The organism is Cryobacterium sp. M25 (assembly GCF_002929635.1).
GTDB classification, from domain to species: Bacteria; Actinomycetota; Actinomycetes; order Actinomycetales; family Microbacteriaceae; genus Cryobacterium; species Cryobacterium sandaracinum.
The window spans coordinates 1-57490 of sequence record NZ_PJJU01000054.1; the positions used below are offsets into that span (position 1 = coordinate 1).

A 57490-nucleotide genomic window follows, 5' to 3' on the forward strand; every position below is an offset into this window, starting at 1 on the left:
CAACTGAGTTGCCGCGGTTTTCGAGGTTTGCGTGGCCAGCCACGCGACGTGTGAATCGAAGTGGCGGGTGTGGCCGGCCTGATGCCGCGCCCATGGCACCGCAGCCACGATCACACCGTGCTCCCGGCACGACACCCGCGGGGCATCCGCCTCCAGAAAGACCCGGGTCGAGCCGAAATCCAATCCCCGCCACCGGCGGCGGCCTGCTCCGTCGTCGTAGCGCGGGCAGCGCTTCTGGCAGCTCCCACACCGGTTCCGCATCGACCTGGTCAGTCGCACCGACGCAACAAAAACGCCCGCTACCAGGTCGAGATCAACGTCCTCGACCACTGTCTTGTCGACACCGAGCAAAGTCCGCCATATTGTTAGAGACCGCACGCCGTTTTCCCGCCTATAAAGTTTCTTTCCTTTGACAGTCAGAAACCTAGACAGGAAGCGGCGTGCGGNGTGCTGGCGGTTCGGGGTGCAGGCGGAGTGCTGGCTAGAAACCGAGGCGGCCCAGCTGTTTCGGGTCGCGCTGCCACTCCTTGGCGACCTTGACCCGGAGCGAGAGGAAGACCCGCTTTCCCACCAGCGGTTCGATCTGTTTGCGGGCGCGCACACCAACATCCTTCAACCGGCTGCCGGATTTGCCGATGATGATGCCCTTCTGGCTGTCGCGCTCGACGAACAGGTTCGCGTAGATCTCGACCAGTTCCTGGTCGTCGCGTTCGATGATGTCGTCAATGGTCACGGCGATCGAGTGCGGCAGCTCGTCGGTGACGCCCTCGAGCGCCGCCTCCCGGATGTACTCCGAGATGCGCGACTCGAGGCTCTCGTCGGTGACCGCGTCGGCCGGGTAGAGCGGGGCATCCGACAAGGGCAGCAGGCGCAGCAGCTCCGCGCTGAGGATATCGAGCTGGATGCGGCTGGTCGCCGAGATCGGCACGATCGCCTCCCAGTCACGCAGCTGTGACACGGCGAGGAGCTGGTTGGCGACACTGGTTTTGGAGGACATGTCGATCTTGGTCACGATGGCCACCTTGCGGGCCCGCGGAAAGTTGTCCAGCTGCTCGTTGATGAACCGGTCGCCCGGGCCGATCGGCTCGTTGGCCGGAATGCAGAGGCCCACCACGTCCACGCCGGACAGCGTCGACTGCACGAGGCTGTTCAGTCGTTCGCCCAGCAGGGTGCGCGGCTTGTGGATACCCGGGGTGTCGACCAGAATCAGCTGACCGTTCTTCTGGTGCACGATGCCGCGGATGGCGCGCCGGGTGGTCTGCGGCTTCGACGACGTGATCGCGACCTTCTCCCCGACCAGCGCGTTCGTCAGCGTGGATTTGCCCACGTTGGGGCGTCCCACGAACGACACGAACCCCGCTCGGAATCCTTCTACTTCAGTCATGACCATCCACTCTCTCATCGTCCGACACTCCGAGGAATGCGTTCTGCGCGTCTATCAGCGCTTGGTCTCGTTCAACCAGCACGGTGCTGATTCGTTTGCGGCGGCCTTCGGTGCGTTCGGCGGTGAGGACCAACCCGCTCGCCCTGGCGACCGAACCCGCCACCGGCAAGCGCCCGAGGGCCTTGGCCAGCAGGCCACCCACCGAATCAACCTCGTCGTCGTCCAGTTCCAGGTCGAACAGTTCACCGAGCTCGTCGACCGGAAGCCGCGCGCTCACCCGGAAGCGACCGTCGCCGAGTCCCTCGACCTCCACAACGTCGCGGTCGTACTCGTCGGAAATGTCTCCCACGAGTTCCTCGATCAGGTTTTCAAGGGTGACCAGTCCGGCGATGCCACCATACTCGTCGACCACCATCGCGAGGTGGTTTGACTCGAGCTGCATCTGGCGGAGCAGCGCGTCGGCTTTCTTCGACTCGGGCACGAAGACGGCCGGTCGCTCGAGCTCCCGCACCGTGAGGCTCTCCGCGTTCGGCGGCCGCTCGTAGACGAGCCGGGCCACATCGCGCAGGTACAGGATGCCCGTGACGTCATCCACTTCGCCGTCGATGACCGGCACCCGGGAGAAGCCCTTACTCAGGAACAGGCCCATCGCCGCGCCGATCGATGAGTCCGCTTCGATGGTGACCATGTCGGTGCGCGGAATCATCACCTCGCGCACGACGGTCTCGTTGAACTCGAAGATCGAGTGGATCAGTTCCCGGTCGTCCTCCTCGAGGACGTCGAGCTCGGTGGCCTCGTCGACCATGCTAAGCAGCTGGACCTCCGACGTGAACGTGGCCAGCCGAGTGCGCCCGGGGGTGACCCGGTTGCCGAGGGCGACAAGCGCGTTGGCGATGGGGCCGAGGAGCACCCGGAGGAAGTGCACCAACGGGGCGGTCGCGGAGAGCAACTCCACGGGGTGGGCTCGGCCCACGCTGCGCGGGCTGGCGCCGACGAGCACGAAGGAGACCGCGGTCATCAGCAGGGAGGACAGTAGCAGTGCCAGCCACAGCTCCTCGATCGTGGTCGCGAAGACGAGGGTCACCAGCACGGCCGCCGTGGTCTCGGCGATGATCCGTACAAAACTGATCGTGTTCAGGTGCGCCCCGGTGTCGGCGGCGATCGCCGTCAGGGAGCGCTTGGCACGGGACTTCTCGGCCAGGTCAAGAATGTCGGCCCGGGATTGGCTCGTGACGGCGGAGTCCACCGCGGCCATCAGGCCGCCGAAGGCGACCAACAGGATGGCCGCCGTGAGAAACCACCCGATCATCGGTCGCGGAGGCGTTCCTGCAGGGCGAAGCCGATCAGGATGTCTCGCTGGATGCCGAACATTTCCTTCTCCTCGGCGGGTTCCACGTGGTCGAATCCGAGCAGGTGCAGCACGCCGTGCGTGGTGAGCAGCAGGAGTTCCTCGAGGGCGCTGTGCCCGGCTGTCTCGGCCTGGCCCTGGGCCACCTGCGGGCAGAGCACGATGTCGCCGAGCAGCCCCGGCGGGGTCTCGGCGTCTTCGGTGCCCGGGCGCAATTCGTCCATCGGGAAGCTGAGCACGTCGGTGGGGCCCGGCTCATCCATCCATTGCACGTGCAGCTGCTCCATCGCACCCTCGTCGACGAGGACGATCGCCAGTTCGGCGTCAGAGTGCACGTGCATGGAGTCCAGAGCGTAGGCGGCCAGACGCAGGATGGCGGCCTCATCGACCGGGATAGTCGATTCGTTGTTGAGTTCGATGCTCAAGAGGATCTCCGTTTCGGAAGGCGGTCGCGGGGAGTGTTGGGGCGGCCGGGTCCGCGACCTGCGAATTCCCGCGCCTGATCGCTTTCGTAGCGCTCGGCCTGCTTCTGCGCGTCGTATGCGGTCCAGGCGTCGACGATCCGGCCGACCAGGGAGTGCCGCACGACGTCGGCACTGGTCAGACGCACGAAACGGATGTCGTCGACCCCGTCGAGCACCCGGCTCACCAAGCGCAGCCCGCTCGAGCCCGCCGGAAGGTCAATCTGGGTGATGTCCCCGGTCACGACCATTTTCGAGCCGAACCCCAACCGGGTGAGGAACATCTTCATCTGTTCGGCAGTGGTGTTCTGCGCCTCATCGAGCACGACAAAGGAGGAGTTGAGCGTGCGTCCGCGCATATAGGCGAGCGGGGCCACCTCGATGGTTCCGGCTGCGAGCAGTTTGGGCACGAGTTCCGGGTCCATCATCTCGTTCAGGGCGTCGTACAGGGGGCGCAGGTACGGGTCGATCTTCTCGGTGAGGCTGCCCGGCAGGAAGCCGAGTCGTTCCCCGGCCTCGACGGCCGGGCGGGTGAGGATGATCCGTTCGACCTCCTTGCGCTGCAGCGCCTGCACAGCCTTGGCCATTGCGAGGTAGGTCTTGCCGGTTCCGGCCGGCCCGATCCCGAACACGATGGTGTCGGTGTCGATGGCGTCCACGTATTCCTTCTGCCCGATGGTCTTGGGGCGGATGCTCTTGCCGCGGGAGCTGAGGATGGCCGGGCCCAGACGTTCGGAAGGGCTCGTGGAGCTGTCCTTGTCGAGCATCCGTGAGGAGGTGCTCACCTCGGACTCGGCGAGGTAACGCCCGCCGCGCACCATGAGCAGGAGCTCCTCGATCAGGCGACGCGCCGCCTCGACGTGCTCGGTCTCACCGATGAGGGTGACCTCGTTGCCGCGCACGTGCACGCTGACGCCGGGGTTTTCCTTCTCGACGGCGGCGAGCAGACGGTCGTCGGTGCCGAGCAGGCGCACCATGGCAATGCCGTCGACCGTGATGTGCACCTCGGCCTGGCCCGGCCCGGGCTCACCGGAAACCAAGCGTTCCCTCCCCGAGGGTTCCGCCGGCGGCCTGCGGGGCGAGCAGGTGAGCGTGGACGTGGAAAACGGTCTGCCCGACGCTGGCGCCGGTGTTGAACACGAGCCGGAACTGGCCGTTGGACAGCCGGGCCGCCACAGCATGCGCCACCTCGATGAGTTCGGTCAGCAGCCCGGGGTCTCCGGCCGCGAGCTCGACCACGTTGCTGTACTCGGATGTTTTCGGCGTGATGACGACATGCACGGGCGCCTGCGGGGCGATGTCGGTGAAGGCGATGATCCGTTCGGTTTCGGCGACGATGGTCGCCGGGACCTCGCGCGCGGCGATGCGAGTGAAGATGGACGGTTCTTGGCCGGTGGAAGACATATCTCTATCTTAAGCTCACGCGCTACCAGCGGCCGAGCGTCACGTTCAGGATGGAGAGGGCGGCCGGGCCGGCGGTGGAGGTGCGCAGCACATTGTCGCCCAGGCGCACCCGGGTGGCGCCTGCCTGCTCGAGCAGGGTCAGCTCGGCCGGGGAGATGCCGCCCTCGGGTCCGACGACGAGCAGGATATCCCGGTCGTCGGTCGGCGCCGCCTGCGAGGTCAGCCGTTCGCTCGCGGTGGGCTCCAGCAGCAGCATCCGGGTAGTGCCGGCCAGCTCGGCCAGCATTTTGGTGCTCGCCGGTTCCCCGACCGTGGGCAGCCACGCGCGAATCGACTGTTTCGAGGCCTCGCGCACGATGCTGGACCAGCGATCCCGGCCCTTCTTGATTTTGGCTCCCTCCCAGCGCGTCACGGAGCGGGATGCGGCCCACGGGATCACCCCGTCGATGCCGAGCTCCGTGGCCGCCTGCACAGCCAGTTCGTCCCGGTCTCCCTTGGCGAGAGCCTGGACCAGACGGATGCGCGGCGTCAGCAGCGCGGTCACGGTCACCGTCTCGACGCGCAGGGTCAGCAGCCTCGCATCTGCGTCAACGACGGTGGCGGCGAGCATGAGCCCGGCCCCATTCCCGATCCGCAGGCGCTCGCCCGGGCGCACCCGGCTGACGGTGACCGCGTGCCGGGCCTCGGCGCCGCCGATGCCGACGACCGCCCCCGGCACGCAATCGGCGGCGTGGAGCGCCTCATCGATGAAGAAGTGTGCCATCGACGCCTAGCCGCGAAACCGATCGCGCAGCTTGGCGAAAAGTCCCTGCTGAAAGGCGCTGAGGGCAGGAGCCGGCGCCTTGTGGCGGGCCGCAAAGGCCTCGATCAGCTCCCGCTCCTTGTGGTCGAGACGGGTCGGCGTGACCACGTGCACGCCGACCTTCAGGTCGCCGCGTCCGTTCCCGCGCAGGCGGGTGACGCCGCGGTCCTTGACCGTGATGATCTCGGCGCTCTGCGTGCCCGGCCTGAGCTCGACCTCGATGTCGCCGTCGAGCGCCTTGACGGTCGCGGACCTGCCGAGGATGGCATCCGTCATCGGCACCTCGAGGGTGCAGAGCAGGTCGTCGCCGTCACGGCTGAACACGTCGTGGTGGCGCACCTTCATCTCAAGGTAGAGGTCGCCGTTGGGACCGCCGGCCGGACCTGCCTCGCCGCTGCCGGGCATCTGCAGGCGCAGGCCCGTGTCGACCCCCGCCGGGATGTCGACGGGGACCGTGCGACGCGCTCGCACGCGGCCCTGGCCCTGGCAGGTGACGCAGGGAGTGGCGATGATCGTTCCGTAGCCGCGGCAGGAACCGCAGGGGCTGCTCGTCATGACATTGCCGAGCAGCGACCGCACGGCGCGCTGGATGGTGCCGGTGCCGTGGCAGATGTCGCAGGTGACGGGCGCGGTGCCCGGCTGGCAGCACGTGCCGCTGCAGGTCGCGCACATGATGGCCGTGTCGACCTCGAGCTCCCGGTGCGTGCCGAAGATGATCTCATCGAGGTCGAGGTCGACCCGGATCAGGGCGTCCTGGCCGCGCTCTCGGCGCGACCGAGGCCCGCGGCTGGATCCCCCGCCGCCGAAGAAGGTCTCGAAAATGTCGCCGAAGTTGCCGAAGTTGCCGTCGAAACCGGCGCCTCCGCCGCCGCCCGAGCGGCCGTTGCCGCCACGGTCGTAGTTGTCGCGTTGCTTGACGTCGCTGAGCACGTCGTAGGCGTGCGTGACGGATTTGAAGCGCTCGGATGCATCCGCGCCCGGGTTCACGTCGGGGTGCAGCTGCCGGGCCAGCCTGCGGTAGGCCTTCTTGATCTCGTCGGTCGAGGCGTCGCGGGCAACGCCGAGTACTTCGTAATGGTCAGCCAAAGCTGGCTCTCCTAGGTCTGTTCTGAAATGTGGTGTTCCGCCGGCTTCTGGGCCGAGGGGAACTGGTCAATTCTCGCCGAGAAGGCGTGAAAGGTAGCGGGCGACCGCACGGACGGCCGCCATGTTGTTCGAGTAATCCATCCGAGTGGGGCCGAGCACGCCGAGGCGCGCCAGGTTGCCGCCCTGCGAGGAGTAGCCGCTGGTGAGCACGGATGTCTCGGCCAGACCGAACGAAGCATTCTCCCGGCCGATACTGACGGACACGCCGTGCTGGTCAGAGGCCATCTCGCCGAACAGCCGCAGAAGCACGACCTGTTCCTCGATGGCCTCGAGCACCGGGAAAATGCTGCCGGTGAAGTCTTCCTCGGTGCGCACGAGGTTGGCGGCGCCGGCCATCACGAGCCGGTCCTGCCTGTTCGCGCCGACCTGGTCCCGCAGGGTGCCGGTGATCAGATCCACCGCCTCCTGCTGCTCAATCGGGCCGAGGCCGGAGCCGGCGGTGAGAGAGCTGCCGGTAAGGGTGCTGGCGGCCTCGCTCATGCCGAGCCCGACCAGGGCAGAATTCAACCGGGTGCGCAGTTCGATCAGAACGGGTTCAGCCAGAGGCCGGGGCAGGTCGACGACGCGTTGCTCGACCCGTCCGGCATCCGTGATCAGAACCGACAGGAGGCGAGTCTCGGACAGGGGCACCAGTTCGATGTGGCGCACCTTCGCGCGGGACAGCGACGGATACTGCACCAGGGCGACCTGATGGGTGAGCTGCGAGAGCAGCCGCACGCTGCGGGCCAGCACCTCGTCGAGGTCGGCCGACTGACCGAGGAACGTCTCGATGGCTTGGCGCTGCGCCGCCGAGAGCGGGCGCAGATCGGCGAGGTGGTCGACGAACAGACGGTAGCCCTTATCGGTGGGGATGCGGCCCGACGAGGTGTGCGGAGCCGCGATCAACTCTTCCTCTTCGAGCAGGGCCATGTCGTTGCGGATCGTGGCCGCCGAGACCCCGAAGGAATGCCGGTCGACGATAGATTTGGAACCGACGGGTTCGCGGGAGGCTACATAGTCCTGAACGATCACACGCAGGACTTCGAGACTGCGATCGGACACCATGGCGCTCGCCTCCTCCCAGCGTCGCGAGTGCAGCATCGATTGGCACTCGCGGTATGTGACTGCCAATCATACCGCGACCGGCTGGGCTTACCCATTGCTCCCCAATGTTGGGGCGCAGTAACTTAGGCATGTAGCACCTCTTCCCCGGTGCACTGAAAGGCATGATCATGAGTAATTTCACTGGTCCCGGACCCGATGATCCGTACCAGGGCCAACGGCCGCCGCAACCGCCCTACCAGCCTGCCGCCCCGGGACCGTCGGCACCCCTGACGGAGGCGGATGACCGCCAATGGGCGTCCCTCGCACATCTGGGCGGGATCCTCATGTTCGTGCCGTCCCTGGTGCTGTGGCTGCTCTTCAAGGACCGCGGACCTCTGACCAGCGTCGAGGCGAAGGAAGCGCTCAACTTTCAGATCACGCTTCTGATCGGCTACTTCGCGATCAACTTTTTTGCGACGGTCATCGGCTTCCTCACATTCGGCATCGGCGGCGTCATCGGCGGTCTCGCCTGGGTGCTGTACATCCTCGGTGTTGTCTTCTCGGTGCTCGGCTACCTCCAGGCGAAGGACGGCAACCACTACCGGTACCCGTTCGCCCTGCGCCTGATCAAGTAGCCCGGCGCACTCGGTTTTTCTTCAGAAGGAGCACCAATGACCAATTCCACCCCACCGCCGCCCGCCAACCCGAACCAGGCTCCCACCCCGATGAACCCGGCCGACGAAAAACTGTGGGCCACCCTCGTGCACGTCGGCGGCATTCTGTTCTATTTCGTGCCGGCCCTGATCGGCTACATCGTGCTCAAGGACCGCGGCCCGTTCATCCGGGCGCACACCGCGACCGCACTGAACTTCCAGCTCACGCTCCTGATCGCCTACGCGGTCGGCGGCGTCCTGACGATCATCCTCGTCGGCTACCTCGTTCTCCTGGCTGCCTCCGTTCTGATGGTCGTGTTCGGCATCTTGGCCGCTTTGGCCGCAAACCGGGGCGAGTACTACACGTATCCGCTGTCGATCAAGTTCGTGAACTGAGTTCAGTCGGCAAGCAGGCGGCGCACGACGGCATCCGCCAGGAGGCGTCCTCTGAGGGTCAGTTCGATCGAGCCGAAGAGGGCTGCTTTCGCGTCGATGAGTTCGTCGGCGATGAGTCCCGCCACCTCGTGGCGCCTGAGCGGGCTGAGCGAGTCGATGGGGATACCCTCGCGGATTCGGGTGAGCAAGAGCACCCGCTCCACCTCCTGAGTGGCCGCATCGAGGGTCTCCCGCCCGGCGGCCGGTGAGTCGCCGGCGCGAATCCGATCGCCGTAGGCCGACGGATGCTTGACGTTCCACCAGCGCACCCCACCGATGTGGCTGTGGGCTCCGGGCCCCACACCCCACCAGTCCTGGCTGCGCCAGTAGGCGAGGTTGTGGCGCGAGCGGTGCGCGTCATCCGTCGCCCAGTTGCTGACCTCATACCAGCCGTAGCCTGCCGAGGACAGTAGGTCGTCGGCCAGCTCATAGAACTCGGCCTGAACGTCGTCATCGACAGGGGCCAGTTCGCCGCGCTTGATCTGGCGGGCCAGCTTGGTGCCCTCCTCGACGATAAGCGAGTAGGCGCTGACGTGGGTGGGAGCCTGCCGGATGGCGTGCTCGAGGCTGGTGCGCCAATCGACGAGGGTCTCCCCCGGTGTGCCGTAGATCAGGTCGAGGGACACGTCGAGGCCGGCCTCGCGCGCCCACTGCACCACGAGCGGCACCCGCTCGGGGTCGTGGGTGCGCTCGAGGGTGGCCAGCACGCTCGGCACCGCGGACTGCATGCCGAAGGATACCCGGGTGAAGCCGGACTCGGCGAGGCGGCCGAGGTAGGCGGCGTCGACGGAGTCGGGGTTCGCCTCGGTGGTCACCTCGGCGCCGGGTGCGATCCCCCAGGTGGAGCGCACGGCCTCCAGCATCCGCACCAGGTCGTCGGCCGGGAGCAGGGTGGGGGTGCCGCCGCCGAAGAAGACGGTCGCCGCCTGGCGGGCCGGCACGCCCGACTGAGTCAGGATCCGGCCAGCCGACTGGACCTCGGTGATCGCCTGGCCGGCATAGTCATGCTGGCTTGCGCCCCGCAACTCGGTGGCGGTATAGGTGTTGAAGTCGCAGTAGCCGCAGCGGACCCGGCAGAACGGCACGTGCAGGTAGACGCCGAAATCGCGCTGGGCTGCTCCCACGGCGGCCGAGGCCGGCAGCAGTCCGTCGCTGGGTGCGGGGTCGCCGAGGGGAAGGGCACTGCCCATGCGGTTAGACCGCGCCGATCGGATGCAGCGCGCGTAGGTACCGAGCGGTGATTTTGGCCTGTTGCCGCCGCACGAACGGCCAGCCCAGCCGGTAGAACCAGTTGCCGGGGCGGGAGAAGGCGCGGATGGTCAGCCAGACCGAGTCGTCCTCGCGTCTGTCGACGATGAACGATTCCTCGCCGCTGGCCGGGTGCCCGGCCATGGTGCCGTATGCGAAGCCGAGGCGGTCGGGTTCATCGATCACGTAGACCACGCGCACGGGGGCATCGATGGTGAAGGGGCCTAACTTGGTCGTGAGGTGCGCGGACATGCCGTTGACGATGTAGGGCGTGCCGTCCTCGGCGAAGACGGCCTCGTCCGGCTCGGGCTTCTGGTCGCGGGCGGCCCGGCCGTCGGCGTCGAAGACGAGTCCCGTGTACTGCTGGCCGGTGCCGTCCAGCAGGTCGGTGACGGTCATTCCGCTCCCCCGCTGCACGCCCCAGGTCATCAGCGACTTCGAGGCCAGCTGGAAGCGCTCCTCACCGCTGCCGAGGCGCACGGTGCGCTCGAGGGGCCGGTAGCCCTTGGGTGGGAACCGGAGCAGGTCCGGGGCGAGGGTGCCGCCGATGGACGCGTAGGTGACGGCGGTATCGGTGAAGGTGGCGCGGCGCATCCGTCTACTTCTTCTTCGGGGGCTCGTCACCGGACAGGGCGGCGATGAACGCCTCCTGGGGAACCTCGACCCGGCCGACCATCTTCATGCGCTTCTTGCCCTCCTTCTGCTTCTCCAGCAGCTTGCGCTTGCGGGAGATGTCACCGCCGTAGCACTTGGCGAGAACATCCTTGCGGATGGCACTGATGGACTCGCGGGCGATGATGCGGGCGCCGATCGCGGCCTGGATGGGCACGTCGAACTGCTGGCGCGGGATGAGCTTGCGCAGCCTTCCCGTCATCAGCACGCCGTAGTCGTAGGCCTTGTCGCGGTGCACAATCGCGCTGAACGCGTCGACCTGTTCGCCCTGCAGCAGGATGTCGACCTTGACCAGGTCGGCCTCCTGAGAGCCGATGGGTTCGTAGTCGAGCGAGCCGTAGCCGGCGGTGCGGCTCTTGAGATTGTCGAAGAAGTCGAACACGATCTCACCGAGCGGCATCGTGTAGCGGATCTCGACCCGGTCCTCGCCGAGGTAGTCCATGCCGAGCAGGGTGCCGCGGCGGCTCTGGCAGAGTTCCATGATCACGCCGACGTAGTCCTTGGGTGCGAGGATGGCCGCCTTCACGATCGGCTCCTCGACCTTGGCGATCTTCCCGTTCGGGAACTCGCTCGGGTTGGTGACCGTGACGGACTTCTTGTCGTCGGTGGTGACCTCGTAGATCACGCTGGGCGCCGTGGTGATCAGGTCGAGGCCGAACTCCCGGTCGAGCCGCTCGGTGATGATTTCCAGGTGCAGCAGCCCGAGGAAACCACAGCGGAAACCGAAACCGAGGGCGACGGATGTCTCGGGCTCGTACACGAGGGACGCGTCGGAGAGCTTGAGCTTGTCGAGGGCCTCGCGGAGGGCCGGGTAGTCGCTGCCGTCGATCGGGTAGAGGCCCGAGAAGACCATGGGCTTCGGCTCGGTGTAGCCCGGCAGGGCGACGGTGGCGGGGCGGAGCGCGGTGGTCACCGTGTCGCCGACCTTCGACTGGCGCACATCCTTCACGCCCGTGATCAGGTAGCCGACCTCGCCGACGCCGAGGCCCTTGCTGGTGGTGGGCTCGGGCGAGGTGACGCCGATCTCGAGGATCTCGTGCGTGGCACGGGTCGACATCATCTGGATCTTCTCGCGCGGGCCCAGCTTGCCGTCGATCATGCGCACATAGGTGACGACGCCACGGTAGCTGTCGTAGACCGAGTCGAAGATCATCGCGCGGGCCGGGGCGGCCGGGTCGCCGACCGGGGCCGGGATGAGGCGGGTGGCGCGGTCGAGGAGTTCGGCGACGCCGACGCCGGTCTTGCCGGAGACCCGGAGCACGTCGTCGGGACTGCCACCGATCAGGCTGGCGAGCTCCTTCGCGTACTTGTCGGGGTCGGCAGCCGGCAGGTCGATCTTGTTCAGCACCGGGATGATGGTGAGGTCGTTCTCCAGCGCCAGGTAGAGGTTGGCGAGGGTCTGCGCCTCGATCCCCTGGGCGGCGTCGACGAGGAGGATTGCTCCCTCGCACGCGGCCAGGCTGCGAGACACCTCGTAGGTGAAGTCCACGTGGCCGGGGGTGTCGATCATGTTCAGGGCGTAGGTCTGCCCGTCGAGTTCCCACGGCATACGCACGGCCTGGCTTTTGATGGTGATGCCGCGCTCGCGCTCGATGTCCATCCGGTCAAGATATTGGGCGCGCATCGAACGGTCGTCGACGACGCCGGTGATCTGCAGCATCCGGTCGGCCAACGTGGACTTGCCGTGGTCGATGTGGGCGATGATGCAGAAATTGCGGATGAACTCGGGCGGGGTGGCGGCCGGTTCAAGCGCCGTGAGGGGTCTCGGTGACATGGTCTGGCAATTCTCCCATAGGTGGCTGGGTCCCGGTTTCGCCGTTGCCGCGCATCGTTCCAGGCTTGCGCGCGGGAACGGCCGCGCCCGGCGGCTCACAGCGAACCACTGCCGTGAACCACTGCCGTGGCTCTTCGGCTAGTAGTGTGGCCAACTCAGGAGATCCGACCGGGCGAGGCCGGACATCCGCACCGGTTCCGCACTGGTCCGCGGTGGCCCGGCCACCCGTGCGACGGATGTCCTGAGTTGGCCACAGACGCAGCGCCCGGCCGAGCGCTCACCCACGGAAGAGCCAGAAGTGATTGCCGCGAACCGGGTGCTGTCACTGCTGATCTGGTGCGGCTACTCCCTGGTGTCTATCATCGGTATCGCCGTCACCCTCTAGTGCGGCTGCTCACCAGGAGGAATGAATGACACCCGCCGTCCCGGTTCTTTTCGTGCACGGGATCCGCACGTCGGGCACCATGTGGCGACGACAGCTGTCCATACTGGGCGAGGCCGGGCATCCGGCACTCGCGATCGATCTGCCGGGGCACGGCGCCCGCATGGACGAAACGTTCACCGTGGCGGGCGCCCTGGCCGCCATCGACGAGGGCGTCGCTGCTCTGGGCGGCCGGGTGCTGCTGGTCGGCCTCTCCCTCGGCGGCTACTACGCCATCGAGTACGCCGCGCGCCACCCGCAGAAGGTGGCCGGGCTGGTCGCCGCGGGAAGCTGCGCGCTTCCGGCCGGCTGGCTGCTGGACGCCTACCGGGGCCTGGCCCGGCTGATCCGCCGACTGCCCGACCAGGGACTGTGGCTCCACACCACACTCGTGCGCGTGCTCCTTCCATCGGGAGGGGCCGCCGACACGCTCGCCGGCGGTGTGCCGCTGACGGTGATGGATGCCGGGCTCGGCGCCACCGGCAGCCTCCGCCCGCTGGACAGCCTGGCTCGCTATCCCGGCCCGGTGTGGCTGGTCAACGGTTCTCTGGATCAGTTCCGGCTGCATGAGCGCCGCTTCCTCGCCGCCTGCCGGGACGGGCGCCTCGTGATCGTCCCCCGGGCGTCGCACCTCGTCAGCCTGGCCCAACCGGAACGCTTCGCCGCGGTGCTGAGCGGCATCCTCACGGAGGTTGCGATCGACCGGCCCGGGCCGATTGTCGACCTGAACGAATAACTGGTATCGTTTCCTGTTGGCTTGCGTGTTGGGTCCCACCCCACACGATTATTGTCGTACGGCGCCCTCTACCGCCAAGCGGCCCATCCGAAAAAGAATCTAACGAAAGCGTATAAACGTGGCAAACATCAAGTCGCAGATCAAGCGTATCGGCACCAACAAAAAGGCCCAGGAGCGTAACAAGTCGGTCAAGAGCGAGTTCAAGCGCGCTGTCCGCGCGACGCGCCTGGCGATCGCCTCGGGCGACAAGGACAAGGCTGTTGCCAGCCTCGCCGTTGCTTCGAAAAAGCTCGACAAGGCCGTCAGCAAGGGCGTCATCCACCAAAACCAGGCCGCGAACAAGAAGTCCGCGATCGCCAAGTCGGTCAACGCCCTCGTCTAGTCCGCGCCTGACCGGGATCAGGATCGTTCACCGGCCCTGACCGGCGTACACAACAGCCCCTGCCATCTCGGTGGGGGCTTTCGTGTGTCCGGGCAGAGGCTCGAACCGTCGGGGACCGGTCACCTAAAATTCATCACGGCCGGGCCCGGTCAGGCGCCGCAGCATCGCCCTGACGGCGGTCCTGGCAGCCGTCGTCTATCTGCCGCTCGCCAAGCTGATCGTGTCGTGCGCGCCGAGTCCGCCCAGGCCCACACCTCTCAGTTCGGGCATCAGCTGGCGCGCACCACGGTGAGCGACCCCTCCCTGGCGCGGAGCTCACCGTCGAGGGTAAGGAGGCGCGCGAAAGCCGGGTCTGGTCAGCTCTCACCGCGGCGGGCGATCACACCGATGAGCCGCTCGAGAGCGAAGACGGGGTCGCGCTCGGCACCCTTCACTGCGGCATCCGTTTCGGCCAGCGCCACGACGCAGCGGGCGAGACCCTCGTCGGACCAGCTGCGCAGGTCGCGTTGGGCCCGCTCGACCTGCCAGGGGGCGAGGCCGAACTGGGAGGCAAGCTGGGCCGAGCCGCCGCGCACCCCGCAGAGCTTCGCCATGGTGCGGATCTTCATGGCGAACGCGGCCACCACCGGGACCGGGTCGGCGCCGGAGGACAGGGCGTGGCGCAGGATGACGAGCGCCTCCCCCTGATGCCCGGCGATGGCGGCATCGGCTACCTTGAACGCGTTGGCCTCGACCCTACCGCCGTAGTAGCGGTCCACGGTCGTCTCGGTCACTTCGGTGCCGACATCGGCGATGAGCTGCTGACAGGCCGCGGAGAGTTCGGCCAGATCGCCGGAGAACGCGGCGACCAGGGACCGCAGCGCGCTGGGAGTGACCCGCTTGCCGGCTGTCTTGAATTCCGCCGAGGCGAAGTCGTGCCGGTCGGAGTCTTTCTTCAGCTCGGTGCAGACGACCTCGATGGCGCCGCCGACGCCCGAACGGATGGTGTCGAGCAGCTTCTTGCCGCGCACGCCGCCGCCGTGCCGGAGCACGACGTAGGTGTCCTCGGCCGGGTTCTGCAGGTAGTCCAGGGCCTCCGCGAGGAACGTGTCGCTGCACTTCTCGACGGAGCTGACGCGGATCAGCCGCGGTTCGCCGAAGAGGGACGGGCTGGCCATGGTGAGCAGTTCGCCGGGCGCATAGCTGTCGGCCTGCACGTCGCTGATCTCCAGGCTGGGGTCTTCGAGTTTGAGGAAGTCCCGCAGCTGGCGGATCGCGCGTTCGGCCAGGAACACTTCGGTTCCGGAGACCAGGATGATCGGCGCCGGCCGCACCTGGTGCCAGGCCAGCTGCGGGATGGCGGCCGACTTCGGCACAGCGCGGGGCGCGGTCCTGCCGGATGAAGCTGTGCGTGCGGCCACTCGGGGTTCCTTCGATTGAGGCTGTGCGGAATCCATTAAGACTATCCGGGGTCGGTGTCCGCCACGGTCTCGCTCTGCACGGTCTCGCTCCAGACCGTCAGCGCACCACCACCTGGCCCCGGAGCGATCACCAGCAGTCCCTGCTGGTCGGTGCGGAGGGCCAGTGTGCCCGCGGCCGCAAGAATGTCCAGAACCGTGTCGGTGGGATGGCCGTAGCCGTTCTCCCTGCCTACCGAGATCAGCCCCACCGTTGCCCGGAGATCGGCATAGAGCTCCGGGCTTTGGTCTCCCGACCCGTGGTGGGCGACCTTGACGACATCCACCTCGCCCGGGCTGGAGCTGCGCCGGAGCGCGTCCTGGGATTCCTCGCCGAGATCCCCGAGGAACAGGGAACGGATGCCGCGACCGTCGAATCCGATCGTCACGCTCCCCTCGTTTCCGGTCTGCATCACCGCTGAGCCCCGCACCGGCCAGAGGATCTCCCAGCGCAGCTCCCCGAGGGTGCCCGTGTCGCCGCGGGCAGCGCCCCGCAGTTCGGCACCGCCCGCGGCGAGGGCATCGTGCAGTCGCTCATCGTCGGCGTTCTCCGGGATGCCGACCAGCGCCGTGTCGACGCGGCCGATCACGGCGGCGACCCCGCCGATGTGGTCCAGGTCGTAGTGGGTCAGCACGAGGATGTCGATTCGGTCGATCCCCAGCGTGTCGAGGCAGTCGGCGAGCAGGGCCGGGTCGGGCCCCACGTCGACGAGCGCGTACCGGTCGCGGTCGCGCACGACGACCGCATCACCCTGCCCGATGTCGCAGGCCGCGATCTGCCAGTCCGCGGGGAAGGCCACGGCCCGGCCGACGCCTGCCCCGATCAGGCTGCCCGCGTAGCTTCCGGCGGCGAGAACCAGCACCGCGATCGCCGCGATCGGCCAGCGCGCCCGAACCTGCCCCCGGCCCCGCATCACCAGCGCCACCGCGGCCACCGTCAGTAGAACGGTCACGAGAACACCGAGCGGGCCGCCCAGCCAGGGTAGGCGGCTGCCGGGCAGCTCTGCGGATGTTCGGGCGATCGCCGCGATCCAGGCGGCCGGCAGCCAGGCCAGGTAGAGCACTCCCCCGGCGACACCGGGCAGCCAGGGCAAGAGCAGGCACGCGATCAGACCGATGACGGTGGCGGCCGGGGCTGCCGGACCGGCCAGCAGATTCGCGGGCACCCCGTAGAGCGGGAGGGTGGGAGTGAGCAGCACGAGCACCGGCTGACAGGCCAGCTGCGCGGCCAGCGGGATGGCGATCACGGCGGCGAGCCAGGTGGGCAGCCACCGATGCAGCATTCGGGTCAGCGGCCCGACCAGCACGAGTAGGCCGGCCGTGGCCAGAACCGACAGGGCGAACCCGTAACTGCGGGCCAGCCATGGGTCGGCCGCCAGCAATAGGATCACGACGAGTGCGAGCAACGGCACACCTCGGCCCGGCCGACCGGAGGCAATCCCGAGCAGCAGGATCGTCGCCATCAGAGCGGCACGCAGCACACTGGGTTCGGGCGTCACGAGCACCACGAACCCGAGCAGGGTGAGGAGCGAGATCGCGATCCGGATGCCGCGGCGCAGTCCCAGAAACCCGGTCAGCAGCATGACGCCCGCGATCACCACGGCGCAGTTCGCTCCAGACACGGCCGTGAGGTGGCTGAGCGAACTCGTCTTCATGGCCGCGTCGAGGTCTGCCTCGACCGAGCTCGTGTCACCAATGGCCAGGCCGGGCAGCAGGTCACCGCCGTCGCCGGGCAGATCGCCCGCGGCGGCCGTGAACAGGGTGCGCAGTTCCCCGGCCCAGCCGAGCCACCAGGGCGGTGTCACGAGGAGCTCGGGCGGACCACGCCCAAACACCAGGGCGGATGCCGCGTCCCCGGCCGCCGTGAGCCGGAGGGTGGCGTCCAGCCGCACGCCACTGCCGATCTGAAGCGCGGTCGCCTGTCCGCTCGCAGTCTCTGCGAACACGACCACCGGAACCGACAGACCCCGCCCAGCACCCTTTCGGGCGACCTCGCCCTGCTCGATCCCGGTCAGGGTGCCGCGGAAGCGCACCCGGGCGGACGCTCCGGAGTCAGAGCCAGCCGGGCCGAAGAGTGCGGGAGCACCGAACGACTGGGTCTGCACCGGGATCGACGCCACCGTGAGGAGCACGGTCACTGACTCCTGCCGGGCGGCGCTCTCCCGCACGGTTTCCGGCAGCCGCCCGGGCGCAGCAACCGTGACCGCGGATGCCATCAGCGCGGCCGCAGCGCAACAGACCAGGCCGACACCCCAGGCCGGCGCCCCCCGGGCGCGGACCAGCCGACGCGCCACAACCAGACCCACGCCCAGGGCGGTGGCCCACAACGCGGCCTGAGCGCCGGGTGCCCACCCGGGGAAGGCGATGAGCAACCAGGCCGCCAGCCAGGCGGTCGCCGCGGGGAAAACCAGGCGCAGGTCGAGCCCGGTCATGCCGTGATCCGGGCGGCGAGCTACGATGTCGCGCGTAAAATCCATACCGGGAGGCTAGGTGCGCCCGCGGCTCCCCCCGGTGGCTACCGGAATCTGTGCCCGGTTGACGCGGGACCGGGGGTGTGGAGGCGTGCCCGGTGACCTCGCCACCGGTCCGCGGCGACGGAGCGGCTCGTCAAAAACGACACGCTTCAGCCCGCGAGCAGGCCGCCGACAGCGCCCATTGCCGCCAGTCGGTCAGTTCCTAGCCGTCATGGGTCGGAGAAGACCGTGCACGCCATCGAGTGCAGGCCAGGTGCGGTCACCGGCTCGATCCGAGCACCCTCCGTCAAGCACCGGATACGCTCGCCGCATCGATGCGTCAGGACTTCAGGCACCCTCCGTTCACGGCCACTCTCACACGGTGATCAGGGCTCTGAGCCCCTCGAACGTCTTCTCACCGATACCGGTGACATTGCGCAGGTCCTCGACGGCCGCGAACGGCCCGTTGGCGTCGCGGAAATCCAGAATGCGCTGGGCCATGGCCGGGCCGATGCGCGGCAGGGTGTCGAGGTGGGCCAGGCTGGCCGTATTGAGGTTGACCAGGACCGCCGGGCCGCCGCCACCTGGGTCGGATGCGCCGCCGAGGGATGCACCGCTGCCCGGCGGCGGTCCCGCGGGGACTTCGCCGAGCTGGGGCAGGTAGAGCTGCTCGCCGTCGCTGAGCTTGCGAGCGAGATTGGTGCCGGCCGGATCGGCGGTCTCGGTCAGCCCGCCGGCGGCGGCCACGGCATCCATCACCCGGGCGCCGGTGGAGAGTTCGAAGAGTCCGGGACGCCGCACGGCGCCGAGCACATGAACGAAGATGAGGGCACCGGATGCCGAGGCTGCCCCCGAGGAACTCGGGGCCGGGCCGCTGTCGGCTCCACCGGAACCCGAACCCGCGGTCGGCTGCGCCGGGGACACCACCTGGTGCCCGGCCTGCTGACCGAGCGCGGACACGATTACCGCGGTGGCCAACGCCAATATCAACAGCACGACGGCTGCGCCCACTCCGATGCGCACGCGCGCCGGGGCGCGCCCCTGCGCGCTCGGGGCCAGGCGGTCGAGTGCCTTGATTACCGGGTCAGGCTCCATCCCGGCAGGCTAGGCCGACGGGTGCCGGTCCCCCAGCGGACGGCCGCACCCTGTGGGCGGCGCCGCGAGGTGCCGCCCTGGGGAGGCGAGGCAGGCGGTGCTACTGGCCGCGGGTGACGATGCTGACGAGTTTCGGCGCGCGCACGATCACGTTCTTGATCTCGCGGTCACCGATCCGGCGGATGACCTCGGCCGAGGTACGTGCGAGGCGTTCCAGCTCGTCGCCGGCGATCTTCGGGGACACCTCGATGCGGTCGCGCACCTTGCCGTCGACCTGTACGACGGCCGTGACCGACTCCTCCACGAGCAGGGTTCGGTCGGCCTTGCGCCACTGCACGAGGGCGACACACGGCTCATGGCCGAGGAGCTGCCACATGTCCTCGGCCGCGTACGGAGCAAACAGGTTGAGCACCATGGCGGTGACCTCCGCGGCCTCGCGTACCGCGGCATCCGCGGGGCCGACGCCGGTGTCGATCACCTTGCGGGTGGCGTTGACGAGTTCCATCAGTCGGGCGACGACCACGTTGAACTTGAACGATTCGACCAGGCCGGGCGCATCGGCCAGGAAGCGGTGGGTGACCCGGCGGAGACCGGCGTCGCCGGACCTCCAATCGATGTCGGGCGTACTCGTGACGTCGCGGGCGACGCGCCAGGCGCGGGCCAGAAACTTGGCGGAGCCGACCGGCGAGACATCCGCCCAGTCGATATCGTCTTCCGGCGGTCCGGCGAAAGCCATGGTGAGCCGTACCGCGTCGACACCGAACTGGTCGACCTCCTCGGTGAAGTAGACCAGGTTGCCCTTGCTCTTGGACATCTTGGCCCCGTCAAGGATGACCATGCCCTGGTTCAGCAGAGCCGTGAACGGCTCGGTGAAGCTGACATAGCCGAGGTCGAAAAGCACCTTGGTCATGAAGCGCGCGTAGAGCAGGTGCAGGATGGCGTGCTCGACGCCACCGACATACTGGTCGACGGGCGCCCACTTCTCGGCTTCCTTCGGGTCGAACGCCTTCGTGTCGTCGGTGGGGTTCAGGAAGCGCAGGAAGTACCAGGAGCTGTCGACGAAGGTGTCCATGGTGTCCGCGTCGCGGCGTGCGGGGGTGCCGTCGATCGGGTTGGGCACGTTGACCCAGTCGGCCGCGCCGCCCAGCGGCGACGTGCCCTTGGGCTTGAGGTCGAGGCCGTCGGTGGGCGGCAGCAACACGGGAAGCTGGTCTTCCGGCACGGGGATCTCGGCGCCGTCCTGGCCGTGGATGATCGGAATCGGCGTGCCCCAATAGCGCTGACGGGAGATGAGCCAGTCACGCAGACGGTAGTTCTTGGCGGCGCGGCCGGTACCGTCGACGGCCAACTGCTCGATCATGCGCTTGATCGCGGTGTTCTTGCTAAGGCCGTTGAGCGCGCCCGAGTTGATCAGGCGGCCTTCCCCGGTCATAGCGATGCCAGTGCGAGCCGGGTCGAGGGAGGTGAGCTCCTCGGTGCCGTCGATCATGTCCTGCGTGATCACGGGGATCATGCCGGTGACCGCGGCGGTCGTGTCGACGACCACGACCACGGGCAGGTCGAAACGGCGGGCGAAGTCGAGGTCGCGCTGGTCGTGGGCCGGCACCGCCATCACGGCACCGTGGCCGTAGTCGGCGAGCACGTAGTCCGCGGCCCAGATCGGCAGGCGTTCGCCGTTGGCCGGGTTGACCGCGTAGCGCTCGAGGAACACGCCGGTCTTCTCCCGGTCGGTGGCCTGACGCTCGATCTCGGTGCTGTTCTGAACCTGTACCAGGTATTCCTGGAACCGTTCCTTGACGGTGGGCGAGGCATCCGCGACCAGCTCGACGGCGAGGTCCGCGTCGGGGGCGACGACCATGAAGGTCGCGCCGTAGAGGGTGTCGGGGCGGGTCGTGAAGACGCTGATGCGCTCCTCGCGGCCTTCGATCACGAAGTCCACGTCGGCGCCGATGGAGCGGCCGATCCAGTTGCGCTGCATGTTCAGCACCTTCGCCGGCCAGGTGCCCTCGAGCTGGTTCAGGTCGTCGAGCAGGCGGTCCGCATAGTCGGTGATCTTGAAGTACCACTGGGTAAGCTTTTTCTTGACCACCACGGCGCCGCTGCGCTCCGAGGTGCCGTCGGCGAGCACCTGCTCGTTGGCGAGGACGGTTTGGTCTACCGGGTCCCAGTTCACCCAGCTGTCCTTGCGGTAGGCGAGGCCCTTCTTGTACAGCTGCAGGAACAGCCACTGGTTCCACTTGTAGTATTCGGGGTCGCTGGTGTGCAGCTCGCGGGACCAGTCGAAGGATGCCGCGTAGAGCTTCATGCTCTTCTTCTGCTGCGCAATGTTGTCATAGGTCCAGCCGCGCGGGTCGATGCCGCGCTTGATCGCGGCGTTCTCCGCGGGCAGCCCGAAGGAGTCCCAGCCGATGGGGTGTAGCACGTTGAAGCCCTGCTGACGCCAGTACCGGGCGACGATGTCGCCGAGCGCGTAGACCTCGGCGTGGCCCATGTGCAGGTCGCCGGAGGGATACGGGAACATGTCGAGTACGTACTTGCGCGGACGAACGTCGTCGGGATCGTTCGTGCGGAAGGGGTCGAGCTCTTCCCAGATCGGCTGCCACTTCGCCTGGATGGCGGCGAAATCGTAAACTTTTTCTTCGCTGTCCTGGCCGGTGCGGGTGTGGTCGTACTCGTGTGCCACGTGACTCTCTTCGTTGCAGTGGGGATTGCGCCAGCAGGCACAGGGCCGCGCGGAGGCGGCGTCCAAGCTCTTAGGTTACTAAACCTGGCCCTGGCCCGTGGCGGCGCCGGATCGAGGAACGCCGAGGACGGCCAGGAGCGCCGCCGCTTTCAGCCGGGTTTCCTCGATCTCCTCCAGCGGATCGGACAGCGCCGTGATGCCGCCGCCCGTGCCGATGGAGGCCCCGTCCGGGCTGAGCACGATGCTGCGGATGACCATGGCCAGGTCGACCGCGCCGTTTCGCCCCAGATAGCCGAAGGCCCCGGCGTAGAGCCCGCGCGGTCCGCACTCGAGGGCGTCGAGGATGGTCATTGCACTGATCTTGGGTGCCCCGGTCATGGACCCGGCGGGGAAGCAGGACGCAACGGCATCCACCCCGGTCAGCCCCGCGGCCAGGCGCGCCTCGACCGTGCTGACCAGCTGGTGCACGTGCGCGTAACTCTCCACGGCGAGCAAGTTCGTGACCTGCACGCTGCCGAGCTCGGCGATCCGGCCGAGGTCGTTGCGCATCAGGTCGACGATCATCAGGTTCTCGGCGCGCTCTTTGTCGCTGCCCTCGAGCTCGTCGCGGAGCTCGCGGTCCCGGTCGGCCATCCGGGAGCGTGCCCGGGTGCCCTTGATCGGCTTCGTGGTGATCAGGCCGCCCGGGGTCACGGTCAGGAACTGTTCCGGGGAGGCGCTGAGCAGGGCAGTGTCCCCGAAACGCAGCAGCCCGCCGTGGTGGCTGGGGCTGCCGGCGCGCAACGCCAGGTAGGCGTCGACCGGATGCGGCCGCACGTCGACCAGGATCTCGTTGGTGAGGCAGAGCTGGTAGGCGTCACCGGCCCGGATGAACGCCTGGCATTCCTCGATCAGCTCGGCGTAGCGGTGCACGTCGTGCCGCCACCGGGCTGCGCCGGCAGCGGCAACGGGGCCGGCAGCGGGGCCGACAGGCCACGTGACCGGCCGGGTCGCGGATGCTGCGGGCGGCGGCTCCGACGCGGCGAGAGCCTTGAGCACGGCATCGGCCCACACCTGCGGGGCATCCGTCGCGTCGCCGGAAGCGCGGCGAGCGAGCGCCCTGACCGTGCGTGCCGCGTGATCGAACACCAGCACTTGGTGCACCTCGAGCAGGGCGGCATCCGGGTAGTGGGAGTCGTGCACGGGCGTGCCGAGGGTCTGGGCGCCGAGTTCGTATCCGAGCCAGCCCACCCAGCCCAGCCGAAAGCCGCCGGTATCGTCGGTGCCGGTATCGTCGGTGGCATCGTCGTGGAAGCCGGGCGGCTCCGCGCGCAGGAACTCGAAGATCGTCCCGGGTGAGAGGTGGCCCGGCACGGACGGATCGCCGGCGACCGAGACCGTCACGGTCCCCTCCGGCACCGAGGCGGTGACGAACCGGGACCCGCGCGACGCAGACCCAAGATAGCTGAGGCCGGTTTCGGCGCCGTTGCCCGCATCCAACCAGAACGCGTACGGGCTGTTGCGGTAGAGGGTGTCGAAGACGCGGGCCGGATCCCACCACTCGGGTAGGAGGATGCTCTGAGTCGGCCCGGTCACACTCCCAGCCTAGGTGCCCTGATTCTCCCCGGAGTGCATCGATCTGCTACCCCGGCCGCACGCTTGCCGAACTCGGTGCCGTGTCTCGAACGAATTCGACGGAGATTCTCCGGAAAAACGGCTTTTCCCGTGTGTCTGCGCCCGATCCGGGCAAAATCTCCGTCGAATTCGTTCGGACCCACTCATCTGGGTGCCGTGACCGCACCAACGACCCCACCGGGGACGCAGTGGGGACGCCGCCCGCGGGCGGCGTCCCCACCTTTCTCCGTCAGGTGCTGCAGCGTGGCTACTTCACAGCGAGGCTGCCCTTGAACTGGAGCCCCGTCGAGCCGGAGCCGCCGCCCCTGGTCGTGCCGTTGACCGCGGAGGTGGTCTCACCGAACGTCATCGTCGTGTGGGCGATGGCATCGGCCATCTGCTCCAGCACCTCCGCATTGATGTTCGTGATGTCGTCGCATGCGGCGTGGTAGCAGGCATCGTACGGTGCGCCGGCGACGCCGCCGTAGGTGACCGCCTCGGCCTCCGTCATCAGGTCTTCCGCACCGGTGAAGAGCCCGCCGGCGGGAATGCCGTTCTCGATGAACCCGAAGTAGTCGGACCGACCGTCGAACTCGGTGGGTTCTACGGCCAGCCCCTGCGAGGCGAAGTAGTCCAGGAAGACCTTCTCGACCAGCGCCGACCCGTTCGGGCCGGTGGTGCCGAAGGACGAGCCGTCACCGTCGTAGACGAAGCGCGCAAAGTTCGGCGACGCGACCATGTCGAAGTTCAGGTTGACGGCATGCGCCTTGATCTGGCGTTTCGTCAGCTGCGACACGTAGTACTCGGAACCGACCAGTCCATCCTCCTCGCTGCCCCAAAACGCGAACCGCACCCGGTTGGTGGGTGCGTTGCCGGAGGCGGCGAGCTGGATGGCGGTTTCCAGGATGGCGGCGCTGCCGCTGCCGTTGTCGTTGATTCCCGCGCCCTCGGCGACGGAGTCGAGGTGCGCTCCGGCCACGACCGTGCGATCCGCGCGACCGGCCGAATCGGCCAGGATGTTGAAGGATTCAGTGACGGTGACCTCAGCATCCACGGCCAACCGCACGGTCGGGGCAGGCTGCCCGGCCAGAGCCGCGCCGAGCGCGAAGGTCGTTCCGATGACCGGAACGGCGGTCTGCGGGGCGTCCAGAGTGCCGTTGACGATACCGAGGCGGTCATCGGCGTTGCCCTGGTTGAAGATGATCACGCCGGCGGCGCCGGCCGCGATCGCATTGTCGGCCTTGACCCGGAAGGTGCAGGTGCCGCGTTGGATCAGGGCGACGTTCCCGGCCGTGAAGCCCGCGAAGTCCGCGGCTTCACAGCCGCTGGTCGAGGCCCGGTCGCCGACCAGGTTGATGTCGACCGCCTGTACCGCCGCCGAGACCGTGCCGGAGCCGGAGTAGCTCATCGTGGCAAAGTCGGTGCCGCCGGCGTAGGTGGTGGGGGTGGGCGTGAACTGCGCGAACGACTCCGCGTTCAGCACGAACTGCTCATAGGAGTAGGCCTGACGGATCGGCGTGTAGCCCGCGGCCTTGAGCCGCTCTTCGACGTAGACGGCGGATGCCTCGTACCCCGGCGTGCCGGACGCACGCGTGCCGCCGTTGGCGTCCGCGATCTCCTGGAGCTTCTCCAGGTGGTCGATGATTCCGGCTGCCGTAACGGCTTCGCGCAGCGCGCCGGTGTCCGTTCCGTTATCGGCGTAGGCGGGTAGCCCGACGCTGACCGACAGGGCCACGGCCGTGCCGATGGCGGCGAGACGAATATTCCGATTCTGTTTCATGAGGGTCCCTCAGACTGGATCGAACGTGGGCCGGTCGTCCTTGAGCGGCCCTGCAGCGACGCTAGCGTATCCCCCAGTCGCGGGGCAAGGGCAGGTCCCCAGCCCCGCTGCGGGTGCACGGCTTAGGCTGTGGGTCGTGAACGATATCCTCAGCTGGATCCTGGATACGGTTTCCAGCGTGGATCCGGTGCTGCGCACCCTCCTAGCCGGACTCGGCATGCTGCTGGAGACATCCGTTCTCGTCGGCCTGGTCGTGCCGGGCGATTCCATCGTGATCGTGGCGAGCACCGCGGTGAGCAACACGGCCGAGTTCCTGGGGCTCGTCGCCGCGGTGATCGTCGGAGCCCTGATCGGCGAGAGCATCGGCTTCGCGCTCGGCCGCCACTTCGGGCCGTGGATCCGGATGAGCCGCCTCGGGCGCCGGCTCGGGGAACGCAACTGGGCCCGGGCCGAGATCTACCTGGCGCGGCGCGGCGGCATCGCCGTGTTCCTGTCGCGGTTCCTGCCCGTGCTGCACTCGCTGATCCCGCTGACCGTGGGGATGAGCCCGATGCCCTATCGCACCTTCATGAAGTGGACCGTGCCGGCCTGCGTGATCTGGGCGGTGGCCTACGTGTCGATCGGTTCGGCCGCCGCCGAAGGCTACCGCGAGCTCTCCGACCGGCTCCACTTCGCCGGATACCTCTTCGTCGGCGCGATCGCGGTCTTCGTGCTGCTCGTGTTCCTGGTCAAACGCTGGCTGCACCGCCGCGAGGAGCGACACATGGAACAGCCGGAGCCTCCGGTCGTCTGACCGCACGCTCGGTCGGGCGACCCCTCGTTCGGCTGTCGGGTTCAGCGGGCAGGTCCGGGCACGACGACCCTCGCGGTGATCAGGTCGTCCGGCACCGGCGTGTGTGAGATGAGCAGCACCGCACGGCCGTCCTCCGCCGCCGTGACCAGGATGTCCCGCACGAGCACGTCGCCCTGCGCCTCATCGACGTTGGCAGTGGGTTCGTCGACGATGAGCACCGGGAAATCCGCCAGCAACGCCCGCGCCAGCGCGATGCGCTGGGCCTGACCGCCGGAGACCAGGGCACCCCGCTCGCCGACCCGGGCGTCGAGGCCCCCACGCTGGGCGGCCCACTCCCCCAGTCCGACCCGGGCGAGCACGGCCTCGAGGTCGTCGTCGGTGGCCGTCGTGCGGGCGAAGAGCAGGTTCTGACGGATGCTGTCGTCGAAGAGCCAGGGACGCTGTTCGCACAGTCCCACCCGGCGGCGCACCTCGGCCGGGGCCAGCGTGCGCGCCTCGACGCCGTCGAGCCGGTACGAGCCCGTGTAGTCGAGGAAGCGCACCAGGGTCTGGGCCAGGGTGGTCTTGCCGGCGCCGCTCGGCCCTGCCAGGTGCACGCGGTCCCCCGGCGCCAGGCGCAGGGTGATGCCCGTGACCGCCGGGGTAACGGAACCGGGCCAGCGGGCACCCACGTCGGTGAGTTCGAGCACCGGGTGGGCGCTGACGCTCGTGGTGGACATCGCATCCGCCGGCGCATCCGTCGGCGCGGTTACCGACTCCGCCGGGATCTCCGCGGGGACGCTGGTCGGCACCGCCGTCGCCACCCGCGCGGCGCTGGAGCGCACCTGGCGCCAGACGCCGAGCGCGAGCGGGATCATTCCGAACACCTCGAACACCGCCATGGGCACGAGCACGACCACGACGAAGCCCGGTCCGCTGAGGCCAGCCGGCCCGGAGAGGGCCGGAATGCCGACCCGGAGCGCGGCGACCGTCGCCAGACCCGCGAACAGTGACAGCACGGCTCCCTGCACGCCCACGCCCAGCGACCGGCGCAGGGAGGCCCGGCGCAGCCGGTCGTCGGCCGCCGCAAGGGTGGCCAGGCGGGCATCGAGGGCCCCGAAGGCGCTCAGCACGTCGAGGTTCTCCACCATCTCGAGCACCTCGCCGGCGAGGGCTCCGCGGAGGGGTGCAAGCTGGCGCTCCGACCGGGCGGACAGCGCGCTGGAGGTGACGGTGGCGAGCAGACCGGCAACGAGGAGCGTCAGCGCCAGCGTGACACCGGCGGCGGGGAGAACCAGCCAGACCCCGACCACGCTCACGCTCAAGAGGATCCCCGCCGTGGCCAGAGGCTGCACCACCCGGAGCGGGAAGTCCTGCAGGTCGTCGACGTCGCGCACGAGGCGACTGAGCAGGTCGCCGCGGCTCATGCCTCCGAGGCCGGCCGGGGAGAGCGGCAGGATCCGGGAGAAGATGCCCACGCGCAGGTCAGCCAGCTGGCGGAATGCGGCGTCGTGGCTGGCCAGACGCTCGAGGTAGCGGAACGCAGACCGGCCGAGGGCGAACGCACGCACCCCGACGACCGCCATCGAGAGGAACATGACCGGCGGTTGCTCGGCGGCTCGGGTGATCAGCCACGCCGACGACGCCAGGAGGGCCACCGCGAAGACCGCGCTCAGCACGCCCGCGGCCAGGCCGGGGGCGAACCGGCGGGCAGGCGGCTGGGCCAGGCGCAGCACGGCGCGCACCTCGGCCCGGCCGGTCGGCCGGGGGCCGGCGATCCTGCTCGCGCTCCCGCTCGCGCTGGGTCTGGAATCAGACATGGGCCACCTCGTTCAGGGCAACGATCTGGTCGGCGGCGTCCCGCAGGGCAGGCCGGTGGCTGACCACGATCACGATCCGCCCCTCGGTCGTGAGCCGGCGCAGGCCGGCGACGAGGGAAGCCTCCGCCGCCTCGTCCAGCGCGGAACTGGGCTCGTCGAGAACGACCACGGCGCAGTCGTGGCTCTCGGCGCGGTAGATGGCGCGGGCCGCTGCGACCCGCTGGGCCTGTCCGCCGGAGAGTCCCTCGCCGGCGATGCCGAGCATGGTGGCCGGCTCCAGATCGCCCGCTCCGGCGCACTCCAGCGACCGGGCCACGGTGTCCCGATCTACGGACGCGTCACCGAGCGCGAGATTGTCGGCGATCGTTCCCTGGAACAGTCCCGGCCGTTGCCCGGCCCACGCCAGCCACGGGCGAAGTGTGCCCGGGGTCTGCTCCGCACCGTTCAGCAGGATCCGCCCGTCGAAGGGGACGAATCCCTGCAGGGCGGCCACCAGCGTGGACTTTCCAGCGCCGCTCGGACCCACGACCACGGTGAGTTCGCCGGGTCGGAACACGGCGTTGAAATCGCGCACGGGGGCATTCGTGCCCCGCCGGATCGTGACGTGCTCGAACCGGAGCATGCCGGTATCCGCGGGGCCTGCTCCGGTGCGCGCGCCAGACGGGGCAGTCGAGGCAGCCGGGGTCGCCGCGGCCCGGGGCCCGGCATCGTCGTCGAGAATGGCGAAGACCTCCTCGGCCGCCGCCAGACCGTCGGCCGCGGCGTGGAACTGGGCGCCGACCTGCCGCACGGGGAGAAAAGCCTCCGGGGCCAGCAGCAGCACGAACAGGCCGACGCCGAGTGCGAGGCTTCCGTCAACCAGGCGCAGCCCGATGGAGACGGCAACAAGGGCCACCGACAGGCTGGCCGCCAGTTCGAGCACGAACCCGCTGAGGAAGGAGACCCGCAGCACCTTCATGGTGCGGCCGCGGTAGTCCTCGGTGATGGTGCGCACCCGGGCGAACTGGCGTCGCTCCCGACCGTAGATTTTGAGCGTGCCGAGCCCGCCGACGAGGTCGAGGAACCCCGTCGACAGCCGCTGCAGGGACTCCCACTGCTGCCGCTGCACGGACTGGGTGGCCTGGCCGATCAGCACCATGAAGACGGGGATGAATGGCAGCACTGCGATGACTGTGATGCCGCTGGGCAGGTCCTGCCAGAGCATCACCAAGATCAGCAGGGGCGTGCTGATCGCCGCCAGCAAGAGCTGGGGCAGGTAGCGGGCGAAGTAGTTGTCCAGCGCGTCCAGCCCCTGGGTGGCCAGGGTGGAGACGCCCACACTGGCCCGGCCGCTGAGCCAATCCGGGCCGCGCTCGGCGACGCGGTCGAGAACCTGGCGGCGCAGCTGGCTCTTGACTTGGGCTGCTCCGCGGGTGGCGGCCACCTCGAGGAGCCACACCAGCGCGGCCCGCACCACGATCACGCTCGCAAGGGCGGCCGTGGTGAAGGCCAGCGAATCCTGAGAGGCCCCCGTCAACGCGAGGGTGATGCTCTGGCTCAGCAGCCAGGAGAACGCGATGACCGTGACAGTCTGCGCCAGTCCGAGCAGGGCACCCACCGACAGGAACCACCGGGCGGCGGACGCGTAGCGGAGGAGCCGAGGATCGAAGGGGCGCATTCCGTTTAGTGTACGGCGGACTCTACGTGGGCCGAGACGGTCGTGCGACTGACCCGCTTGCGCAGAACCCAGTAGGTCCAGCCCTGGTACAAGAAGATGACGGGCATGGCGAACAGGGCGGTCCAGCTCATCACCTGCAGTGTGTACGGCGTCGAGGAGGCGTTCTCGATGGTCAGGCTGTTGGCTGCATCGTTGCTCGCCGGCATCACGTCGGGGAACAGGGACGCGAAGAGCGTCAGCACCGCGAGGGCGATCGTCGCGGCCATCAGCGTGAAGGCCCAGCCTTCGGCGCCCCGCAGGTTCGCCAGGAACGCCCCGATCAGGGCAACCGCGGCGAGGGCGGCGAAGGCACCGGTGGCCAGGCTGCCGAAGGCGAGGGTGGTCCAGACCAGGAACGAGGCGGCCACCACGATGGTGGCCACCCCGGCCTTGACGGCTAGCCTCTGAGCGCGCTGACGGATGTCCCCCTCGGTCTTCAGGGAGATGAAGACCACGCCGTGGGTGAAGAACAGGAGCAGCGTGGTGAGCCCGCCGAGGAGGGCGTAGGGATTGAGCAGGTCGAAGAAGGAGCCGATGTAGTTGTGGTTGGCGTCCAGTGCCACGCCCCGCACGATGTTGGAGAAGGCGACGCCCCAGAGCAGGGCGGGAACGGCAGACCCGATCACGATCATGAGGTCGAAGCGTTTCTTCCAGGTTGCTTCCGGGCGTTGGTGCCGGTACTCAAATGACACCCCGCGCAGGATGAGGGCGAGAAGGATCACCAGCAGGGCCAGGTAGAACCCGCTGAACAGGGTGGCGTACCACTCCGGGAAGGCGGCGAAGAGTGCTGCGCCGGCCACGATCAGCCAGGTTTCGTTGAGGTCCCAGACCGGCCCGATGGTGTTGATGATGACCCGGCGGTCGAGATCGTCCGTGCCCAGGAAGGGCAGCGACATGCCGACGCCGAAGTCGAAGCCGTCGAGCACGAAGTAGCCGATGAAGAGCGCGGCGATGATCCAGAACCAGAGAATGTTGAGATCCATCATGCGCTCCTAGTAGACCGTGACCTGTGGCTTGACCTTGCCGGAAACCGGGTCGGGTTCCGCCGGCGGGGCAGGTCCCTTCCGCACGGCCTGCAGGATCAGTTTGAATTCGACGACCGCGAGGGCACCGTAGATCAGCGTGAAGGCGATCAGCGAGATCAGGATCTCGAGGCCGCTGACGTTGGGTGATACGCCGTCCTGGGTGCGCAGGAGCCCGAACACGAGCCAGGGCTGCCGCCCCATCTCGGTGAAGATCCAGCCGACGCTCATGGCGAGCAGCGAGAAGGGGAAGCTCCAGATGGCGATCTTCCAGACCCAGGTGGCCTGCGGGCTGCACCCGCCGCGGGTGAGCCAGAGGCCGACGACGGCAACCAGGATATGGGCGATGCCGAGACCGATCATCCAGCGGAAGGCCCAGTAGGTGATCCAGATGGTCGGGGTGTAGTCGCCGGGGCCGTACAGGCTCACATACTGCGCCTGCAGGTTGTCGATGCCTTCGACCGTGCCGTTGAGGGTGTGGGTCGACAGGAACGACAGCAGGTACGGGATGCGGATCGAGAACAGTTCGCTCACGCCGTCGGGAGTACCGAGGGTGAAGATCGAGAAGGATGCGTCGGCGCCCGTCGACGTCTTGTACATCGCCTCGGCGGCGGCCATCTTCATGGGCTGGGCGGCCGTCATGGCGAGGCTCAGCGAGTCGCCGAAGAAGGTGGTGACCGCACCGGAGACAACCATCATCCACATGCCCAACTTGAGTGCGGGACGCATGGATTCCTCGTGCTGCTTGCGCAGCAGGTGCCAGGCGGCCACCGAGATGACGAGGCCTGACGACACCATGAAGCAGGCGAAGATCGTGTGCGGGAAGGAGGCCAGGGCGATCGGGTTGGTCAAAAGCTCGCCAATACTGGTGAGCTCGGCCCGGCCGCGCTCCTCGTTGATGCGGAACGCGATCGGGTTCTGCATGAACGCGTTCGCCGCGAGGATGAAGTACGCCGAGGCGATCGAGCCGGCCGTGGTCAGCCAGATGGTGGCGAGGTGCAGGCCGCGGGGCAGCTTGTCCCAACCGAAGATCCACAGTCCGATGAACGTGGCCTCCAGGAAGAAGGCGATGATGCCCTCGAAGGCGAGCGGGGCGCCGAAGACGTCACCGACGAAGCGGGAGTAGTCCGACCAGTTCATTCCGAACTGGAACTCCTGCACGATTCCGGTAACGACGCCCATGGCGAAGTTGATCAGGAAGATCTTGCCGAAGAAGTGGGTCAGCTCGAGGTACTTGGCCTTGTCGGTGCGCACCCAGGCGGTCTGGAAGAGCGCGACTGTGAACGCCAACCCGATCGTGAGCGGAACGAAGAGGAAGTGATAAACGGTGGTAAGACCGAATTGCCATCTCGACAGGAGTAACGGATCCAGCCACTCGTTCATGCGCCCTCCAGCGGCTTCGGGTTTTCTACACTGCGTAGAACATTACTATTCTACGAGACGTAGAAGAGTTGATTGCCGCCCGCTAGACTCCCCAATATGGGGAGTTTGGGAGAGCTGGAACGACTGCTGATGGATGTTTTGTGGGAAGCCGAGGAGTCTCTGCCTGCCAACGATCTCCGGGATCGGCTACTCACCCCGACGACCGCCACCGCTAGGCGCAAACCACTCGCCACCACGACCGTGCTCACGGTGCTCTCCCGCCTCGAGACCAAGGGCTTCGTCACCCGCGACCGAGACACCCGGCCGCACCGCTACCGGGCTGTGGCGACCCGGGCGGAACATACCGCGGAGCTGATGCACGAGGTGCTCGGCTCTGCTCCCGACCGGCAGGCGGCCCTCGCCCGGTTCATCGGGGACGTCACCCCGCAGGAGGCCGACGTTCTGCGCCTGCTCCTCGGCACGGCACCTCTCGTTCGCGAGTGACCGGCATCCAGTCCCCGCTCCAGTTGCCGCATCAGGCAGCAAACGTCAGAGCGGTCGAGTCGTGTTCGTCACGGCCGTAGCGCTCATGATCGTGGCCGTGCTGCTCGCCGGTCCGGTCCCGATCTGGCTTGCCACCGCCGGCTGGCCGGCCCGTTCCCCCGCGGTCGCCCTGGTGTTGTGGCAGGCCATCGCCCTGGCCGGCGGGCTCTCGATGATCGGCTCGCTGCTCAGCTTCGGGTTGATCCCGTTCGGCGAGAACCTGTTCGAGGGCATCCGCTCGCTGGCGGGCCATCTCGTCACCGGCACATTGCCGGCCGGCACGTCGTTCGGCTCGGTACTCCTGCTGTGCGCGGCGCTGATCCTCGGCAGCCATCTGCTGCTCAACCTCGCCGCGACCTTCTCCCGCGCGGGGCGCCAGCACCGCAGGCACCGGCACCTGATCGGACTGCTCAGCGACCCTCTGCCGAGCCATTCCGGCACCCGTGTGATCGAACACGACGCGCCGGTCGCGTACTGCCTGCCAGGCGCGACCCGGTCGGCGACCGTGCTTTCCCGCGGCCTTCTGCAATTGCTGAATGCCGACCAATTGCGCGCGGTGATCGCACACGAGCGCGCCCACCTGTTGCAGCAGCACCACCTCGTGCTGCTCGCCTTCAAGTCCTGGCACAGCGCATTGCCGTGGTTCCCGATCGCGAACCGCGCCGAGAACGCGGTCGCCCTGCTGGTCGAGATGCTCGCCGACGACCAGGCCCGGCGGGTGGTCGACGACCGCACGTTGGCCACCGCGATCGCACTGGTCGGGTCGGCACACCAGGTGGTCCCGCTGGGAACGGATGTCGAACTCGCCGACGGCCCGGACCATCCGTTCGACCTGGTGACACCCCGCGTTCGCCGCCTGATCACCCCGCCGGCGCCGCTGACGCCCTCCGCCGTGCTTTTCGTTGCAGCCGGCGCCGCCGCACTCCTGCTGCTGCCGACGCTGCTCCTGTCCCTCGCCTGAGCCCGGGCCTACCTGAGCACGCGCCTGCCTGAGCACGCGCCTGCCCCAGCCCCTGCCCCAGCCCCAGCTCCAGCCCCAGCCCCAGCCCCAGCCCGGGCCTACCTCTGCCCCTGCCCCCGCCCCTAACGAATTCGACGGAGATTCTCGGCCCCAGAGCCTGTTTTGCTCCAAAACCGGCCCGTAGGCTCAGAATCTCCGTCGAATTGGTCAGGCAGCGCCTGAGTCAGCTGGTGCCTAGAAGAGGTTCGCCTGTTCGAGCCAAGCGGCCGCGATCTTCTCGGCCGAGAGCTGGTCGTTCACGCTCTCGGAGTTGAGGCCCACCAGGTCCTCGGCGGTCAGAGCGGCACTGACGGCGTTGAGCACGTCGGCGGCCTTCCCGCCGACCTTGTCGGACACGACGGGCACGACGTTGTCCGCGAAGAACAGGCCGTCCGGGTCGTCGAGGGGGACGAGGCTGTCCGACTTGATGTTCGGGCTGGCCGTGTAGACGTTCGTGATCTGAATGTCGTTGTCGACGAGAGCCTTGATCGTGAGCGGGCCACCACCATCCTCAATGGGCGTGAAGCCGGCGATGGGAATGCCGTACTTCTCCGTCAGGGTCGTCGGTCCGTAGGGGCGGGTCTGGAGTTCGGACGGTCCGCCGACGGTGATCGGCTCGGTGACATCGGCGAGCGACGCGATGTCGGTCAGGCTGTACTTGTCGGCGAAGGCCTGCGTGACGGTCCAGGAGTTCTGGTCCGTGGCCGAGGCCATGTCGAGCACGCTCAGCCCCTCGGGCAGCTCGTCCTGCAGCTGCGCGTAGGTCTCGTCGGCGGTGCCGCCGGCGGCATCTGCATTCAGGGCCTGCAGCAGGCTGCCGCTGTACTCGGGGAAGACGTCGATGGCACCGGATTCGATCTCGGGCAGGTAGACCTCGCGCTGGCCGATCTTGAACTGGCGGTCGACCGTGAAGCCGTTCCCCTCCAACGCCAGGGCGTAGATTTCGGCGATGATCTCGTTCGAGTAGTAATCCTGCGAACCGACGACCAGGGTGGTGGACCCCTCGTCGGCTTTAGTTCCGCTGTCCAGCGGGTCACCGGACGCACACCCTGCAAGGGCTACGACGGCCCCAACCGCGACCGCGGCGACCGCCGCGAGCCGGCCTCTGTGAGCTGTAAACATTAGTGGGTTCCTTTCGTGATGGCGGGATCCATCCCCGGGACAGGTCGGGCTGACCTGGCACGGTCGACTGGGGGACGTCCGGACGCGACGCCTCTGGGAACGACAAGTCGCTGAACAGCAGTGAATATTCCCTCGAGGACGAGGGCGAGCAGGATCACGAGCAGTGACCCGCCCAGCATCTCCGCGTAGTCGCGGGTTTTCAACCCGGCGAACAGGAACCGGCCGAGGCCGACATCTGCCACGTAGGCAGCCAGGGTCGCCGTGGCGACGACCTGCAGGGTGGCCGAACGGATGCCCGCGATCAGCAGCGGCAACCCCAACGGGATCTCGACCGTGCCCACGATCTGGCTCTCCGACATCCCGACCGACCGGGCGGAGTCGATGACGGACCGGTCAATGGCCTCGAACCCGGCGTAGGCGCCCGCGAGGATCGGCGGGATCGCCAGGACCGTGAGCGCGACGTACGGCGCACCGAGCCCAATCCCGACCCACAGCGCGACCAGTGTCAACAGGCCGAGGGTCGGAATGGCCCGCAGCCCGCCGGCGGTGGCTACAGCGAGGCTGCGTCCCCGACCCGTATGCCCGATCAGGAAACCGACCGGAATCGCGATCACGGAGGCCATCAGGACCGTCACGAGGGTGAACACCAAGTGTTCGATCGTCCGCGCCGGAATGCCGCCCGGCCCGGCGAAATTGGCCGGGTCGAGGATCCAGTTCACCGCGTCAACGAACAGGTTCATGCGGATGCCTCCGTGATCCGGGCGACCCGGACGGCCCTCCGGTCGGTCGCCGCCAGGCGGGTCCAGGGCAGCAGAACCCGCCCGAGCAGCACGAGGGCGCCGTCCAGCAGCAGCGCCAGCGCCACGGTCAGCACGATCCCGGCGATGATTTCGGCCTGGATACCGCGCTGGAAGCCATCCGTGAACAGGCTGCCGAGGCTCTGCGAGCCGATCACGGCCCCCACCGTGGCGAGGCTGACCGTGCTGACGGCCACGACCCGCAGGCCGGCCAGGAGCACCGGCCCGGCCAGCGGCAGCTCAACCTGCCAGAAGATGCTCCAGCCGGAATACCCCACGGCGACAGCGGACTGGCGTACATCCTTGTCCACGGATGCCAGCCCGTCGGCCACCACGCGTACCATCAGCGCGACGCCGTAGATCGTCAGGGCGATGACCAGGTTGAGCGGCGAGCGAAGGCTGGTGCCGACGATGGCCGGGATCACGAAAAACAGCGGCAGCGACGGGATGGCGTAGAGCAGCCCACTGGCCGTCAGGATCACGCCGCGGCCGGCACGGTACCGGTTCGCGAGCCAGCCCAGCGGCACGGCGATCAGAAAGCTGAGAAGGATCGGCGGCACGCTGAGAATCAGGTGGTCCAGGGTGCGATCCCACAGCAGGTCGAGATTCGACCAGATCCAGGTCACCGCGGAGCCTGGGGATGCGGGGAGTGCGCGGTCTGCCCCGGCTCCACGAGCACACCGGCCAGGCGGCCCTCACTGTCGAGCAGCAGGTCGGAGTCGCCGCGGCGTTCCAGATGCAGGGCACGCTTGCCGCGATCCGCTCCGACGAAGCTGGCCACGAAGTCGTCGGCCGGGTTCGCCAGGATCTCGGTCGGCGCCCCCACCTGGGCGATCCGTCCGCCGTCACGCAGGATGACGACCTGGTCACCGAGGAGGAACGCCTCCTCGATATCGTGGGTGACGAACACGACCGTTTTGCCGAGCTCGCTCTGCAGCCGGATCAGTTCTTGCTGTAGCTCGGCCCTCACGATCGGGTCGACGGCGCCGAACGGCTCGTCCATCAGCAGAATGTTTGGGTTGACCGCGAGCCCGCGCGCCACCCCGACCCGCTGCTGCTGCCCGCCGGAGAGCTGGCTGGGGTACCGGTCCGCCAGGGTCTGGTCCAGGCCCACCGTGTCGAGCAGGGTGAGGGCCTCGGCGCGGGCCTTCTTTCTCGGCACCCCGCGCAGCAGCGGAACAGTCGCGACGTTGTCGATCACCGTGCGGTGCGGGAGCAGGCCGGAGTTCTGCATCACATAGCCGATGCCGCGCCGCAGCGGCACCGGCTCGAGCTGGGCGATGTCGGCCCCGTCGATCTCGATCGTGCCGCTGCTCGGGTCGACCATCCGGTTGATCATGCGCAGCAGGGTGGTCTTGCCCGAGCCGGAGGAGCCGACGAGCACCGTCGTCTGGCGCGACGGGAGGGTCAGGCTAAAATCGTCGACGGCGAGTGTGCCGTCCGGGAACTGCTTGCTCACCGAGCGGAACTCGATCATGGAAATGGCTCATTTCTCGACCGAAGTCGACACAACACGGGAGGCACGTACACCACCCAACCATCGCACGGCGCCGCGAGCCAACCGGATCGCGGAATTCCTAGCGAACGCTCGGCCCGTAGTATCCGGCGAGGTAGTCATGCGTGACCACGCGGCACTCTTCGATGAACCGCTCATCGCCCTGCGGGTCGGAGCGGAACGCCCGCGACAGAATCGAGTCGCCCATCTCAACGGCGACCTCAAGCCGGAAGATCAGTTCGTCGCCGCCCTCGAGGCCGAACTCCTCGACCAGCATGCCGGCCACCCGGCGGGCGAAGTAACCCGTGTCGGGGTCTTCGACGACAGGCACACCCTGCCGGTCGTCGAAATGCATGATGCGAAACCCCGGCTCAGAGCGGTACAGGTCGACGAAGGCCGTGATGGCCACGTCGACGGCCTGCCACCAGCCCTGGGGAGCGTTCGTCTTCAGCTGCTCCGCAACTCGGCTCCGGAATCGCAGCACCGCGCGCTCTCGCAGAGCCTGCAGCACCGCGACGCGATCGGGGTAGTACCGGTACACGGTCCCGATCGACGCGCCCGCGCGCTCGGCCACCATCGCGGTCGTGATGCGGTCGAAGCCGACCTCGTCCACGACGACGGCGGCGGCGTCGAGCAGACCGGACAGTCGTGCCGTGCTGCGCTGTTGGATCGGCTCGGTGCGGGCCTGCTGGGCCGGCACAAAAGGATCCCCACCAAAAAGGTCACTGAGTGACACTTGTCCTCCTTGAGACTAAGTCACTAATACTAGGCGGCAATGTCCCCCTCGTTGTGACGTGACAGCGTGTCTCGCCCGATTGGGCAGGAATAACCCTCGGCTCTCCGGGCGACCCGACTTCGATGCCGGGTAGCGTCGTGCGCATGCCAGACTAGGGACGTGCCGACATATCCTCGAATCCCGCCCACGGGCACGCCAGCGAAGATGATGCATCGCGCAGCCCGCATCGAGGACTGGCTGCACTTCAAGCGCGAACGCCACGCCCGCAAACGCGGCTACCTGCCCACGGTCATCCCCTATGCCGGCTACGGCTCGACCGAGTGGGTGCGCATCCTGTGCCGGGTGCTTCTGGCCAAACCGGCCAAGCCCGGCTCCAAGCTGGCACACCGCCACTGGCACGCCGACCGCCGCGAGGCCGGAATTCGCGGCTGGCACAGCTTCACGAGCGTTCCGGTCAACGATGTGACGGTGACCATCGAGATCAACGGTTTCTCCCACCGGGTGCAGGCCGACCGCGGGGGCGTGGTCGACACCGTCATTCCGGTCACGCTCACCCCGGGCTGGCAGATGGCCCGGCTGCACACCGACGACACGGCCGCGCCGGTCGAGGCCCCGCTCTTCATCGTGGCCCCGACGGTACGCCGCGGGATCCTGTCCGACGTCGATGACACGGTCATGGTGACCACCCTTCCCCGCCCGCTGCTCGCCGCCTGGAACACCTTCGTGCTCGACGAGCACGCCCGAGTTCCCACGCCGGGCATGGCGGTCCTCCTCGACCGCCTCGCCGCGGTCAACGAGGGTGCCCCGATGATCTACCTGTCGACCGGGGCCTGGAACGTCGCCCCGACCCTGACCCGGTTCCTGAACCGCAACCTGTACCCGTCGGGGGCTCTCCTGCTCACCGACTGGGGTCCGACCCACGACCGCTGGTTCCGGAGCGGTCAGGACCACAAGAGGGCCAACCTGCGCCGTCTGGCCCAGGAATTCCCGGAGATCCGCTGGATCCTGTTCGGCGACGACGGCCAGCACGATGAGGCCATCTACAGCGAGTTCCAGCGAGACTTCCCCGACAATGTCGAGGCCGTCGCGATCCGCCAGCTCTCCCCCAGCCAGGCAGTTCTGGCCGGTCGCCGGGCGAAGGATGCCGCGCCCGCGCCCCGCGATCCCCGCTGGGTGTACGGGCCGGACGGCTCGGCCGTGGCCCGGCAGCTCGCGGACCGCGGTCTGATCTAGGCGCGACGGCGTGTTGCGGGCTCGACGGCCTGTCTCAGTTCTCTACAGTTCTGCGGCGAGGATGCGGTCGAGGCCACGGTTGATCTGGCGAGCCCAGAGCGGCCCTCGATAGAGGAACCCGGTGTAGCCCTGAACGAGCGTCGCGCCCGCGGCGAGGCGCTCGGCCACGTGTTCCGCGGTCTCCACGCCGCCGACCGAGATCACGCACAGCTCGCGGGGCACAGCGGCCCGGATCACGCGCAGCACGGCCAGGGACCGCGCCTGGAGCGGGGCACCGGAGAGACCGCCGGCGCCGGCAGCCTCGACGGTCGCGGCATCCGTTTTCAGTCCGGCGCGGGAAGTCGTGGTGTTCGTGGCGATGATGCCGTCGAGACCCAGCTCCACCACGAGTTCGGAGATTCGGGTCACTTCAGCATCGGCGAGGTCGGGGGCGATTTTTACCAGCAGGGGCGTGGCGCCGGCCTCGATCTTGACCGCCCGAAGCAGCGGGGCGAGCCGGTCGAGTTCCTGCAGTCCGCGTAGCCCGGGCGTGTTGGGCGAGCTGACGTTCACGACGAGATAGTCGGCCAGGGGCGCGAGCAGCGCGGCGCTGACCAGGTAGTCGGCGGTGGCGTCCTCGACCGCGGTGACGCGGCTCTTGCCGATGTTGATGCCAAGGACCGGGCGACCGGCAGCGGAGCGAACGTGCGCGAGGCGCACCCGGGCGGCGCGGGCACCGGCGTTGTTGAAGCCCATCCGGTTGACGACCGCGCGGTCGGGGATCAGGCGGAACAGGCGCGGTTTCGGGTTGCCGGGCTGAGGAACGGCGGTGATGGTGCCGACCTCCACGTGCCCGAACCCGAGCTGGCCGAGCCCGAGCACGGCTTCACCGTCTTTGTCGAAGCCGGCGGCCACGCCGAACGGCGACTGGAATCGCAGACCCAGGGTTTGGACACCGAGGTCGGTACGCGGGCGCGTGAAGCGGTGCACGACCCGGCCGACACCGAACGCGGGCAGCGCCCGGATCACGGTGAAGGCGAGGTGGTGGGCTCGTTCGGGGTCGAGGCGGGTCAGGAACAGCGAGAAGATCAGCGGGTACACGGTGCCGCCTACGACTCGGACGGGTGTGCGGCGCCCGCGGCGCTGCCCTGCTCGGGGCGGGAGCCGTGTTCGGTGCGGGAGCCGTGTTCGGTGCGCAGCCGGGCGATCGCGGTCTCGAAATCCTCGAGCGAATCGAATGCCTGGTAGACACTCGCGAAGCGGAGATAGGCCACCTCATCAAGTTCGCGCAGCGGCGGCAGGATCGCGAGGCCGACCTCGTTCGCCTTCACCTGCGACGCGCCGGTCTGCCGGATGGTCTCCTCCACCCGCTGGGCAAGCATGGCCAGGTCGGAATCCGTTACCGGACGACCTTGGCAGGCCTTGCGCACGCCGGCCACGATCTTGTCGCGGCTGAACGGCTCGACGACCCCGCTGCGCTTGACGATGTTCAGGCTGGCGGTCTCGGTGGTGCTGAACCTCCGGCCGCATTCGGGGCATTGTCGACGTCGGCGAATGGAAAGTCCGTCGTCGCTCGTGCGCGAGTCGATGACTCGGGAGTCCGGGTGGCGGCAGAACGGGCAGAACATCGTGCGGCCAGCTTACAGCGCCGTCGTGAAACGGGCCGTGACGGCGTCGCCGTGCGCGGGCAGCGCCTCCGCCGTGGACAGGGCCGCGATGTGGTCCGCGACCTCGCGCAGTGCCTCCCGGCTGTACGTGACGACCTGCTGGGGCCTCAGGAAGGTGTATGCGCCGAGTCCGGAGGAGAACCGGGCCTGGCCTCCCGTCGGCAGCACGTGGTTCGAGCCGGCCACGTAGTCGCCGAGGCTCACGGGCGAATGAGGGCCGAGGAAGATGGCGCCGGCGTTCTCGATCAGCGCGAGCACGGTATCCGGGTCGCTCGTCTGGATCTCGAGGTGCTCGGGACCGAACGCGTTGCTGAACGCGGCCGCGGCGTTGAGGTCGTCCACGAGCACGATCCCCGACTGGCGCCCGTTCAGGGACGCGGTGACACGGATGCTGTGGGTCGTGCTCTGCATCAGGTCGACCAGGTGCAGAGCGACGGCGTCGGCGAGCTCAGCCGAATCGGTGACCAGCATGGCGGCGGCCAGCTCGTCGTGCTCGGCCTGGCTGACCAGGTCGGCCGCGACGATGCGGGGGTCGGCGGTCTCATCCGCGATGACCAGAATGTCGGTAGGGCCGGCCTCGGAGTCGATGCCGGTCACCCCGCGCACGAGCCGCTTGGCGGCGGCCACATAGACGTTGCCGGGGCCGGTGACGAGCTGCACCGGGTCCAGGCCGAGCCCCGGAACGCCGTAGGCGAAGGCGCCGACCGCGCCGGCCCCGCCCATGGCGTAGATTTCGTCGATGCCGAGCAGGCTCGCCACGGCGAGGATGGTGGGGTGCACGCGTCCGTCGAAGTCGCTCTGCGGCGGCGACGCCAGCGCGATCGAGGAGACGCCGGCGATCTGAGCCGGAACCACGTTCATCACGACGCTCGACGGGTAGACGGCCTTGCCGCCGGGAACGTACAGGCCGACCCGGTTGATCGGCTGCCAGCGCTGCGTGATGGTGGCGCCGTCGGCGATCGTGGTGGTCACCTGCGGCGGCACTTGGGCCGCGCTGGCGATGCGCACGCGACGGATGGTCTCCTCGATGGCCGTGCGCACCGTCGGGTCGAGCCCGGCCAGTGCCTCGGTGACGTGGGACGCGGGAACCCGCACATGGGACGGACGCACCCGGTCGAGGCGTTCCGCCTGGTCGCGGAGGGCATCCTCGCCCCTGGCCCGCACATCGTCGATTAATTCGGCTGCGACGTCGCTGGCCGCGGTCACGTCGGTGAGCGCACGCGGGACGGCTGCAAGCAATTCCGCCGGAGTGGGCCGGGTCCCTCGGAGGTCAATAGTCTGGATCATCGCGTTCCAGCCTAGCCATCAACTCCCGTGCACCGGGAATAGGCTCAATGGCGAGGAGATTGATTCAGTCACATGAGCGACACCGAAGTACCCCAGCCCGCCACCGTACCGCTGGCCGAAGATCCCAATGCACCGCTGGACCTGGCCGCCTTCAAACATTCCTTCCGGCGTCACGCCGCCGGTGTCGCGGTGATCACCGCGCTGCACCCGGACGGCGCCCCGGTGGGATTCACCGCCACCTCGCTGGCGTCGCTGTCGTCGGTTCCGCCGCTGGCCACCTTCAACATGGCCCGGTCAGCCAGCACCTGGCCGGCGATCGCCGAGAGCGACCGGGTCGTCATCCACATCCTCGGGGCGCACAATCGTGCCGTCGCCGAGGTGATGTCGGGTCCCGCGAACCAGCGCTTCGTCGGCGACCACTGGCAGCCCGGACCCCACGGCCTGCCCGTGCTGAAGGGCGTCACCTCGTGGATGGTCGGGCGAATCATCGAACGCACACTGGTGCACAACAGCGCCGTCGTGGTCGTGAAGATCGAGGAAGGCGGCATGGGCGAGAACGACGAGGCCCTGCTGTACTACGAGCGCACCTACCGCGTGCCCGGCGCCCCTGCCTAGCCTCTGGACGGGGCTGCGCCGGCCTCGTCGCGACGCCGGCGCCGCTCGGCCTCGGCAACGGCGGCCTCCTCCGGTGTGGGCGCGGTGCCACCCAGGTGCCGCGGCTGCCACCACTGGCCGGCGCCGTCCACCGGATAGGCTTTCTGCAGTTTGTCGACGAGACCCTGCAGTGTGTCGTGGAGTGCCAGCGTCATCGGCTGCGTGCCCTCCCCCGCCGCGACCGTGAACGGCTCGCCGACGGCGAAGCGGATGGGCACGTCGAACACCTCGCGCAGGGCCGGCTTGTGGTTCTTCGTGAGCACGCGGTGCCCGCCCCAGACCGCGATCGGGATCACGGGGACCCCGGCCTCGGCGGCCATCCGGATGGCACCCGACTTCAACTCGCGTACGGTGAAGGAGGCGTTCACGCCGCCTTCCGGGAACACGCCGAGCAGTTCGCCCGCCCGCAGCGCGGTCACGGCTTGGCCGTAAGCCTCCGCCCCTGCCTTCATGTCGACCGAGATATGACGCATGCCGCGCAGCAGCACGCCCACGAGCTTCTGGTCGAACGCGCCCTTCTTGGCCATGAAACGGATGTGACGTCGGTTCTTGTGCCACAGCATCCACTCGACCAGGGCGAAGTCCATGTAGCCGAAGTGGGTGATCGCCAGCACCGCCCCCCCGGTGTCCGGAAGATTCTTCAGACCGGTCACGGATGGCTTCAGCCGCAGCAGGCCGAACACGGCCCGCCCGGCCAGAATCGCCGTGGTGTACAGAGGTTCCCGAGTGCCAGTGCTCATACCTCAAGGCTACGACCTGCGTGCGGGTTTCCGCGTCCGTCCCACGAGCCTTTCGGGACCCGGCTCGCACTCGCGGCGCACCCCGTGGACGTGGGCGCACGTTCTAACGCTCGCCCGGCTCCAGAACCTGCGCCGCGAACTTCCACCCCCGTCTGTGTCGTCGGTTATGGAGCTTGCACACAGCCTCGACCGCACTGACACTGGAATCATCCACGGCGGAACCGCAGCAACCGGCCTTGAAGCTGGTTGACTCGACCAGGCGACGACCACCGAGACCACGTGGGCGGCCCGGCCACCAGAGGGAGACACGATGAGCACTGACCTGAGCAGCGCCGCGAGCACGAGCATGCCCGCGCCGCACGTGGCCGACAGCCACGACCGGATCCGGGTGCGGGGCGCGCGCGTGAACAACCTCAGGGATGTCAGCCTCGACATCCCGAAGCGGCGGCTGACGGTGTTCACCGGCGTTTCCGGCTCGGGCAAGAGCTCACTGGTGTTCGGCACGATCGCCGCCGAGTCGCAGCGGCTGATCAACGAGACCTACAGTGCGTTTGTGCAGGGATTCATGCCGGACCTGGCGCGCCCCGAGGTGGACGTGTTGGATGGTCTGACCACGGCCATCATCGTCGACCAGGAGCGAATGAGGGCCAACTCCCGTTCCACGGTCGGGACCGCCACCGACGCCAACGCGCTGCTGCGCATCCTCTTCAGCCGGCTCGGTCAGCCCCACATCGGATCGCCCCAGGCGTTCTCGTTCAACGTCGCCTCGATCAGTGGGGCCGGGGCGGTCACGCTCGAGCGCGGCGGGAAGACCGTGAAGGAGCGGCGCAGCTTCAGCATCACCGGCGGCATGTGCCCGCGCTGCGAGGGCATGGGCACCGTCAACGACATCGATCGTTCCGCGCTATACGTCGATTCCAAGTCGCTCAACGAGGGCGCGCTCACGATCCCGGGCTACACCATGGACGGCTGGTACGGCCGCATCTTCCGCGGCTGCGGCTGGTTCGACCCGGACAAGCCAATTCATCGGTACAGCACGAAGGAACTGGACGACCTGCTCTACAAGGAGCCGACCAAGATCAAGGTCGACGGGATCAACCTGACGTATCAGGGCCTCATCCCGCAGATTCAGAAGTCGTTCCTGACCAAGGATGTCGCCGCTTTGCAGCCGCATATCCGCGCGTTCGTGGAGCGTGCGGTCACGTTCGCCACCTGCCCCGAGTGCGGCGGCACCCGCCTCAGCGAGGCGGCTCGCTCGTCGAAGATCTCCGGAGTGAGCGTCGCCGACGCTTGTTCCTGGCAGATCAGCGACCTGGCCGGGTGGGTTCGCGGCCAGAGTGAGCCGTCGGTGGCCCCGCTCACGCAGGCGTTGCGCCAGATCCTCGACTCGTTCGTGGAGATCGGGTTGGGTTACCTGTCGCTCGACCGGCCGGCCGGTACTTTGTCAGGCGGGGAGGCCCAGCGCACCAAGATGATCCGGCACCTGGGCTCCTCACTCACCGACGTCACCTACGTCTTCGACGAGCCCACCATCGGGCTCCATCCCCATGACATCGAGCGCATGAACACACTGCTGCTGCAGCTGCGGGACAAGGGCAACACGGTGCTCGTCGTGGAGCATAAGCCGGAGACGATCGTGATCGCCGACCACGTCGTCGATCTCGGACCCGGCGCCGGTGCGGCGGGCGGCACCGTCTGCTTCGAGGGCACCGTGGAGGGTCTCCGCACCAGCGGCACCCTCACCGGCCGCCACTTCGACTATCGCGCGGCACTCAAGCCCGCGGTGCGCACCCCCACGGGCACGCTGGAGATTCGCGGCGCGACGAAGAACAACCTGAAGGATGTGGACGTGGATATCCCCCTCGGCGTGCTCGTCGTGCTGACGGGGGTCGCGGGCTCCGGAAAGAGCTCGCTCGTGCACGGGTCGATCCCCGCCGGCGCCGGCGTGGTGTCCATCGATCAGGGCGGCATCCGCGGTTCCCGCAGAAGCAATCCGGCGACGTACACGGGAATGCTCGACCCGATCCGAAAGGCCTTCGCGAAGGCCAACGGCGTGAAGCCCGCGCTGTTCAGCTCCAACTCCGAGGGTGCCTGCCCCAACTGCAACGGTGCCGGCGTCGTCTACACCGACCTGGCCATGATGGCGGGCGTCGCCACCACCTGCGAGGTCTGCGCGGGGAAGCGGTTCGAGGCATCCGTGCTGGAGTACCGCCTCGGCGGCCGCGATATCAGTGAGGTGCTCGCGATGTCGGTGACCGCGGCCCGGGAGTTCTTCGGCGCCGGTGCGGCGCGCACGCCGGCCGCCCACGCCATCCTGGGCGGGCTTGCCGACGTTGGGCTCGGCTATCTCAGCCTCGGCCAGCCGCTCACGACGCTCTCGGGGGGCGAGCGCCAGCGGCTCAAGCTGGCCACCCACCTGGCTGAGCAGGGCGGCGTCTACGTGCTCGACGAGCCGACCACCGGACTCCACCTCGCCGACGTCGGGCAGCTGCTCGGCCTGCTCGACCGAATCGTGGACTCCGGCAAGTCGGTCATCGTCGTCGAGCATCACCAGGCCGTGATGGCTCATGCCGACTGGATCATCGACCTCGGACCCGGCGCCGGTCACGACGGCGGCCGGATCGTCTTCGAGGGCTCACCGGCCGACCTGGTCGCCGACCGCTCCACCCTCACCGGCCAGCACCTCGCGGCCTACGTCGGCAGAGCCTGACGGCAGCGCACCTCACGGTGCTGCCAGTCAGGTCTGTCCCGAACGAATTCGACGGAGATTCTGGCCGAATCGGCCCCATTCCACCCCGCGAAAGCGGTTTCACACGAGAATCTCCGTCGAATTGGTTCAACACCGGGCACTTCGCGTCACCGGTGAGGAACAGCGTCCACGGCGTGCCGTCAGCTCTGACTTGCCGAGGGCGACACCAGCGGTCGGCTAGGTCTCGCTCTTTTAGGTCAGGCAGTTCGGCCCGAGCAGGCTCTTGAGCTCCCCGAACAGGTCGGCGCTGATCTTCACATGATGGGGCAGCTCGAACACTCGCGCCGTATGGCCCTTCACCAGCTTGATCCGCACCTCGGAGCTGCCGATGTGGCGGGTGATGACTTCGCCCAGCGCCGTCACGGTGTCGGTCGTGGCCCGGGATTCCGCCAGCGTGACGGTCAGCGTGCCGGTGTCCGAGGCCAAGCCGAGTTCGGGCGCGAAAATGCTGTACGCGTGCAAGTTCATGCCATCGTCGCGCAGGCTCACCCGGCCCCGCACGACCACGACGGAGTCGCTGACCAGGTCGGACGAGAACTCCTGATAGGCCTTGCCCATGAACATCACGGCGATCTCCCCACCGAAATCCTCGACCTGGATGATGCCGTATTGGTTGCCCGACTTCTTCGCGATCCGGTGCTGCACGCTGGTGATCAGCCCGGCGATGGTGACGGTGTCGGCATCCTGCGTCTGCTCCGATCCCACCAGGTCCACGATGGTCGTGCTGGCGTGCTTGGCCAGCGGGAGCTCGAGCCCGGCCAGCGGATGGTCGGAGACGTAGAGCCCGAGCATGTCGCGTTCGAGCGCGAGCTTCTCCTTCTTGCTCCATTCGGGACGGTCGGGAACCTGCTCGCTCTCTTGCGGGTCGTCGAAGAGGCTGTCGAAGTCGAAGCCGACCATGCCGTGCTGCTCGTCGCGCTTGATCTTGACGGCGGATTCGACCGCGGCTTCGTGGATCTCGAACATGGCCCGGCGGGTCGCGCCGAGCGAGTCGAATGCGCCGGCCTTGATCAAGGACTCGACCGTGCGCTTGTTCGCCACCGGGATCGGCACCTTGCGCAGGAAGTCGTGGAACGACTCGAACGCGCCCTTCTCGGTGCGGGCGGCGCGGATCGCGTCGACCACGTTGAATCCCACGTTGCGCACCGCGCCGAGCCCGAAACGGATGTCCGTGCCCACGGCCGCGAAGTACCCGATCGATTCATTCACGTCGGGCGGCAGAACCTGGATGCCCATCCGGCGGCACTCGTTCAGGTACAGCGCGAGCTTGTCGCGGGAGTCGCCGACGCTGGTCAGCAGCGCGGCCATGTACTCGGCCGGGTACTTCGCCTTGAGGTACGCGGTCCAGTACGAGAGCACCCCGTAGGCGGCCGAGTGCGCCTTGTTGAAGGCGTAATCGGAGAACGGCAGCAAAATGTCCCAGACGGTTTTCACCGCCTCCATGGAGTAGCCGTTGGCGACCATGCCGCCGGAGAAGCCCTCGAACTGCTTGTCCAGCTCCGACTTCTTCTTCTTGCCCATCGCGCGGCGCAGCAGATCGGCCTGGCCGAGGGAGAACCCGGCCAGCTTCTGCGCGATCGACATGACCTGCTCCTGGTACACGATCAGGCCGTAGGTGGTGCCGATGACGTCGGCCAGCGCCTCCTCGAGCTCCGGGTGGATCGGGATGATCTCCTGCTGGCCGGTCTTCCGCAGCGCGTAGTTGGTGTGTGAGTTGGCACCCATGGGGCCGGGCCGGTACAGCGCGATGACGGCCGAGATGTCTTCGAAATTGTCGGGTTTCATCAGGCGCAGCAGCGACCGCATGGGCCCGCCGTCGAGTTGGAACACCCCGAGGGTATCGCCACGGGCGAGCAGTTCGTAGGCGGCCGGATCTTCGAGCCCCAACTCTTCGAGTACGGGCCGGTGCCCGCGGTTCACGGCGATGTTGTCGAGGGTGTCGTCGATGATGGTGAGGTTGCGCAATCCCAGGAAGTCCATCTTGATCAGGCCGAGGGCCTCAGAGGCCGGGTAGTCGAATTGGGTGACGACCTGGCCATCCGCTTCACGCTTCATGATCGGGATGATGTCGATCAGCGGGTCGGAGCTCATGATCACCCCGGCGGCGTGCACGCCCCACTGACGCTTGAGGTTCTCCAGGCCGAGGGCGGTGTCGAAGACGGTGCGGGCCTCGGGGTCGGACTCGATCACGGCGCGGAAATCGGCGGCCTCGCGGTAGCGCGCGTGGTCCTTGTCGAACATGCCGGTCAGGGGCACGTCCTTGCCCATGATCGCCGGCGGCATGGCCTTGGTGAGCTTGTCTCCCATACCGAAGGGGAAGCCGAGCACCCGGGACGCATCCTTGAGGGCCTGCTTGGCCTTGATCGTGCCGTAGGTGACGATCTGGGCGACGCGCTCCTCGCCGTACTTCTCGGTCACGTAGTGGATGACCTCGCCGCGGCGGCGCTCGTCGAAGTCCACGTCGAAGTCGGGCATGGAGACGCGGTCAGGGTTCAGGAACCGCTCGAAGATCAGCCCGTGCACGAGCGGGTCCAGGTCGGTGATGCCCATGGCGTAGGCGACCATCGAACCGGCGCCCGACCCACGGCCGGGACCTACCCGGATGCCCTGCTGTCTGGCCCACATGATGAAGTCGGCCACGACGAGGAAGTAGCCGGGGAAGCCCATCTGGATGATGATGCCGATCTCGTAGTCGGCTCGTTTGCGCACATCGTCCGGGATGCCGTTCGGGTAGCGCTTGGCCAGCCCGATCTCGTTCTCCTTGACGAACCAGCTCTCCTCGTTCTCCCCCTCCGGGCAGGGGAACCGGGGCATGTAGTTGGCCTTAGTGTTGAACTCCACCTGGCAGCGTTCGGCGATCAGCAGCGTGTTGTCGCAGGATTCCGGGTGCTCGCGGAAGAGATGCCGCATCTGCGCGGCGGTCTTCAGGTAGAACTCGTTCGAGTCGAACTTGAAGCGGTTCGGGTCGTCGAGGGTCGAGGCCGACTGCACGCAGAGCAGGGCCGCATGGGCGGTCGCGTCGTGGGCGTGGGTGTAGTGCAGGTCGTTGCTGGCCACGAGCGGCAGTTTGAGTTCGCCGGCGAGTTTAAGCAGGTCGGTCATGGTGCGGCGCTCGATGTCGATGCCGTGGTCCATGATCTCGCAGAAGAAGTTCTCCTTGCCGAAGATGTCCTGGAATTCCCCGGCCGCCTTCTTCGCCTCGTCGTACTGGCCGAGGCGCAGGCGGGTCTGCACTTCGCCGCCCACGCACCCGGTCGTGCCGATCAGCCCGTCCGAGAACTCGGCGAGCAGTTCCCGGTCCATCCGGGGCTTGAAGTAGTACCCCTCCAGGCTGGCCTTGGACGACAGCCGGAACAGGTTGTGCATACCGGCCGTAGTCTCCGAGAGCAGCGTCATGTGCGTGTACGAACCGGCGCCACCGACGTCGTCACGGTTCTGACCGCTGGTGCCCCAGCGCACCCGGGTCTTGTCCCGCCGGTTGGTTCCGGGGGTGATGTACGCCTCGGTGCCGATGATCGGCTTGATGCCGGCCTCGGTCGCGGTTCGCCAGAAATCGAACGCACCGAACACGTTGCCGTGGTCGGTGATGGCGACCGCCGGCATTCCCTGCTCGACGGCCGCGTTGATCAGCGGTTTGACCCGCGCCGCGCCGTCGAGCATCGAGTACTCGCTATGCACGTGCAGGTGCACGAAGGAATCTGTCGATCCACCCGACTTATTCTGAGAGGACAAAACGGCTCCGAGGTGTTGGAATTGGGCGCTACGCGTCAGGCGTCGCGCAGCACGTCGAGGGCGTGCGCGAGGTCGGCCGGGTAGTCGGTGGTGAAGGTGACCCACTCCCGAGTGTCCGGGTGGTGGAACGCCAGCTGCTTGGCGTGCAGCCACTGGCGGGTCAGGCCGAGGCGCGCCGTGATCGAGGGATCCGCGCCGTACATGGCGTCACCCACGCACGGATGTCGCTGGGCGGCCATGTGCACCCGGATCTGATGTGTGCGCCCCGTCTCCAGGTGCACCTCCACCAGTGACGCCGAGGGGAAGGCCTCGAGCGTCTCGTAGTGCGTGACGGAATCCTTGCCGCCGGCGATGACCGCGAACTTCCAGTCCGACCGCGGGTGGCGCCCGATCGGCGCGTCGATCGTGCCCGTGCTCGGATCGGGGTGGCCCTGAACGACGGAGTGGTAGATCTTCTCGACCTCGCGGTCGTGGAAGGCGCGCTTGAGCGCCGTGTACGCGGTCTCCGACTTGGCGACGACCATCAGACCGCTGGTACCCACGTCGAGGCGGTGCACGATCCCTGCCCGCTCGCTGGCCCCGGAGGTGGCGATGCGGTAGCCGGCCGCGGAGAGCGCGCCGACCACGGTGGGACCGGTCCAGCCCACACTCGGATGCGCGGCAACCCCGGACGGCTTGTTGATGACCACGATGCTCTCGTCGTCATGCACGATCGTGAGATCCGGCACTGGGATGGGAACGATCGCCAGGGCCTCCTTGGGCTGCCAGGACACCTCCAGCCACGCACCGCCGTGCAACCGGTCGGATTTACCGGCCACGACCCCGTCCAACGTGACTCCGCCGGCCTCGCAGACTTCGGCCGCGAAGCTGCGCGAGAAGCCAAAGAGCTTGGCGATGCCGGCGTCGACGCGGACTCCGGCGAGTCCGTCCGGAAGAGGAAGGGAGCGTGTTTCCATGGCGAGAATCAGGATGCTATCTGGGTGGGGGTGGATTCGGACGGGTCCGAGGCGCCGGTGCGGCGACCGTCGACGCCGATTCCGCGAATGGTCAGGTACATGAAGATGATCATGCTCGACACGATCGCCATGTCCGCCACGTTGTAGATGGCGGGGATCAGCCAGGGCGTGGAAATGAAGTCGATCACGTGACCGAGGCCGAAGGACGGCTCCCTCAGCAGCCGGTCGGTCAGGTTGCCGAGCACGCCGCCGAGCAGGAGCCCGAAGACGACAGACCAGGCCAAAGAGCGGATGCGCCCGGCGAACCAGACGATGAGCACCACCACGGCCACGGCGATGATCGAGAAGATCCACGTCATGCCGGCTGCCAGGGAAAAGGCAGCGCCCGGGTTCCGGACGAAGTGCATTTGCAGCACGTCTCCCAGAACCCGGACGATATCACCCTCGGTCAGTCTGCTGACGATGAGGTACTTACTGATCTGATCCAGAGCGTAAATCCCCAGGGCTACGACGGCCAGGAGGATCAACGCACCGGGGCGCTTCTTCGTTCGAACCTTAGGCGCCAAAGCTCTGGAAGCTCGACTTCGAAGCGTTGCTCGACTCGACCGGCGACGTGGCGTCGAGGTCGCGCAGCTGGGTCTCGATGTAGCTCTTCAGCTTCTGGCGGTACTCGCGCTCGAAGGTGCGCAGATCGTCGATCTTGGTCTCGAGGACGGAGCGCTCCTGGTCGAGGATGCTGAGTTGCGCGCGCTGCTTGGCTTCGGCCTCGGCAACGAGACGGGCTGCGGTGGCGTGGCCTTCGGCGATAAGTGCATCGCGCTTCTCGGCACCCTCCTTGACATGCTCCTCGTGCAGGCGACGAGCCAGCTGGAGAAGGTTGGTCGTGCCGGCGGTCTCGTCGATGGGCCCGGCGACAACCGGTGCGGCCACGACGGCGGGAGCCACGACGGCGGGAGCCACGACGGGCTCAGCGACGGCGTCGGGCGCCGGTGCGACCTCCGCTGCGCCGCCAGAGCTGACGCGAGCCTTGAGCTCCTCGTTCTCCGCAGTCAGTCGGCGAAGTTCAACGACGACCTCGTCGAGGAAGTCATCGACCTCGTCCTGATCGTATCCTTCGCGGAACTTAGTCGACTGGAACCGCTTGTTGACTACATCTTCCGGAGTTAGCGCCATGGCTTTCCACCCTTAAAACTAGAGTTGCGAACATTGTGTTTGCGTTCAACCAACGCTATCAAGGTCCGACGCGTAGTCGGACCGCGTCAGCCCGGCACGCCGTCGGACAAGAATATATGCCCAGTCCGGGGCGCGAGGTATCGGTCAGCGCATGAGCCCGGTGATCGACATGCCGACGATGACGCAGAGCATGGTGATGCTCCAGCCGAAGTCGAAGGCGATCGGGCCGACCCGAAGCGGCGGCAGGAGCCGGCGGAAGAACTTGATCGGCGGGTCGGTCAGGGAATAGGCCAACTCGATCACGACGAGCAGGGGGCCTTGCGGCCGCCAGGACCGGTTGACACTGCGTACGAGGTCGATGATGAACCGACCCCACATCACGAAGAAGTAGAGCAAGAGGGCGTAGTAGGCGATCGCACCGATCAGGCTGACGACAAACACGGCGGTAACTACGACTGCGCGAAGAAGGACGTCTCGGCATCGGAGTCCTCCGCGGCATTGTCGCCGGACACGACAACGTGGGACGGGGAAAGCAGGAAGACCTTCGCCGTGACGCGCTCGATCTTCCCGTACAGACCCTGGGACAGTCCGCTGGCAAAGTCGATCAGGCGGCGCGCATCGGCGTCGCTCATCTGAGACAGGTTGATGATGACCGGGATTCCATCGCGGAAGGACTCCGCGATCACCTGAGCGTCCTTATACTGACGCGGGTGGACGGTGAGGATTTCATTCATGTCTGAGGCAGCCACATTCTTCGGAGCGGAGGTCTTGCGCAGCGGTGTCACCGATGCGCGACCGGCCGAGGCGGATGCGCCGGCGGTGTGTGACGACGACGCGGACGACGCGGCGTGCGAGGTATTCGGGGCGGAGTGGGGAGCAGCGGACTTCGATGCCGCAGCGCCGGTCGCCGTCGAGTGAGTGGCCGTCGATGCGGGCGCAGCAGCGGGCGCCTCGTACTCGAGTTCCTCGTCTGCCAGACCCAGGTAAACCATGGTTTTCTTGAGCGGGTTGGACATCTCGACCTCCGTGTTGGTGATTCTTCTTGTCCAGATTAACCGGATACCGGGCGATTCCCGGTGATTGCTGTGCCAATTCGAAGGTGTGTCGCCCCTTCGATGATCGCCTCCGCGTAGTCCTGGGACATGCCCATGGACAAGGATTTCGCGTTCGGCGCGAACTGCTGAATCTGCTCGCCCAGTTCGCGAACCCGGGCGAAGGATGGGCGCGGTTCGGCACCGAGCGGGGCCACCGCCATCAGCCCGATCAGCCGCAGCCCGGCCGTGGAGAGCACGTGCTCTACGAGCTTGGGCAGCTCCCCCGGAGCGACTCCTCCGCGAGACGGGTCATCCGTGAGGTTCACCTGCACGAAGCAGTCGACGACCGAATCCTCCGACGCCAATGCATCGACCAGTGATGCTCGATCCACGGAGTGGATGACGTCGGCGTAGGCCCGCACCTGCCGGGCCTTCTTCCCCTGCACTTGGCCCACGAAATGCCAGGTGAGGTCGAGCTGGAGGAGCTCGGCGGCCTTGGCCTGGGCTTCCTGGTGGCGGCTTTCCCCGAAGTTGCGCACGCCGAGGGCGGCAAGTTCCTGGAGGAGCGAGACGGGCTGGAACTTGGTCACGACGATCGTCGTGAGCTCCGCCGGGTCGCGCCCGGCGGCGGCAGCCGCGGCGACGATCCCACCCTGAACGGCGGTCAACCGTTCCGCGAGGCCACCGGCCCCGGGCCTGACCGACTCACTCATCTGGTTGCCATCGGCACTCTCGCTGCCTGCGGCACTACTTGAGGAAGTCCGGGATGTCCAGGTCGTCCGGGTCTTCCTCGAAGGCCGGGTCGGCCACTGCCGCACCGGGCTCGACGCCGGACCAGACCGACGAGGCCGCGGCATCCGTGTAGGGAGCCGAGTCGGTCGCGCCGGCCGCCGCAGCGCCCGCCGTGCCCACACCCGCGCCGACCGCGACACCGGCGGCGACCAGGTCTGCGCGGCGCACCTCGACCGCCTTGGCACCGGGCTCACCGCCGTCGAATCCGGCAGCGATGACGGTGACCCGCACCTCGTCACCCAGGGTGTCGTCGATGACGGCACCGAAGATGATGTTGGCTTCCGGGTGCACGGCTTCCTGCACGAGGCGAGCGGCGTCGTTGATCTCGAAAATTCCGAGGTTGGAGCCACCCTGGATCGAGAGCAGCACGCCATGGGCGCCGTCGATCGAGGCCTCGAGCAGCGGGGACGCAACGGCGAGTTCGGCCGCCTTGATGGCTCGGTCCGCGCCGCGGGACGAGCCGATACCCATCAGCGCGGAGCCGGCACCCTGCATGACCGACTTGACGTCGGCGAAGTCGAGGTTGATCAGACCGGGGGTGGTGATCAGGTCGGTGATGCCCTGCACGCCGGCCAGGAGCACCTGGTCAGCCGTGGCGAAGGCCTCGAGCATGCTGATTCCGCGGTCGCTGATCTCCAGCAGGCGGTCGTTCGGCACGACGATGAGGGTGTCGACCTCGTTCTTGAGGGAGGCGACGCCGGCCTCGGCCTGAGCCTGGCGGCGCTTGCCCTCGAAGCCGAAGGGTTTGGTGACGACACCGATGGTGAGCGCGCCGATGGACTTGGCGATGCGGGCGACGACCGGCGCACCGCCGGTGCCCGTTCCACCACCCTCGCCGGCCGTGACGAAGACCATGTCCGCGCCGGCCAGAGCCTCTTCGATTTCTTCGGCGTGATCCTCGGCGGCGCGGCGGCCGACCTCAGGGTCGGCGCCGGCGCCCAGGCCGCGGGTGAGATCGCGGCCCACGTCGAGTTTGACGTCGGCGTCGCTCATCAGCAGCGCCTGGGCATCCGTGTTGATGGCGATGAACTCGACTCCGCGGAGGCCAAGCTCGATCATGCGGTTGACGGCGTTGACACCGCCGCCACCGATTCCAACAACCTTGATGACTGCGAGGTAGTTCTGATTTGTTGTTGACACGTCCGGCCTCCGGTGGAACCCTAAACCTCTTGTCGAAGTTTAAAGTTATGCTGAGTATGCAATTCCTGCTTAGAAAGTTATGCGCCAGCCGAACAGGCTCGGGGAGGCGCGCCCGCGTGTCGCGAAGATCCAACCAACATCTCAGCGGAGAACGGCGCTATCCGGGGAGGACACGTCGTACTCGCCGACGCTGCCGACCGGGTGGCTCACGATCAGGGCCGCGAGCACGACCGCCTTGAAGTCCGACTTCTCCGCACTCCCCCACACAACGCGCGCGCCGCCCACGAGCGTGAGGGTGACGTCGTCCGTGGTGGCGGCGGTGACGGTGTCGAGGGTGGAACGGATGTCTGCCGGCAGGGCCGCGATCACGGCAGCCGCCGCCCGGAAGCCGGCACTGCCGACCCCGGCCCGCGCATCGATCGTGGCGTACCCGGCGGGGCGCTCCGCGCTGCTCTGGATCACTACCCCGGCCGCGTCGACCAGGTCGAACCCGGACTCGGTCACGAGGGCGCCGACGGGCTCCCGCTCGACGACGCGCACGACAAGGGTGTTCGGCGGACGGCTCTCGGTGACGTAGCTCTGGATCAGGGTGAAGGCGGACAGCTCCTTTTTCACCGCGTCGAAGTCCACGAGCGGCAACGGCGTGCCCAACTGGTCGTCGAGGGCCGATCGGATCTTCTCGGCGGGCACCCGGTTCGCCCCGACGACCTCAATGGTGTGAAGCGCCATCAGAGGCGAGAAGGTGCCGACGAGCACGAAGGCGACGAGCGCGGCCAGGGTGCCGAGCGCCGCCAGCCAGACGTTGCGCCGCCGACGGGAGCGCCAGGTGAAGCGGCGCACCTCCTCCCGTTCATAGAGTTTGCGGGCACGACGGGCGGCCCGGAGCTTGCGTCTGGCCCCGGCCGGAGTCAGCGCAGAGTCGCGGGGCTCCGTGGGTGCGGGCGCGGACGAAGGGGAAGAGTCCGGCGCCCGCAGCCGGGACACGGGTGCGATCGGGTCGGCGGCGGGAAGCGTGATCGGCTCGGTGTTCGTGTAGTCGCTGTGACCGCTCGACTGGCGTCCTCCCGGCTTGGGACGGGCTGTCTTCGCTGCGGCAGGCTTCGCCCCGGCGCTCTTCGCGGCGGTCGTCTTCGGCCCGGCGGCCCGCTCAGCGCCTGCCGGATGGCGGTCGTAGCCCTCGGGCCGCTTCATGATCGTCGGCGGGTCATCCGCGCGCCTGCGTGAGCGAGGCGAGCAGCTGGGGAACGATCCGGTAGACGTCGCCGCAGCCGAGGGTGACGACGAAGTCGCCGTCCCGGGCGATCGAGGCGACGTAGTCGGCGGCCTCCTGCCAGTCGGGCACGTAGACGACCTTGCCGGCATCCGTGAACCGTTCGGAAACGAGGGCGCCGGTCACGCCGGGCTCCGGGTCTTCCCGGGCGCCGTACACGCCGAGGACGACGGTCTGGTCCGCCTTCTCCTCAAGCGTCTGGGCGAATTCCTGGGCGAACAGCCGAGTGCGGCTGTAGAGGTGCGGCTGATGCACGGCGATGATCCGGCCGCCGCCGACCACCGTGCGGGCGGCGGACAGCGCCGCGGCCACCTCGGTGGGGTGGTGGGCGTAGTCGTCGTAGACGCTGACCCCACCCACGGTGCCGTGCAATTCGAAGCGGCGCTCGGTGCCGCCAAAATCCGAGATGGCGGCCAGGGACGCCTCCGGGGCGAAACCGAGGCCGACGAGCACCGCGAAGGCGCCGGCGGCGTTGATGGCGTTGTGCCGACCTGGGATTCGGAGGGTGGCGAAGTAATCGCTTCCGGCCCAGGCCACGCCGAAACGCACCGGTCCGTCGGTGACGACCGAGTGCACGCGCACGTCGGCCGCGGCGTCCTCGCCGAAGGTGATGACCCGTTTGCCGGCGAGCTTGCCCGTCACGCTGACCGCGCCGGCGTCGTCGGAGGAGATGACCACGAACTCGGTCGCGTTCTGTGCGAATTCGACGAACGCGGCCTCGAAGGCCTCGAGCGAACCGTAGTGGTCGAGGTGGTCAGGGTCGACGTTGGTGACCAGGGCGACGGCCGTGTTGTAGAGCAGGAACGAGCCGTCCGACTCGTCGGCTTCGACCACGAAGAGGTCGTCGGTGCCCGCGCCGGCCGACACGCCGAGCGATTCGATCACACCGCCATTGACGAAGCTGGGATGCGTGCCCAGGCCGAGCAGGCCGGTCACGATCATGCCGGTCGAGGTGGTCTTGCCGTGGGCGCCCGCGACGGCGACGAGGCGGTGCTTCTCGATCAGCCAGGCAAGCGCCTGGGAGCGGTGCAGCACGGGGAGACCGCGTTCGTTCGCCAGCACGTATTCCGGGTTGTCCTGCCAGAGTGCCCCCGTGACGACGAGGCTGTCGGCTTCGCCGACATTCTCAGCGGCGTGGCCGATCGCGATGTGGGCTCCCAGCTCGCGCAGGGCGAGCACGTTGTCGGACTCGCGCACATCCGAGCCGGTCACGGTATGCCCGGCGGCGAGGAACAGCCGTGCGATCCCGCTCATCCCGGAGCCGCCGATGCCCACAAAATGCACCGTGCCGAGGTCACGGGGAATGGTGAGGTTCAGGTCGGGCTTGATCACGGTTGCTGGCTCTTCTCAGTCGGAGACGAATGCTGGTGTGCGTTCGGTGCTGGTGTTCTGGTGCTTGAACAACGTTAGCCGCTGTGATCAGGCGAGGGCGGCGTGGATGAAGTCGGTCATTCGCGCCGAGCCGTCGAGTCCCCCGACGGATGCCGCCGCGACGCCCATCCGGCGCACGCGCTCCCGGTCGGTGAGCACGGGAACGAGCTCGTGCTGCACCCAGTTCGGCACGAAGTCCGCATCGTCGACGAGGATCCCGCCGCCGGCGCGCACGACGTCCGCCGCGTTGAAGCGCTGCTCGCCGTTGCCGACGGGGTACGGCACGTAGACGGCCGGGATGCCGAGAGCGCTGAGTTCGCACACGGTTCCGGCGCCGGCCCGGGACACCGCGAAGTCCGCCGCGGACAGCGCCAGGTCCATCCGGTCGCAGTAGGAGATCAGGCGGTAGTGGTGCAGAC

General features: G+C 67.9%; 52 protein-coding genes (1 of these 52 cut by a window edge). 10 read left to right on the top strand and 42 right to left on the bottom strand.

Annotated elements, in window-relative coordinates:
• The 9 genes from CXY81_RS10150 to hrcA form a co-directional block, all read right to left on the bottom strand.
• On the bottom strand, positions 1–378 hold a 378-nt coding region (locus tag CXY81_RS10150; protein ID WP_233194122.1), incomplete at its 3' end, for a transposase family protein.
• Positions 379–481: 103 nt separating this feature from the next.
• Positions 482–1384: a GTPase Era gene (gene era, locus CXY81_RS10155; RefSeq protein ID WP_104099992.1), complete on the bottom strand. Its 903-nt coding sequence runs from the start codon at positions 1382–1384 to the stop codon at positions 482–484.
• Positions 1377–2693: a hemolysin family protein gene (locus tag CXY81_RS10160; protein WP_104169684.1), complete on the bottom strand. Its 1317-nt coding sequence runs from the start codon at positions 2691–2693 to the stop codon at positions 1377–1379. Before CXY81_RS10160 ends, era begins: the two co-directional genes overlap by 8 nt.
• Positions 2690–3157 carry an rRNA maturation RNase YbeY gene (ybeY, locus tag CXY81_RS10165; protein ID WP_104169683.1) on the bottom strand — a complete coding sequence of 156 codons (468 nt, stop codon included), beginning with the start codon at positions 3155–3157 and terminating at the stop codon, positions 2690–2692. The genes CXY81_RS10160 and ybeY overlap by 4 nt, the downstream gene beginning before the upstream one ends.
• Entirely contained in the window at positions 3154–4170 is a 1017-nt protein-coding gene (locus CXY81_RS10170) for a PhoH family protein (protein WP_104194851.1), read from the bottom strand. Before CXY81_RS10170 ends, ybeY begins: the two co-directional genes overlap by 4 nt.
• Before the next feature lie 49 nt (positions 4171–4219).
• Positions 4220–4597, bottom strand: coding sequence for an HIT domain-containing protein (locus CXY81_RS10175; protein WP_104169682.1), 378 nt, complete (start codon positions 4595–4597; stop codon positions 4220–4222).
• Positions 4598–4619: 22 nt separating this feature from the next.
• Complete coding sequence (locus CXY81_RS10180) at positions 4620–5360, bottom strand: 16S rRNA (uracil(1498)-N(3))-methyltransferase (RefSeq protein ID WP_104169681.1); 741 nt, start codon at positions 5358–5360, stop codon at positions 4620–4622.
• A gap of 6 nt (positions 5361–5366) precedes the next feature.
• Positions 5367–6485, bottom strand: a complete 1119-nt coding sequence (gene dnaJ / locus CXY81_RS10185; RefSeq protein WP_104169680.1) for a molecular chaperone DnaJ — start codon at positions 6483–6485, stop codon at positions 5367–5369.
• A gap of 66 nt (positions 6486–6551) precedes the next feature.
• Positions 6552–7589 carry a heat-inducible transcriptional repressor HrcA gene (gene hrcA / locus CXY81_RS10190; protein WP_104169705.1) on the bottom strand — a complete coding sequence of 346 codons (1038 nt, stop codon included), beginning with the start codon at positions 7587–7589 and terminating at the stop codon, positions 6552–6554.
• Between the two features lie 167 nt (positions 7590–7756).
• Here hrcA and CXY81_RS10195 point away from each other — a divergent pair, with 167 nt between their 5' ends.
• A complete protein-coding gene (locus CXY81_RS10195; protein ID WP_104169704.1) occupies positions 7757–8203 on the top strand; it encodes a DUF4870 domain-containing protein in 447 nt (148 codons plus the stop codon).
• A 36-nt stretch (positions 8204–8239) separates the two neighbouring features.
• Positions 8240–8617, top strand: coding sequence for a DUF4870 domain-containing protein (locus tag CXY81_RS10200; protein WP_233194123.1), 378 nt, complete (start codon positions 8240–8242; stop codon positions 8615–8617).
• Between the two features lie 2 nt (positions 8618–8619).
• Here the strand turns inward: CXY81_RS10200 and hemW are convergent, their stop codons facing one another.
• Genes hemW through lepA form a run of 3 tightly spaced genes read right to left on the bottom strand, consistent with a single transcriptional unit; the run spans position 8620 to position 12350 of the window.
• Positions 8620–9846 carry a radical SAM family heme chaperone HemW gene (hemW, locus tag CXY81_RS10205; RefSeq protein WP_104169679.1) on the bottom strand — a complete coding sequence of 409 codons (1227 nt, stop codon included), beginning with the start codon at positions 9844–9846 and terminating at the stop codon, positions 8620–8622.
• Positions 9847–9850: 4 nt separating this feature from the next.
• Positions 9851–10498, bottom strand: a complete 648-nt coding sequence (locus CXY81_RS10210) for a DUF1990 family protein (protein WP_104194770.1) — start codon at positions 10496–10498, stop codon at positions 9851–9853.
• A gap of 4 nt (positions 10499–10502) precedes the next feature.
• On the bottom strand, positions 10503–12350 hold the full coding sequence (lepA, locus tag CXY81_RS10215; RefSeq protein WP_104100001.1) for a translation elongation factor 4: 1848 nt from the start codon (positions 12348–12350) through the stop codon (positions 10503–10505).
• 410 nt (positions 12351–12760) lie between these two features.
• Between lepA and CXY81_RS10220 the strand changes: the two genes are divergently transcribed.
• On the top strand, positions 12761–13507 hold the full coding sequence (locus CXY81_RS10220) for an alpha/beta fold hydrolase (RefSeq protein ID WP_104194771.1): 747 nt from the start codon (positions 12761–12763) through the stop codon (positions 13505–13507).
• Between the two features lie 118 nt (positions 13508–13625).
• A complete protein-coding gene (gene rpsT / locus CXY81_RS10225) occupies positions 13626–13889 on the top strand; it encodes a 30S ribosomal protein S20 (protein WP_104100003.1) in 264 nt (87 codons plus the stop codon).
• 356 nt (positions 13890–14245) lie between these two features.
• On the opposite strand, the gene holA is transcribed toward rpsT, so the two are convergent.
• The 6 genes from holA to CXY81_RS10255 all read right to left on the bottom strand — a co-directional run bounded on the left by holA (position 14246) and on the right by CXY81_RS10255 (position 24929).
• Positions 14246–15289 (bottom strand): DNA polymerase III subunit delta, encoded by a 1044-nt coding sequence (holA, locus tag CXY81_RS10230; protein WP_233191251.1) that lies wholly within the window; start codon positions 15287–15289, stop codon positions 14246–14248.
• Positions 15290–15330: 41 nt separating this feature from the next.
• Positions 15331–17802: a ComEC/Rec2 family competence protein gene (locus CXY81_RS10235; protein ID WP_146067679.1), complete on the bottom strand. Its 2472-nt coding sequence runs from the start codon at positions 17800–17802 to the stop codon at positions 15331–15333.
• A gap of 351 nt (positions 17803–18153) precedes the next feature.
• Entirely contained in the window at positions 18154–18873 is a 720-nt protein-coding gene (locus tag CXY81_RS10240) for a helix-hairpin-helix domain-containing protein (RefSeq protein WP_104194773.1), read from the bottom strand.
• 100 nt (positions 18874–18973) lie between these two features.
• On the bottom strand, positions 18974–21556 hold the full coding sequence (gene leuS, locus CXY81_RS10245; protein ID WP_104194774.1) for a leucine--tRNA ligase: 2583 nt from the start codon (positions 21554–21556) through the stop codon (positions 18974–18976).
• A 78-nt stretch (positions 21557–21634) separates the two neighbouring features.
• The gene (locus CXY81_RS10250) at positions 21635–23131 is read right to left on the bottom strand and encodes an anthranilate synthase component I family protein (protein ID WP_104194775.1); all 1497 of its coding nucleotides are present in this window, start codon (positions 23129–23131) and stop codon (positions 21635–21637) included.
• Between the two features lie 286 nt (positions 23132–23417).
• A complete protein-coding gene (locus CXY81_RS10255; protein ID WP_104194776.1) occupies positions 23418–24929 on the bottom strand; it encodes a M20/M25/M40 family metallo-hydrolase in 1512 nt (503 codons plus the stop codon).
• A gap of 136 nt (positions 24930–25065) precedes the next feature.
• On the opposite strand from CXY81_RS10255, the gene CXY81_RS10260 reads away from it, so the two are divergent.
• Positions 25066–25722 (top strand): DedA family protein, encoded by a 657-nt coding sequence (locus CXY81_RS10260; protein ID WP_104169211.1) that lies wholly within the window; start codon positions 25066–25068, stop codon positions 25720–25722.
• Positions 25723–25763: 41 nt separating this feature from the next.
• Here CXY81_RS10260 and cydC read toward each other — a convergent pair whose 3' ends face one another.
• From cydC to CXY81_RS10280, 4 genes are read right to left on the bottom strand one after another with little or no spacing between them, the layout of a single operon-like run.
• The gene (gene cydC / locus CXY81_RS10265; protein WP_104194777.1) at positions 25764–27521 is read right to left on the bottom strand and encodes a thiol reductant ABC exporter subunit CydC; all 1758 of its coding nucleotides are present in this window, start codon (positions 27519–27521) and stop codon (positions 25764–25766) included.
• Positions 27514–29178 (bottom strand): thiol reductant ABC exporter subunit CydD, encoded by a 1665-nt coding sequence (gene cydD, locus CXY81_RS10270; RefSeq protein ID WP_104194778.1) that lies wholly within the window; start codon positions 29176–29178, stop codon positions 27514–27516. Before cydD ends, cydC begins: the two co-directional genes overlap by 8 nt.
• 5 nt (positions 29179–29183) lie before the next feature.
• Entirely contained in the window at positions 29184–30200 is a 1017-nt protein-coding gene (gene cydB, locus CXY81_RS10275) for a cytochrome d ubiquinol oxidase subunit II (RefSeq protein ID WP_104169213.1), read from the bottom strand.
• Between the two features lie 9 nt (positions 30201–30209).
• Positions 30210–31622, bottom strand: a complete 1413-nt coding sequence (locus CXY81_RS10280; protein ID WP_104194779.1) for a cytochrome ubiquinol oxidase subunit I — start codon at positions 31620–31622, stop codon at positions 30210–30212.
• Positions 31623–31718: 96 nt separating this feature from the next.
• On the opposite strand from CXY81_RS10280, the gene CXY81_RS10285 reads away from it, so the two are divergent.
• Both CXY81_RS10285 and CXY81_RS10290 read left to right on the top strand, forming a co-directional pair.
• Positions 31719–32105, top strand: a complete 387-nt coding sequence (locus CXY81_RS10285; RefSeq protein WP_104194780.1) for a BlaI/MecI/CopY family transcriptional regulator — start codon at positions 31719–31721, stop codon at positions 32103–32105.
• Between the two features lie 61 nt (positions 32106–32166).
• Positions 32167–33105, top strand: coding sequence for a M56 family metallopeptidase (locus CXY81_RS10290; protein WP_104194781.1), 939 nt, complete (start codon positions 32167–32169; stop codon positions 33103–33105).
• A 234-nt stretch (positions 33106–33339) separates the two neighbouring features.
• Here the strand turns inward: CXY81_RS10290 and CXY81_RS10295 are convergent, their stop codons facing one another.
• The 5 genes from CXY81_RS10295 to CXY81_RS10315 form a co-directional block, all read right to left on the bottom strand.
• Complete coding sequence (locus CXY81_RS10295) at positions 33340–34266, bottom strand: ABC transporter substrate-binding protein (protein WP_104171247.1); 927 nt, start codon at positions 34264–34266, stop codon at positions 33340–33342.
• Complete coding sequence (locus CXY81_RS10300; RefSeq protein ID WP_104171248.1) at positions 34266–35006, bottom strand: ABC transporter permease; 741 nt, start codon at positions 35004–35006, stop codon at positions 34266–34268. Before CXY81_RS10300 ends, CXY81_RS10295 begins: the two co-directional genes overlap by 1 nt.
• Positions 35003–35689, bottom strand: a complete 687-nt coding sequence (locus tag CXY81_RS10305) for an ABC transporter permease (protein ID WP_104171249.1) — start codon at positions 35687–35689, stop codon at positions 35003–35005. The genes CXY81_RS10300 and CXY81_RS10305 overlap by 4 nt, the downstream gene beginning before the upstream one ends.
• Positions 35686–36540, bottom strand: a complete 855-nt coding sequence (locus tag CXY81_RS10310; protein WP_104171250.1) for an ABC transporter ATP-binding protein — start codon at positions 36538–36540, stop codon at positions 35686–35688. Before CXY81_RS10310 ends, CXY81_RS10305 begins: the two co-directional genes overlap by 4 nt.
• A 100-nt stretch (positions 36541–36640) precedes the next feature.
• Positions 36641–37294, bottom strand: coding sequence for a TetR/AcrR family transcriptional regulator (locus CXY81_RS10315; protein WP_104171251.1), 654 nt, complete (start codon positions 37292–37294; stop codon positions 36641–36643).
• Positions 37295–37498: 204 nt separating this feature from the next.
• On the opposite strand from CXY81_RS10315, the gene CXY81_RS10320 reads away from it, so the two are divergent.
• Positions 37499–38527: an App1 family protein gene (locus CXY81_RS10320; RefSeq protein ID WP_233194124.1), complete on the top strand. Its 1029-nt coding sequence runs from the start codon at positions 37499–37501 to the stop codon at positions 38525–38527.
• Positions 38528–38569: 42 nt separating this feature from the next.
• Here CXY81_RS10320 and CXY81_RS10325 read toward each other — a convergent pair whose 3' ends face one another.
• From CXY81_RS10325 to hisD, 3 genes are read right to left on the bottom strand one after another with little or no spacing between them, the layout of a single operon-like run.
• Positions 38570–39607 carry a quinone-dependent dihydroorotate dehydrogenase gene (locus CXY81_RS10325; protein WP_104194782.1) on the bottom strand — a complete coding sequence of 346 codons (1038 nt, stop codon included), beginning with the start codon at positions 39605–39607 and terminating at the stop codon, positions 38570–38572.
• An 8-nt stretch (positions 39608–39615) separates the two neighbouring features.
• Positions 39616–40134 (bottom strand): transcriptional regulator NrdR, encoded by a 519-nt coding sequence (nrdR, locus tag CXY81_RS10330; RefSeq protein WP_104171253.1) that lies wholly within the window; start codon positions 40132–40134, stop codon positions 39616–39618.
• 12 nt (positions 40135–40146) lie between these two features.
• Positions 40147–41460 (bottom strand): histidinol dehydrogenase, encoded by a 1314-nt coding sequence (hisD, locus tag CXY81_RS10335; RefSeq protein ID WP_104194783.1) that lies wholly within the window; start codon positions 41458–41460, stop codon positions 40147–40149.
• A 72-nt stretch (positions 41461–41532) separates the two neighbouring features.
• Here hisD and CXY81_RS10340 point away from each other — a divergent pair, with 72 nt between their 5' ends.
• Positions 41533–42075 (top strand): flavin reductase family protein, encoded by a 543-nt coding sequence (locus CXY81_RS10340; protein ID WP_104194784.1) that lies wholly within the window; start codon positions 41533–41535, stop codon positions 42073–42075.
• Here CXY81_RS10340 and CXY81_RS10345 read toward each other — a convergent pair.
• Complete coding sequence (locus CXY81_RS10345; RefSeq protein ID WP_104171256.1) at positions 42072–42854, bottom strand: 1-acyl-sn-glycerol-3-phosphate acyltransferase; 783 nt, start codon at positions 42852–42854, stop codon at positions 42072–42074. The two genes, CXY81_RS10340 and CXY81_RS10345, sit on opposite strands and share 4 nt — an antisense overlap.
• A 310-nt stretch (positions 42855–43164) precedes the next feature.
• Here CXY81_RS10345 and CXY81_RS10350 point away from each other — a divergent pair, with 310 nt between their 5' ends.
• Positions 43165–45564, top strand: coding sequence for an excinuclease ABC subunit UvrA (locus CXY81_RS10350; protein ID WP_104194785.1), 2400 nt, complete (start codon positions 43165–43167; stop codon positions 45562–45564).
• A gap of 231 nt (positions 45565–45795) precedes the next feature.
• On the opposite strand, the gene dnaE is transcribed toward CXY81_RS10350, so the two are convergent.
• The 11 genes from dnaE to CXY81_RS10405 all read right to left on the bottom strand — a co-directional run.
• Positions 45796–49263 (bottom strand): DNA polymerase III subunit alpha, encoded by a 3468-nt coding sequence (dnaE, locus tag CXY81_RS10355; protein ID WP_104194852.1) that lies wholly within the window; start codon positions 49261–49263, stop codon positions 45796–45798.
• Positions 49264–49370: 107 nt separating this feature from the next.
• A complete protein-coding gene (locus CXY81_RS10360; RefSeq protein ID WP_104099511.1) occupies positions 49371–50291 on the bottom strand; it encodes an RluA family pseudouridine synthase in 921 nt (306 codons plus the stop codon).
• Positions 50292–50299: 8 nt separating this feature from the next.
• Complete coding sequence (gene lspA, locus CXY81_RS10365) at positions 50300–50857, bottom strand: signal peptidase II (protein WP_369828375.1); 558 nt, start codon at positions 50855–50857, stop codon at positions 50300–50302.
• Positions 50847–51464, bottom strand: coding sequence for a DivIVA domain-containing protein (locus tag CXY81_RS10370; RefSeq protein WP_104194787.1), 618 nt, complete (start codon positions 51462–51464; stop codon positions 50847–50849). Before CXY81_RS10370 ends, lspA begins: the two co-directional genes overlap by 11 nt.
• 144 nt (positions 51465–51608) lie before the next feature.
• Complete coding sequence (locus CXY81_RS10375; protein WP_104194788.1) at positions 51609–51905, bottom strand: YggT family protein; 297 nt, start codon at positions 51903–51905, stop codon at positions 51609–51611.
• An 8-nt stretch (positions 51906–51913) separates the two neighbouring features.
• On the bottom strand, positions 51914–52480 hold the full coding sequence (locus tag CXY81_RS10380) for a cell division protein SepF (RefSeq protein WP_104194789.1): 567 nt from the start codon (positions 52478–52480) through the stop codon (positions 51914–51916).
• A gap of 35 nt (positions 52481–52515) precedes the next feature.
• Positions 52516–53211: a YggS family pyridoxal phosphate-dependent enzyme gene (locus tag CXY81_RS10385; protein ID WP_104194790.1), complete on the bottom strand. Its 696-nt coding sequence runs from the start codon at positions 53209–53211 to the stop codon at positions 52516–52518.
• 34 nt (positions 53212–53245) lie between these two features.
• A complete protein-coding gene (ftsZ, locus tag CXY81_RS10390; protein ID WP_104171261.1) occupies positions 53246–54430 on the bottom strand; it encodes a cell division protein FtsZ in 1185 nt (394 codons plus the stop codon).
• 141 nt (positions 54431–54571) lie between these two features.
• The gene (locus CXY81_RS10395) at positions 54572–55621 is read right to left on the bottom strand and encodes an FtsQ-type POTRA domain-containing protein (RefSeq protein WP_104194791.1); all 1050 of its coding nucleotides are present in this window, start codon (positions 55619–55621) and stop codon (positions 54572–54574) included.
• A 13-nt stretch (positions 55622–55634) separates the two neighbouring features.
• Positions 55635–57032 (bottom strand): UDP-N-acetylmuramate--L-alanine ligase, encoded by a 1398-nt coding sequence (murC, locus tag CXY81_RS10400; RefSeq protein ID WP_104171263.1) that lies wholly within the window; start codon positions 57030–57032, stop codon positions 55635–55637.
• An 87-nt stretch (positions 57033–57119) separates the two neighbouring features.
• Positions 57120–57490: the final stretch of a glycosyltransferase gene (locus tag CXY81_RS10405; protein WP_104194792.1), read on the bottom strand. The gene runs 700 nt beyond the window's last position; only the last 371 of its 1071 coding nucleotides appear in the window; its start codon lies beyond the right edge, outside the window; its stop codon occupies positions 57120–57122.

What these genes read in the sequence shown, in the direction of transcription:
- era (WP_104099992.1), bottom strand. Translation starts at nt 1,384, where the DNA reads ATGACTGAAGTAGAAGGATTCCGAGCGGGGTTCGTGTCGTTCGTGGGA.
- CXY81_RS10160 (WP_104169684.1), bottom strand. Translation starts at nt 2,693, where the DNA reads ATGATCGGGTGGTTTCTCACGGCGGCCATCCTGTTGGTCGCCTTCGGC.
- CXY81_RS10170 (WP_104194851.1), bottom strand. Translation starts at nt 4,170, where the DNA reads ATGGTGCGCCTGCTCGGCACCGACGACCGTCTGCTCGCCGCCGTCGAG.
- CXY81_RS10175 (WP_104169682.1), bottom strand. Translation starts at nt 4,597, where the DNA reads ATGTCTTCCACCGGCCAAGAACCGTCCATCTTCACTCGCATCGCCGCG.
- CXY81_RS10180 (WP_104169681.1), bottom strand. Translation starts at nt 5,360, where the DNA reads ATGGCACACTTCTTCATCGATGAGGCGCTCCACGCCGCCGATTGCGTG.
- hrcA (WP_104169705.1), bottom strand. Translation starts at nt 7,589, where the DNA reads ATGGTGTCCGATCGCAGTCTCGAAGTCCTGCGTGTGATCGTTCAGGAC.
- CXY81_RS10195 (WP_104169704.1), top strand. Translation starts at nt 7,757, where the DNA reads ATGAGTAATTTCACTGGTCCCGGACCCGATGATCCGTACCAGGGCCAA.
- CXY81_RS10200 (WP_233194123.1), top strand. Translation starts at nt 8,240, where the DNA reads ATGACCAATTCCACCCCACCGCCGCCCGCCAACCCGAACCAGGCTCCC.
- hemW (WP_104169679.1), bottom strand. Translation starts at nt 9,846, where the DNA reads ATGGGCAGTGCCCTTCCCCTCGGCGACCCCGCACCCAGCGACGGACTG.
- CXY81_RS10210 (WP_104194770.1), bottom strand. Translation starts at nt 10,498, where the DNA reads ATGCGCCGCGCCACCTTCACCGATACCGCCGTCACCTACGCGTCCATC.
- lepA (WP_104100001.1), bottom strand. Translation starts at nt 12,350, where the DNA reads ATGTCACCGAGACCCCTCACGGCGCTTGAACCGGCCGCCACCCCGCCC.
- CXY81_RS10220 (WP_104194771.1), top strand. Translation starts at nt 12,761, where the DNA reads ATGACACCCGCCGTCCCGGTTCTTTTCGTGCACGGGATCCGCACGTCG.
- CXY81_RS10235 (WP_146067679.1), bottom strand. Translation starts at nt 17,802, where the DNA reads ATGGATTTTACGCGCGACATCGTAGCTCGCCGCCCGGATCACGGCATG.
- CXY81_RS10240 (WP_104194773.1), bottom strand. Translation starts at nt 18,873, where the DNA reads ATGGAGCCTGACCCGGTAATCAAGGCACTCGACCGCCTGGCCCCGAGC.
- CXY81_RS10255 (WP_104194776.1), bottom strand. Translation starts at nt 24,929, where the DNA reads ATGAAACAGAATCGGAATATTCGTCTCGCCGCCATCGGCACGGCCGTG.
- cydC (WP_104194777.1), bottom strand. Translation starts at nt 27,521, where the DNA reads ATGTCTGATTCCAGACCCAGCGCGAGCGGGAGCGCGAGCAGGATCGCC.
- cydD (WP_104194778.1), bottom strand. Translation starts at nt 29,178, where the DNA reads ATGCGCCCCTTCGATCCTCGGCTCCTCCGCTACGCGTCCGCCGCCCGG.
- cydB (WP_104169213.1), bottom strand. Translation starts at nt 30,200, where the DNA reads ATGGATCTCAACATTCTCTGGTTCTGGATCATCGCCGCGCTCTTCATC.
- CXY81_RS10280 (WP_104194779.1), bottom strand. Translation starts at nt 31,622, where the DNA reads ATGAACGAGTGGCTGGATCCGTTACTCCTGTCGAGATGGCAATTCGGT.
- CXY81_RS10285 (WP_104194780.1), top strand. Translation starts at nt 31,719, where the DNA reads ATGGGGAGTTTGGGAGAGCTGGAACGACTGCTGATGGATGTTTTGTGG.
- CXY81_RS10295 (WP_104171247.1), bottom strand. Translation starts at nt 34,266, where the DNA reads ATGTTTACAGCTCACAGAGGCCGGCTCGCGGCGGTCGCCGCGGTCGCG.
- CXY81_RS10300 (WP_104171248.1), bottom strand. Translation starts at nt 35,006, where the DNA reads ATGAACCTGTTCGTTGACGCGGTGAACTGGATCCTCGACCCGGCCAAT.
- CXY81_RS10310 (WP_104171250.1), bottom strand. Translation starts at nt 36,540, where the DNA reads ATGATCGAGTTCCGCTCGGTGAGCAAGCAGTTCCCGGACGGCACACTC.
- CXY81_RS10320 (WP_233194124.1), top strand. Translation starts at nt 37,499, where the DNA reads ATGATGCATCGCGCAGCCCGCATCGAGGACTGGCTGCACTTCAAGCGC.
- nrdR (WP_104171253.1), bottom strand. Translation starts at nt 40,134, where the DNA reads ATGTTCTGCCCGTTCTGCCGCCACCCGGACTCCCGAGTCATCGACTCG.
- hisD (WP_104194783.1), bottom strand. Translation starts at nt 41,460, where the DNA reads ATGATCCAGACTATTGACCTCCGAGGGACCCGGCCCACTCCGGCGGAA.
- CXY81_RS10340 (WP_104194784.1), top strand. Translation starts at nt 41,533, where the DNA reads ATGAGCGACACCGAAGTACCCCAGCCCGCCACCGTACCGCTGGCCGAA.
- CXY81_RS10345 (WP_104171256.1), bottom strand. Translation starts at nt 42,854, where the DNA reads ATGAGCACTGGCACTCGGGAACCTCTGTACACCACGGCGATTCTGGCC.
- CXY81_RS10350 (WP_104194785.1), top strand. Translation starts at nt 43,165, where the DNA reads ATGAGCACTGACCTGAGCAGCGCCGCGAGCACGAGCATGCCCGCGCCG.
- dnaE (WP_104194852.1), bottom strand. Translation starts at nt 49,263, where the DNA reads ATGCTCGACGGCGCGGCGCGGGTCAAACCGCTGATCAACGCGGCCGTC.
- CXY81_RS10360 (WP_104099511.1), bottom strand. Translation starts at nt 50,291, where the DNA reads ATGGAAACACGCTCCCTTCCTCTTCCGGACGGACTCGCCGGAGTCCGC.
- CXY81_RS10370 (WP_104194787.1), bottom strand. Translation starts at nt 51,464, where the DNA reads ATGGCGCTAACTCCGGAAGATGTAGTCAACAAGCGGTTCCAGTCGACT.
- CXY81_RS10380 (WP_104194789.1), bottom strand. Translation starts at nt 52,480, where the DNA reads ATGTCCAACCCGCTCAAGAAAACCATGGTTTACCTGGGTCTGGCAGAC.
- CXY81_RS10385 (WP_104194790.1), bottom strand. Translation starts at nt 53,211, where the DNA reads ATGAGTGAGTCGGTCAGGCCCGGGGCCGGTGGCCTCGCGGAACGGTTG.
- CXY81_RS10395 (WP_104194791.1), bottom strand. Translation starts at nt 55,621, where the DNA reads ATGAAGCGGCCCGAGGGCTACGACCGCCATCCGGCAGGCGCTGAGCGG.